We start from the raw sequence: 55568 nt of genomic DNA on the forward strand, positions 1-55568 counted from the left end.
CCAAGTCGGCGCCCCCCGTGTCAGGCCGCAAGCGAGAAACCGGGCAGTCAACAAACCGCATGAGAGCCTGAACACCAGACTGGGGCGCCTCCGGGCGCCCTCCTTTTTTCTAAATTTTGCAAAAATTTCATCGTTCTAAGTTCTGGCGCGGTGGCCGTTCATGTTTCAGTCTCGGAGATATAGCGCCGAGGACGGACCATGAACGCAAACGATCTCTCCCGTGATCTGCCGATTCCCTTGCCGGAGGAGCCGTGCAGCGACGCGGATCGCGCGCAGATCGCGCTCGCCGCGGGCAAGATGGCGAGCTTCGAGTGGGATATTCCGTCCGGGACGGTTCACTGCTGCGAGCGCCTGCCGCATCTGTTCGGGCTGCGGACGGTACGACGGAACTACCCGATCGACGAGTTCTTCGCCGCGATCCATCCCGACGATATCCCCGCCATCGACGCGGCGGTGCAGCGATCCATCGCGGAGGGCTGCGACTACGTGATGGAGTGGCGCGTCGATCACGTCACGCGCGGCACGCGATGGATCGCAGGCCACGGGCGCATCGTCGAGCGGGACGCCGATGGCCGGGCGCGCCGGATGCTCGGCGTGAACTGGGACATCACGGAGCGGCGGGAGCAGGAGGAGGCGCTGACCCGCATGGCGCACGAGATGGACCACCGCGTCGGCAACTGCTTTGCGATGATGGCGGGCCTCGTCGGGATCGCCGCGCGCCGCGCGGAGACGCCGGGCCAGATGTCGGACATGCTGCGTCAGCAGATGGTCGCGCTGCGCGATGCCCATGATATCAGCAAACGGCTGCCCGACCGTTTCGGGGAGGAGCGCAACTGCATCGATCTCGCGCGACTGCTTTCGGTCGTGCTGCGCCCCTGGCACTCCCACGCCCCCGATATCGACATCCCGCCGGGGATCGAGATTCGCGCGGAGGCGGGCACCAACCTGGCCGTGATGTTCTACGAACTCGCCACGAATGCGGCGAAGCATGGCGGACTGTCCGATACGGGAACCGGGCTGAAGGTCACGCTCGATCCGTCTTCGGACGATGGGCTCACGCTCGTCTGGCAGGAACGCAGCAGCTGTGCGGTTCCAAGGCTGCACGGCGCGAAGGGCGGCGGATACGGCACGCTTCTCCTCGCCCAGGTGGCGCGATCCATCGGGGCGGAAATGCGCCGCGAGGAGGCCGTCGGATCGATGAAACTGACGCTGCACCTGCCCGCGTCGATCCTGGTCGACGTCGATGCGGCTTCGCGCAGGCCCGCCGCCGCGCCGGAAGCATACGGTCGACAGGTCGCGACGAACTAGCGCGGGATGCGCAGCGTGGCCTTCAACCCGCCGAAGCTTTCGGACCGTTCCAGGATCAAAGCGCCACCGTGACTGCGCGCGACATCGGCGGTGATCGACAGGCCGAGGCCGACCGAACCGGTTCCCTCGTTCGGGTTGCGCGCCGGATCAAGCCGCGAGAAGGGCCGCAATGCCAGCTCCCTTTGATCCTTCGCGATGCCCGGCCCGTCATCCTCGACGATGTATTCGAGCCGCGTGCGCGTCAGCCTGACCGAAAGCCGCACCCGCGCGCCGAACCGCACCGCATTGCCCAGCAGGTTCTGCAGGGCGCGCGTGATCGCGATCTCGCGCAGATCGACCATCGGATCGTCGGGCGTGTCGGTCTGCGCCTTCAGCGCCACCGGCGCGCCTTCGCCGCGCAGGCGCGTCACCATTTGACGGGCTAGGGCGACCGGATCGACGGCGCGCGTCTCCTCCATCGCCTCGCCGCGGGCGAAGGCCAGGAACCCGTCGAGCATCCGCTCCATCTCCGCCACGTCGCCGATCATATCGTCGGTGTCGGGACCGGGCTCGGCGAGGCTGAGGCCGAGGCGCAACCGGGTGAGCGGCGTGCGCAGGTCGTGGCTGACCCCCGACAGCATCGACGTGCGCTGCTCGATCTGCCGTTCCAGCCGGGTGCGCATCGCGAGGAACGCGGCACCGGCGCGCCGGACTTCCTCCGCCCCGCGCGGGCGAAACGGCTCCGAACGTCCCTTGCCGAACGCTTCGGAAACCTGCGCGAGCTCACGGATCGGCCGGATCTGGTTGCGCAGGAACAGGACGGAAATGGTGGCGAGCACCGCCGCGGCGAAGATCATCCAGGTCAGCAGAAGGTGAGGATTGGAGGCGACCACCCGACGCTCGGGCACCAATGCCGTGACGGTCCCGACCTCGCTCGCCACCTCGACCACGAAGATCTTGTCGAGCGACACGGTATCGAGCCGCAGCGGCCTGTCGATCACGTCGCGCAGCGTCTGCGCCGCGGCACCGCCGGAGATGTCGAGCAGTCCCAGCCGGTCCCGCGCCATTTCCCGCGGCTCGCCGTCGACCAGCAGCGTCAGACCCAGCAGACCGCTGATGAGATCGATCTGCCGCTCACGTTCCGCGCGCGATGGGGACTGCTCGATGATCGAGACCGCGTAGTTGAGCTCCGACCCGACCGAACGCGCCATCTGCTCGGTCACGCCTTCGACATGGCGCGCGATGAAGACCGTCGCGGCGACGATCTGGATGCCGATCACCGGGACGAACAGGATCAGCAGCGCCCGCGAAAAGAGGTTGCGCGGCATCCAGCGCTTGAGCCATCTGAAATCCATCATGATGCAAGGGGTAGGGTCTCGCCCCCGCCCGCGCAAGGAGGGAGCGATGGTTGAGGGACTTCGCCGGATCACGGCCCCGAATGGCGGTCCGATGACCCATACCGGAACGCAGAGCTATCTGCTGGGGACGGGCGAGGTCGCTCTGATCGATGCGGGGCCGGACCTGCCCGCGCATCGCGCCGCGATCCTCGACGCGCTGGCGCCGGGGGAGCGGATCACCCATCTGCTCGCGACCCATGCCCATCTCGACCACACTCCGCTCGCCACCCGGCTGGGGCGGGAGCTCGATATCCCGGTCCTCGCCTTCGGGCGCGCGGAGGATGGGCGGCGCCCCGTGATGCAGGCCCTGGCCGGACAGGGCCGGATCGGGGGCGGCGAGGGCGTCGACGCCGATTTCGCGCCCGACATGACCTTGAGCGATGGCGAGACGGTCGTCAGCCCCGACTGGACCCTGGAGGTCTGGCACACGCCCGGTCACATGGCCGGGCACCTCTGCTTCCTCGACCGCGAGCGCGGCATCCTGTTCACGGGCGATCACGTCATGGGCTGGGCGAGCACGCTCGTCTCGCCGCCCGATGGCGACCTCACCGCTTTCATGGCATCGCTGCGGCGGATGCAGGGGCGCTGCGACGGGTTGACCTTCCACCCCGGCCACGGGGAGCCGGTCGTCGAGGCCGAGCGGCGCATCGCCGAGCTGATCGCCCACCGCGAAATGCGCGAGGCGCAGGTGATGGCCGCGCTCGAGAGCGGCCCTGTCGCCGTCGAGCCCCTCACTGCGCGGATCTACACCGATGTCGCACCCACACTCTTGCCCGCGGCCGCGCGCAACGTGCTCGCGCACCTCATCGATTTGACGGAGCGTGGTCTGGTGCGCTGCGATGGCCCGATCAGCCCGGAGGCGACATGGTCGCGCGCGTGATGATCTCATCGGCCATGCGGGCGGGATCGCTTCGATCCCCGATCGGTACGCGGGACCAGTCCTTCATTCGGTTGCGGAACCAGGTGCGCTGCCGCTTGGCATATTGGCGGCTGGCGGTCACGGCTTTCGCTCGAGCGGTGTCGAGGTCGGTCTCTCCGCGCAGATGGGCAATCAGTTCCGGCGCGCCGATGGCCTTGGCCGAGGGCATGGTCGGATCCCAGCCGGGCAGGGCGGCGCGCGCCTCGTCCAGCGCGCCGCCCTCGAGCATCCGGTCGAAGCGTCGCGCGATCCGCGCGTTCAGCCACGGGATATCGGCGTCGAGCAGGATGGGCACGGCATCGCGGAGCGACAGCAGCGGCGGCGGCGTCTCGTCCTGCCAATCGGCCAGCCCCCGTCCCGTCGCGGTCAGGACCTCCCAAGCGCGCTGCACCCGCATCGGGTTTTGCGCATCGATCCGGGCCATCGTGCGCGGATCGCGGTCTGCCAGATCCGCGCGCATCCGCTCGGCTCCGCGCGCGTCCGCCTCCGCGCGGATCTCGGCGGAAGTTGCCGGGATCAGAGCGAGACCGTGGGTCAGCGCGTGGAAGTTCAGACCCGTCCCGCCGACGATGACGAGCGGCGTTCCTCGCCCCAGATACGGGGCCACCTCTCGCAGCCAGTGACCGGTCGAATAGGCCTGCCGGTCGCCGACATGCCCGTAGAGAACATGGCGCGCACGTGCGAGCTCCGCATCCGAGGGCCGCGCGGACAGCAGGCGCCAGCGCGCGTAGACCTGCAGCGCGTCGGCATTGACGATGGTGGCCTGCATCCGCTTGGCCAGCGCGAGGGCCAGCGCGGATTTCCCGCTGGCCGTCGGCCCGGCGATCAGGACCGGTCTCACCGCGCCGCCCCGTCGCGCAAGGTCACGACCTGCGCCTCCAGCGTCCGCGCATCGGCGGGATCGTGGCTCACCATCAGGATCACGTCGCCGGAGGCCGCCCGGCGTCGGATCAGGTCCCGCGCTGCCTCGCGCCGATCCGCGTCGAGCCCGGTGAACGGCTCGTCGAGCAGCACCAGGCGTGCGGGCCGCAGCAGGGCGCGCATCAGCGACACCCGCTGCGCCTGACCGCCGGAGAGGTCGGCGGGGCGCCGATGCAGCAGCGGGCCGAGGTCGAGCGCGTCGGCCAGCGCCGCCGGATCCGCCCCCCGTGCGCCATAGGCGAGGTTCGCCTTCACGTCGAGATGCGGGAACAGCCTTGGCTCCTGAAAGGCCATCGCGAGGGGACGGCGTTCCGTCGGCAGCGCGGTCAGATCCGCCCCCTGCACCACGCAACGCGGCCGGACCGCCTCGACCAGCCCCGCCGCAAGATGCAGCGTCAGCGTCTTGCCTGCACCCGATGGCCCGTGAAGGACGGTGATCGGCGCATCCGACGCGATGTCCACGTCGAGCGCGAAGTCCCGCTTCTCGATCCGACCCTGCAACAGCAACCGGCTCATCGGCTTTGCCCCGAAAGGCGGGCGCGGGTTCGCCGCTCAAGCCATTCCGAAAGCAGGAACGCCCCGAGGGCGACCGCGACCGAGATGCTGACGAGCCGGGTCGCGACCGCGTCGCCGCCGGGGGATTGCAGCGCCGAGTAGATCGCGATCGGCAGGGTCTGCGTCTCCCCCGGGATGTTGGCGGCGAAGACGATGGTGGCCCCGAACTCGCCAAACCCGCGGGCGAATCCCAGCGTCGCGCCCGCCAGAAGGCCGGGCGTCGACAGCGGAAGCGACAGCGTGAAGAACCGCCGCATCGCGCCCGCGCCCAACGTGCGCGCCGCCGCCTCCAGCCTGGAGTCTAGCGCCTCGATCGACAGGCGGCAGGCCCGGACCATCAGCGGGAAGGCCATGATGCCCGCCGCGAGTCCCGCCGCGAGGCTGGTGAACGGCACCGAGATCCCGAGCGTGCCGAGCGCCGCGCCGAGCGGGCCGTTGCGGCCAAACAGTGTCAGCAGCAGATAGCCGACCACGACCGGCGGCAGGACCAGCGGCATCTGGACCAGCGCCTTGACCAGCGCCTTGCCGCGAAACGACCGACGCGCCAGCGTCCATGCGACCAGATAGGCCAGCGGCAGTCCGATCAGCGTCGCCCAACCCGCGACCCGCAGGCTGAGCGACAACGCCGCCCATTCCGCCGCTCCGAGGCTCATCCGTGGCCCGCGATCTTGGAGTGGGCGCGCGCTGTCCTCATGTCATCGCGGCCGCGATCTGCGCGGCGAGGCGCGCATTGTTGTGCACCAGCGCGATATTGGCGGTCAGCGAGGCGCCCTCGGTCAGCTCGAAGATCCGTTGCAGCAGGAAGGGCGTCACCGCCTTCGCCGCGATCCCCTGTGCCTCGGCTTCCTCCAACGCCTGCGCGATGACCGGGCGCAGCGTGTCGGCTGGCAGTTCCGATTCCTGCGGGATCGGGTTGGCGACCAGTTGCCCACCGGGCAGTCCGAGCGTAGCGCGCATCGCGTGGGCTGCGGCGATTTCCTCGGCGCTGTCCATGCGCAAGGGCACCGCGTGTTCGGAGGAGGCCGACCAGAAGGCGGGCAGCCGGTCCGTGCCATAGCCGATGACGGGAACGCCCAACGTCTCCAGCACCTCCAGCGTCTTCGGGAGGTCGAGGATCGCCTTTGCGCCCGCCGCGACGACCGTGACCGGTGTCTCGGACAGCTCGCGCAGGTCGGCGGAGATGTCGAAGCTCGTCTCCGCCCCGCGATGCACGCCGCCGATGCCGCCGGTGGCGAAGACGGCGATCCCGGCGAGATGGGCGCAGATCATCGTCGCGGCCACGGTGGTCGCGCCCGTGATCCCGCCCGCCACCGCGGCGGCCAGGTCGGCGCGCGACAGCTTCGCGACATCCTTCGCCTGCGCCAGCGCGTCGAGCTGGTCCGGCGTCAGCCCGATCAGGATCTTGCCTCCCTGAATGGCGATCGTGGCGGGAACCGCGCCCGCGTCGCGGACCGTCTGCTCCACCGCGCGGGCGGTGTCGCGGTTCTGCGGCCAGGGCATTCCGTGGGTGATGATCGTCGATTCGAGCGCGACGACGGGTTTGCCGTCGGCGCGCGCTTCGGTGATTTCGGGCGAGTAGAGCAGGGGCAGGGTCACGACGATGTTCCTTCGATATGCCGGGCCGCGGCCTCGACCCCGGCCTTCAGGGCCGTCTCATCGGACAGACCCTCCTGGATGGCAAGGGTGAAGGCCGCCGTCAGCGCATCGCCCGCGCCTGTCACCGATCCCGTGACGGATGCGGGTGTCGCGCAATGCACGCGCCCGTTCCGGCAGATCGCGGCGGTCCGCGCCCCGTCGGTGACGAGCGCAAAGGCCGCGCCTGCGGCGACCAGTGCCTCGGCCAAGGCGGGACCGTCGCCCTCGGCCCTCGCGATCACGCGCGCCTCGGCGGCGTTGCAGACGATCCCGGCGCCCGCCGCGACCGGCTCGCGCAGGCGCAGGGATTTCGCGGGACTCGCCGGAATCACCGTGATCCTGTCGACAGGCAGGTCGCCCAGCACCCGCGCGGGCATGTTGCCGTCCAGCAGAACCGGCCCATCCCAGCGCCTGACGGATTCACCGATCTTCTGCGCCCCGGCGGAGAACGTCGCCTGATCCGCCACCGCGCCGATCAGCCCGCCGTCGTGATCCTCGATCGCGACATAGCGATCCGTGGCCAGGCCCGGCAGGACCGCCACCTCGCGCGTGTCGATCCCCTCTGCCTGCAATTGCGCGAGCAGCGCGCGCCCCCGCGCATCGTCGCCCACGCAGGCCGCCAGCGCGACCCGGCCGCGCCGCGCGACATGGCGCGCGATGTTGCACGCGACCCCACCGGGGGCGTCGCGCACGCGGCCCGGCACATCGTCGCCCGGTGCCATCGCCTCGCCCGCACGCGCGAGGATGTCCCAATGCGCGGCCCCTGCGCACAGGATCGTCATTGCACCCATCCCAGCACCGCCGTCAGCGTCAGGACCGAAATGACGGTGGAAAACAGGATCGCCGTCGAGACGCGCTGCGGCGACACCCCGTAATGCTGTGCGATGATGTAGATGTTGCCCGCGACCGGCATGGCGGCGGCTGCGATCATCATCGCCGCGGCGAAGGGGTCGAGGTCGAAGACCCACAACGCGAAGACCGCGACCAGCGCCGGATGCGCGACCAGCTTCAACGCCGAGAGCCACAGGGCCGTGCTCGCCCGCTCGGCTGACTTGCCCGCGAGGCTCGCGCCGATGGCGAAGAGTGCGGCAGGCGTCGCGGCCGAGCCCAGGATCGTCAGGAACTCCGCCATCGGCACCGGCACCGGCAAGTCGTAGAGCGACCAGATCAGCCCGGCGGTGATCGACATCACCATCGGATTCGTGACCAGGCCGCGCAGGATGGTCAGCACCAGACCCGGCCCCAGCTTTCCCCGGCTGCCGGTTATGATCGCGACCACGAGGCTGCCGAACACGATCAGATCGACCGACAGCACCATCAGCACGGGGGCGGCCGCCCGTTCTCCGAACAGGCCGACCAGCATCGGGATGCCGAGGAAGCCGACATTGCCGATCACCGCGCATTGCGCCTCGATCGCCGAGGTGGCGAGCGTCAGCCCGCGCATCTTCGCGATCACCGTCGCCACGATGTAGACGATGGCCGAGGCCACGAGGTAGCACAGCAGGAAGTCGCCATTCGCGATGTCGGAGAATTCCAGGGTCGCTGCGAAGTTGAACAGCATGGCCGACAGCGCGAACCAGAACACGAACTGGGTCAGCGCCACCGCCGCCTCGCGGCTGAAGAAGCGCGTCGCCGCCGCCCCGTAGCCCAGCCCGATCAGCAGGAAGAAGGGCAGGGTCTTGAGGAATACGGGAAGCATGTGAGTCCTGCGAAGCGGCGCTGTCGGGGCAGGTTCTACCAGTTTTGGCGTCCGGTGCCAGCCGTCCTTGCCTCAAGCCCCACCGGCGCGCTATCGATCGACGGGCCCATGTCGCGCGGAGTACAGGCACATGCATATCCTCATCTTGCTGATCGGGGCGATCAGTGCAGCCGGGATCTGGTACTGGCGCTTCCAGCGGGCGCGGGACGTCGGGACCGATCTTCTCGATGCGGCCAACGACGTGCGCCTCGCCGCGCGTCGGCTGGGGTTTCGGCGTCGAACGAACGTCCATCCGGTGAAGACGGTGGAGGATCCGCGGCTCGCCGCGACCGGGATCCTCGTGGCACTTGCCGAACTGGACGGCGCGCTGAGCCAGTCGGAAATCACGGCAATTCGCCGCGAGACTGCACGCGTCTTCGGCGCCGACCTCGCAGAGGCCGATGAATTGCTGACCGTCGGGCGCTGGATCGTCGCGCAATGCAATGGTGCGGAGATGGCGGTCCGTCGCCTCTCCCGGCGTCTTGCGAAACTGTCCGGCCCCGAAGTTCTGCCCGATCTGGAGCAGATGGCGGACACCGTCCTGCGCGCGGACGGACGGGATCCCGACAGCCGCGACACGGACGCCGTCGCACTCATGCGGCGCGCCTTCGGACCGGCGCGCTGAGCCTGCTTGCATCCGCGCGCGATCCGGTCTAGGAGGCGCGCACTCAATCCCGCAGACGGGGGCGGGCCGGTTCGGGGAGACATCCCGCCCGGTCCACCGGTTGGGCAGATGCCCTTTCCCCCCGTCGAGGCGAAACCGGAAAGGAAAACGACGATGGCTCTTCCCGAGTTCACGCTGCGTCAGCTGCTGGAAGCTGGCGTTCACTTCGGCCACCAGACCCACCGCTGGAACCCCCGCATGGGCCAGTATATCTACGGTGATCGCAACGGCATCCACATTCTCGACCTGACGCAGACCGTGCCGCTGCTCGACCAGGCGCTGCAGGCCGTGCAGCAGACCGTCGCCAAGGGCGGCCGGATCCTGTTCGTCGGCACGAAGCGCCAAGCGCAGAAGGCCGTGGCCGAGGCCGCAGAGCGCTGCGCGCAGTACTACATGAACCACCGCTGGCTGGGCGGCACGCTGACGAACTGGAAGACCGTTTCCAACTCGATCAGCCGCATGAAGACGCTCGACGAGCAGCTGGGCGAAGGCGCTTCGGGCTTCACCAAGAAGGAGCGTCTGCAGCTCGACCGCGAGCAGGCGAAGCTCACCGCCTCGCTGGGCGGCATCCGCGACATGGGCGGCGTGCCCGACATCCTGTTCGTGATCGACACGAACAAGGAGGCGCTCGCCATCGCCGAGGCCAAGAAGCTGGGCATCCCGGTGATCGCCGTGCTCGACACCAACTCGAACCCCGAGGGCATCGACTACCCGATCCCCGGCAACGATGACGCGGCACGTGCAATCGCGCTCTACTGCGACCTGATCGCGCGCGCGGCGCTCGACGGCATGGCTGACCAGCTGGGTGCCGCCGGTGTCGACCTGGGCGAGATGGAAGAGGGTCTCAGCGAGGACGCCGTCGCCGAGGAAGGCGCGGACGCCTGATCCGTTCGGCGGGGCGCGACCCCGCCGTCATCAAACCGACACGCGCGGCCCTGTATCGAGGGTCGCGCGATCCGAGCTTTTCAGGAGAGATGAGATGGCAATCACCGCAAGCATGGTGAAGGAACTGCGCGAACAGACCGGCGCAGGCATGATGGACGCGAAGAAGGCCCTGACCGAGACCGATGGCGACATGGAAGCCGCGGTCGACTGGCTGCGTACCAAGGGCCTCGCCAAGGCCGCGAAGAAGTCGGGCCGCACCGCAGCCGAGGGCCTCGTCGCCGTGAAGGCCGAGAACGGCACCGCCGTCGCGGTCGAGGTCAACTCCGAGACCGACTTCGTCGCGCGCAACGCCGAATTCCAGGAAATGGTCGGCAAGATCGCGGATACCGCGATGGGCGTGGACTCGACCGAAGCGCTCGCCTCCGCCGACATGGGCGGCAAATCCGTCGCCGACACCGTGACCGACAAGGTCGCGACGATCGGCGAGAACATGTCCTTGCGCCGTATGGCAAAAGTGTCCGGTCAGAACGTCGCGGCTTACGTGCACGGGGCGATCACCGAGGGCATGGGCAAGATCGGCGTGATCGTCGCGTTCGACGGCGACAACGTGGAATTCGGCCGTCAGGTGGCGATGCATATCGCCGCGACGAACCCCGCTTCGCTGTCGGAAGATGATTTGGATCAAGCACTTGTGGAGCGCGAGAAGCAGGTGCTGACCGAGCAGGCGCGCGAGAGCGGCAAGCCGGATGCTGTGATCGAGAAGATGATCGTCGGCCGCATGAAGAAATACTTCGAGGAAGTGACGCTTCTCAACCAGAAGTTCGTTATGAATCCGGACGTTACGGTCGGTGAAGCGGCGAAGGAAGCCGGGATTTCGGTCACGGCATATGCCCGTGTCGAGGTCGGCGAGGGCATCGAGAAGGCGGAAGAGGATTTCGCCGCGGAAGTCGCCAAGACCATGGGCGGCTGAGCCGAGCCTCCGCTGAGGAAAACGACCGCCGCGCAAGGGATTGCGCGGCGGTTTTCATTTGGGGGGTGTGAACCGCGAGCCGCCTGGAGAGATGACACCCTAACGGTCCGGCAAGCTTCGTTAATGTCTGGAACGTGGTCTGCGATGCGTATGGCAGGCGTATGGCACGCGTATGGCAGATGGCTGGCGCACGGCATTCGTTAACGCGGCAGACAGACGGTCGCGCCCGTGCGAACATCGGCCGATGTTCGAGTACGAGATCAGCCCGGAGAGTGGCGCGCTGCAAGCACTGGAAGAATGTGTTTCCCAGCTTGCTCGCGTCGAGACTGAACCCGTCGCGTGGCGTTGGGCCATCACGTCGGCCTGCGACGCGGTGAACGCTGCGCTGGTCGCGCATCATACTGGCACGCGCGGGATCGGGGCTTACGGCAATGCCGCGAAGCATGCCGAATTACAGGACCGCCTCAGCGACCTTCACGTGGCTGCGCGGGCGTCCGAACAGCAGGACGATCCAGCCTTCCCCGAACGGGAAGAGACGAAGCTCGTCCGCGAGGAACTCAAACTGAGTATGCGAGTCCACTCCCTGCTCGATATGCTGACGAGCGTTGCCCTGCATTCCGAGCCGGAAGGTGCTGACCATGATGGCCCTCGAACGCGAAAGCGAGAAGCCGGATCGTTCGATACCGCCGGGGCAAAAGTGGACGTGTCGCCGGAGATGACCGAGGCAATTACGTATTTGCAAAGCCTGCGCAACAATCTCGTCCATGTTAAGCCGATCTCTTGGTCGATCGACATGAGAGGCATACCAGCGCGGCTGATGGAGGTGGCGAAGTTCCTGAGCTTGATGGACGTTTCCAGTTGGGCTTTTCGCCACTATTCCCCTGCTGAGAGAAAACGGTTCGGGATAGCAGTCCGTGAGTTGCTCGCCTCCGCATCCGCGCTGGATCGCAGGGTTCAGGCAACGGAGTGACCCGCGCCGCCCCGCAAATACCGCTGACCTCTTGACCGCCACCCCCATCCGGTCGACATCTGTCCAATGTCCATATTGCACCGCAACAACGAGGCCGGGCAGTTGGCTCGGCGGTTCGCCCAGTGGGAGGGGACCAGTACGGTTCATTCCGCGCTCGACGATGTGCAGGGGATCGGGGCGGGGGTGATCGCCACGGGGCTGGGGCTCGCGCTCTACCAGGCGGCGGGGCTGGTCACGTCCGGCATGGCGGGGCTGGCGCTGATCCTGTCCTACATGACGGGCTTGGATGCGGGATTGCTGTTCTGGGTGCTCAACCTGCCGTTCTATGCGCTTGCCATCCTGCGGATGGGACGTGCCTTCACCTTCAAGACCTTCGCGGCGATCAGCGCGCTGTCGGCGCTGATGTCGGTGCAGGGCGCGTGGCTGGGGCTCGACGCCGTGGCACCGGGTTACGCGGCGGTCGCGGGTGGGGTGTTGATCGGGTTCGGGCTGCTGGGACTGTTCCGGCACCGGGCGAGCCTGGGCGGGGTGGGGATCCTCGCGCTCTACCTGCAAGATCGGTTGGGGTGGCGGCCGGGGCTGACGCAGCTGGTCTTCGACCTCGGCATACTCGCGCTGGGGCTTGCGGTGCTGCCGCTCGGCGCGATGCTCTGGTCGCTGCTGGGGGCGGTCGTGCTGAACCTGTTCCTGACGGTGAATCACCGGCTCGACCGCTACATCGCGCGCTAGGCAAGCGCATATTGCGCCCTAGTTGGTGGCGCGCGGCGCGCATTAACCGTTGAACCCGGACGGCGTTCGGGGCAGGTATCGCGCGTAGCCGAGACCTGTAGGAGCCATTCATGTCAGACGACGCCCCGACCCCGAAATATGGACGGGTGATGCTGAAGATCTCGGGCGAGGCGCTAATGGGCGACCAGGGATTCGGCCTACATCCCCCGACGGTCGAGCGGATCGCGCGGCAGGTGCAGACCCTGCACGCGATGGGCGTCGAGATCTGCATGGTGATCGGCGGCGGAAACATCTTCCGCGGGCTGCAGGGCTCGGCGCAGGGGATGGAGCGGACGACCGCCGATTACATGGGGATGCTCGCCACGGTGATGAACGCGCTGGCGATGCAATCGGCGCTGGAGGCGCTGAAGATCAACACGCGCGTGATCTCGGCCATCCCGATGGATCAGGTCTGCGAGCCCTATATCCGCCGCCGTGCGGTGCGGCACCTGGAGAAGAAGCGCGTCTGCGTCTTCGCCGCCGGGACGGGCAACCCGTACTTCACGACCGATACCGCCGCGACCCTGCGCGCGAGCGAGATGAAATGCGAGGCGATCTTCAAGGGCACGCAGGTCGACGGGGTCTATGACAGCGATCCCAAGACCAACCCGGACGCCAAGCGCTATGACAAGGTGACCTATGACGAGGTTCTGGCCCAGAACCTCAAGGTCATGGATGCGAGCGCCATAGCACTCGCCCGAGACAACAAGCTGCCGATCGTGGTGTTTTCCCTCGCCGCCGAAGGAGGCCTCGCCGGGGTCTTGAGCGGGCAGGGGAAATTCACCACAGTGGCCGAATAAGACAGGAGACCACATGTCCGACGATCTGGATATCGACACCGACGCGATCGCCAAGCGCATGGACGGCGCGCTGACCAGCCTGCGCGGCGATTTCGCCAGCCTTCGCACGGGGCGGGCCTCGGCCTCGATGCTCGACGTGGTGGAGGTGGACGCCTACGGCTCCTCCATGCCGATCAATCAGGTGGCGACGATCAACGTGCCCGAGCCGCGCATGGTGACGGTCAATGTCTGGGACAAGTCGATGGTCGGCGCGGTGGACAAGGCGATCCGCAATGCGGGCCTCGGGATCAACCCGGTGATGGACGGCACGACGCTGCGCCTGCCGATCCCGGAGCTGAACGAGGAACGGCGGCGGGATCTGGCCAAGGTGGCCGGGCAATATGCCGAGCAGGCCCGCATCGCGGTGCGCAACGTGCGGCGCGATGGCATGGACCAGGTGAAGAAGGCCAAGGCCGCGGGGATGGCCGAGGACGACCAGAAGGTCTATTCCGACGAGATCGACGAGATCACCAAGGCGCATATCGCCAAGATCGATGCCGCGCTGGAGACCAAGCAGGAAGAGATCATGCAGGTCTGAGGACCCGCCGATCGAGGAGAGCGGACACATGGCACGCCCGACGAATGTCGCCATCATCATGGACGGAAACGGCCGCTGGGCCGTGCGCCGGGGCCTGCCGCGCGTGGCCGGTCACAAGAAGGGCGTGCAGCGCGTGCGCGAGATCGTGCGCGCCTGTCCCGACCTCGGGGTCGAGACGCTGACGCTCTATGCCTTCTCGACCGAGAACTGGAAGCGGCCGGTGATCGAGGTGGCGGCGCTGATGCGGCTGTTCCGCATCTATATCCGCATGGAGGCCGCGGAGCTGGAGCGCAACGGGGTCTGCGTGCGCTTCATCGGCGAGCGTTCGGCGCTGGAGCCGGACATCCGCGCGATGATGGCGGGGCTGGAGGAGCGGACGAAGGATAACGACCTGCTGACCTTGCAGGTCGCGCTGAACTATGGCGGGCGCGACGAGATCGTGCGCGCGGCGCGAAAGATCGCGGCGCAGGTGGCGGCGGGCGAGATCGCGCCCGGCGACGTGACCGAGGCGCGGTTCGCGGAGGCGCTCGACACGCGCTGCCCGGACCCCGAGCTGGTGATCCGCACGAGCGGCGAGCACCGCACCTCCAACTTCCTGCCCTGGCAGGCGGCCTATTCCGAATATGCGTTCGTGCCCGAGTGCTGGCCCGATTTCACGCCCGACCAGTTCGGCGCGATCCTCGACGAGTTCGGGACGCGCGAGCGCCGCTTCGGTGGAGTCGAGGCTTCGCAGGGCGGTCCGGCTTGAGCCAGGGCAAGGCGAGCGGTGGCAAGTTTTCCGACCTGAAGGTGCGGCTGATCTCGGCCGCGGTGCTGGGCGCGGTGGCGCTGGTCGCCTTCATCTTCGGCGGGTTGTGGAGTGCGACCCTGATCGGCGTCGGTGCGGGCGCGATGATCTGGGAATGGCGCGAGATGGTCGTGGGCCACCGGCAGGGACTGCGCTCGCCCGGCATCCTGATGATCCTCGCCGCGTTCCTCGGCGTCATCGTGGCGCATCTGGGCGGGCCGCTTCTGGGCATGGCGGTGCTCGGCGCTGGAATCGCCATCGGCGCGGCCTGGGAGCTGGCGCGCCTGCGCTTCATCATTCCCGGCTGTGCCTATATCGGGCTGTCGATGATCGCCATCGAGGCGCTGCGCAACGATTTCCGCTTCGGATTCCTGTCTGTGCTGTGGCTGGTGCTGGTGGTGATCGCGGTCGATGTGGGTGGCTATTTCGGCGGGCGCATCTTCGGCGGGCCGAAGCTGTGGCCGCGGGTCAGCCCCAAGAAGACCTGGTCGGGCCTGATTGGATCGGTGCTGTTCGCACAGGTGGCGGGGCTGCTCTTCGCGATCTTCGCAGGGCTGTCCTATCCGGCGGAGGTGGCGTTGCTGTCGGTCTTCGTGGCGCTGGTCGCCGTGGCGGGGGATCTGGCGGAAAGCTCGGCCAAGCGGTTCTTCGGCGTGAAGGATTCGAGCCGGTTGCTGCCCGGTCACGGCGGCATCCTCGACCGGGTGGACGGGCTGATGGCCGCCGGTCTGGTCGTCGCGGCGGTCAGCTTCCTTCGGGGTGAGAGCATCTTCCTGTGGTGAGACGGATCAGCGTCCTGGGCGCCACCGGCTCGATCGGGGCGAGCACGCTCGACCTGATCGACCGGGCGGGTGGGGCAGAGGCGTTCGACGTCGTGGCCCTGACCGGCGCAAACAATATCGAGGAACTGGCGCAACATGCCCGCCGTCTGAACGCGCGCATCGCCGTGACGGCAGACGAGAGCCGGTTGGACGACTTGCGAGCCGCGCTGGATGGGTCCGGTGTTGAGGCGGCGGCGGGTGTCGCGGCGCTGGAGGATGCCGCGCGCGAGCCGGCCGACTGGACGATGAGCGCCATCGTCGGGGCTGCGGGGCTGCGGCCCAGTTTCGCCGCCGCGGGGCGGGGCGGTACGCTGGCGCTCGCCAACAAGGAGAGCCTGGTCTGCGCGGGACGGCTGCTGCTCGATTGCTGTGCGCGAGGGGACACCACGCTGCTGCCCGCCGACAGCGAGCATTCCGCGATCTTCCAGGCCTTGCAGGGGGAGCGGGCCGCGACGGTCGAGCGGGTGATCGTCACCGCCTCGGGCGGGCCGTTTCGGACCTTCACGACCGACCAGATGCGCGATGTGACGCCCGAGCAGGCGGTCGCGCATCCGAACTGGGATATGGGGGTCGGCATCTCGATCGACTCCGCGAGCATGTTCAACAAGGCGCTGGAACTGGTTGAGGCGAAATATCTTTTCGACCTGACGCCCGATCAGATCGAGGTGCTGGTGCACCCGCAATCCATCGTGCATTCGATGGTGGGCTTTCGCGACGGATCGTTGATCGCGCAGTTGGGGCCGCCGGACATGCGCGGGGCGATCGGCTATGCGCTCGACTATCCCGAGCGGCGGGCGCTGCCGGTGGAGCGGGTGGATTTCGCAAAACTCGCCCGGCTCGATTTCGAGGCGCCGGACCCCGAGAGGTTCCCCGCGCTGCGTATTGCGAAGGATGTGCTGGAGGCCGGGGGGCGCGCGGGCACGGTGATGAACGCGGCCAAGGAGGCGGCGATGGCCGGGTTCCTCGACCGGCGGATCGGGTTCCTCGACATGGCCGTCCTTGTGGAGCGGGCGCTCGACGCGGTAGCCTGCGACGGAGAGCCCGAGAGCCTCGACGAGGTGCTGGCGCTCGACGCCGAGGCGCGCGCGGCGGTGGCCGAAGCCATGAAACGGATGGACCGATGATCGACCTGATTTCCGCTATACCGGTGCTCGGGCCGCTGCTCGCCACCATCCTGCCCTTCGTGGTGGTGCTGGGCATCGTCGTCTTCATCCACGAGTTCGGGCATTACATCGTCGGGCGCTGGTGCGGGATCCATGCGGAGGTGTTCAGCCTCGGCTTCGGCAAGGAGCTCTATGCCCGCACGGATCGGCGCGGGACGCGTTGGCGGATCGGGCTGCTGCCGCTGGGCGGCTACGTCAAGTTCCTGGGCGATGCGGACGGGTCGAGCCGGCCGGACCAGGCCTCGGTCGAGGGGATGGACGCGGCGGAGCGGGCGCGCAGCTTTCCGGGTGCCGCGCTGTGGAAGCGGGCGTTGACGGTGCTGGCCGGGCCGGTGGCGAATTTCCTTCTGAGCATCGCGATCTATTGCGCGCTGGTCTTCTGGACCGGCGTCGCGGTGGAGGAGGCGCGGCTGGGCGCGCTGCCCGAGTCGGTGCAGGGGGAGACGCCGCTGCGCGAGGGCGACGTGGTGACAGCGCTGAACGGGCAGCCGGTCGGCAGCTATGCGGAGTTGATGCGCGTCTTCAGCGAGATCGATTTGAGCCAGCCCGCGACCTACACGGTCGAGCGGGACGGCGAGGCGATGGACCTGGTGGTGGAGCGCCCGCGCCCGCCGCTGGTCGCGGGCGTGCGGCCCCTGTCGGGCGCGAGCCGCGCGGGCATCCGCGAAGGGGACCTGCTGCTGACCGCCGCAGGCGTGCCGCTGGTCGATTTCGACACGCTGCGCGAGACGGTCGCCGCCTCGGAAGGGGAGCCGCTGGAGATCGGGCTGCGCCGCGGGGCCGAGGAGATGGTGCTGACGATGGTGCCGACCGAGGAGGACGTGCCGCAGCCAGACGGCACCTTCGCACGGCAGGTCATCATCGGCGTGTCGATCGCGCCCTATCTGACGCCCGAGACGCGCAGCCCCGGCCCGGTCGAGGCGCTCGGCATCGGGGTGTCGCGGACCTGGGCGATCATCACCGGGACATTCGACGGGATCGGGCACATGATCGCGGGCAATATCAGCCCCTCGAACCTGCAGGGGCCCGTCGGCATCGCGCAGGTCTCGGGGGAGACGGCGGGGCAGGGCATCCTCAACTTCGTGCTGCTGATCGCGCTGATCTCGACGGCGATCGGGCTGATGAACCTGTTCCCGATTCCGGTGCTCGACGGGGGGCATCTTGTGTTCTACGCCATCGAGGCCGTGACCGGGAGGACACCATCGGGGCGCTGGGTGGACGTCGCGATGGGGATCGGACTTGCAATGGTGTTGTCCCTCATGCTTTTCGCGACGTATAACGACATCACACGTCTCTGAGGCCCGCCACGGCCCGCGAAAAGAGGCGACAGGCAGTCTTTGAGAGAGGCGGGGCAGAATGCGTTCCTTTACCCGAGTGACCGGTCTTCGCGCGCTCAGCGCATCCATCGGTTCCAGCGCGCTGCGCACGACCCTGATGGCTTGCGTGGCCAGTGCCGCATTGTCGACGGGGGCGATGGCCCAGCAGGTGCCCGGGAGCTTTACGCTCGGCGCCGTCACGGTGGAGGGCAACCGCCGCATCGAGGCGGAGACGGTGCGCGTCTACACCGATCTCGACGTGGGCGAGACGGTGACGCCCGCCACGCTCAATAACGCGGTGCAGGCGTTGTTCGCCACGGGGTTGTTCCAGGACGCGCAGATCCTGGTCGAGGGCAACGCGGTGCGCATCGTGGTCGTCGAAAACCCGTCGATCAACCTGATCGCCTTCGAGGGCAACGACATCGTCTCGGACGAGCTGTTGGAGCAGACGGTCGAGATCCGGCCGCGGCTGGCCTATAACCGCGCGGCGGTCGAGGCGGACGCGGCGCGCATCATCGATGCCTATCGCGGCGTCGGGCGGTTCGACGCGCAGGTGAACCCGGTCATCATCGAGCGGCCCGAGAACCGGGTCGACGTGGTCTTCGAGATCTTCGAGGGCGACGTGACCGAGATCGAGCGCATCACCTTCGTGGGCAATCAGGTCTTCGGCGACGGGGAGCTGCGCGACGTGATCGTCAGCCGTCAGGCGGGGATCCTGTCGACCTTCTTCTCCAACGACACGTTCGATCCGGGCCGGGTGCGGCTCGACGAGGAGCTGCTGCGGCAGTTCTACCTTGAAAACGGTTTCGCGGAGTTCGAGGTGGAAAGCTCGGTGGTCGAGCTGTCGCCCGACCGGCGCGGCTTCTTCCTGACCTACACGATCAACGAGGGGCCGCGGTACGATTTCGGCTTCGTCGACATCGACCCGCAGATCGCCGGGCTGGACGTGGCCGACCTCGACGGCACGCTGACCTTCGAGGCCGGGGACGGGTTCGACCAGAGCGAGATCGACGCCACCATCGAGAATATCCGAGAGCGGACGGGGCTCTTGGGCTTCGCCTTCGCCGACGTGGTGCCGCGCGTGCGCCAGAACACCGAGGAGCGCACGGTCGAGGTCACCTTCGAGATTGTCGATGGCGAGCGGGTCTTCGTCGAGCGGATCGACATTTCGGGCAACACCTCGACGCTCGACCGGGTGATCCGCCGCGAATTCGACCTGGTGGAGGGCGACGCGTTCAACGCCGCCTCGGTGCGGGAGACGGCGGACCGCCTGCGCGGCACCGGCTTCTTCTCCGATGTCAGCGTCGAGGTGGTCGAAGGCTCGGCCCCCGATCGCGCGGTCATCGAGACCGTGGTCGAAGAACAGCTGACCGGGTCGGTCAATTTCGGTGTCGCCTATTCGTCCGCCTCGGGCGTGGGCGGCTCGATCGCGCTGTCGGAGCGGAACTTCCTGGGCCGCGGGCAGGCGGTCGCGGTGGAATTCTCCACCGGCAGCGATCAGCAGGTCTATTCGTTCAGCTTCGAGGAGCCGCGTTTCCTCGACCGCGAGGTCGCCGCGGGCTTCGACCTCTACTACCGCGAGGTTGACCGGGAGACGTCGGATTTCAACGAGGCCTCGCTGGGCTTCGAGCCGCGCGTGACCTTCCCGCTGAGCGACAACGGCACGTTGCAGCTGCGCTATCGGTTGTCGAGCGACGAGATCGACCCCAACAACCTTGCCAACACGTCCCCGGCGATCCTGGCGGATGCGGGCGAGGACATCACCTCCTCCATCGGGTTCACCTATCGCTACGATCAGCGCAACAGCCGTGCCGCTCCGACGCGGGGCTATGTGCTGACCTTCACCGGCGATCTCGCGGGTCTGGGCGGCGATGCGCAGTACCTGCGGGGCACGGCGACGGGCCGCGTCTACAAGTCCTTCCGCAACGACGACGTCGTGACCTTCGTCGAGGGCGAGGTCGGGGCGCTGGCCTCCGCCGACGACGGCTCCCGCATCACCGACCGGTTCTTCCTGGGCGGCGCGTCGTTCCGCGGGTTCCAGTCGGGCGGCTTCGGCCCGCGCGACCGCGACACGAGCGGGGCGACCAATGTCGATTCGGCCCTTGGCGGCAACTACTACGCGGTGGTGCGCGCGCAGGCGTCCTTCCCGCTGGGTCTGCCGGAGGAGGCGGGGCTGTTCGGCGGCGTCTTCGCCAATGCGGGCTCGCTGTGGGGACTGAACGAGACGAACTTCACCGGACCGGCGCCGCGGGGCGCCTACACGATCGACGACAGCGCGGAGCTGCGCGCGACGCTGGGTGTCTCGCTGTTCTGGGACAGCCCGATCGGCGCGCTGCGCATCGACTATGCCGAGCCGGTGGTCAGCGTCGACGGTGACGATTTCGAGAAATTCCGGCTGTCGGGCGGCCGTCGCTTCTGATGCGGCGGCGCGTCTGGCCGCTGATCGCCGCCGTCCTGCTGGGGGCGTTCGCGCTGAACGCGCAGGAGCGGGAGCGCCCGCCGATCGTGCTGGTCGATCCGCGCGCGGTGCTGGAGCAGTCGGAGACGGGGCGGGAGATCCTGCGCCAGAACCGCGCCGATCGCGAGGCGCTGCAGGCGGAGGCCGACGCGATCTCCAACGCGTTCGAGCTGGAGGAGCAGGAACTCGCCGCGCGGCGCGACCTGGTGACGCGCGAAGCCTTTGCGGAGCTCGCGCGGGAATTCGACGAGCGGGTGCGCGCGGCGCGGGTCGAGCAGGATCGCCGGTCGCAGGCGCTCGCCGCACGCATCGAGGCGCGCGAACGGCGCTTTGCCCAGCAGCTCAACCCGATCTATGCGGGGATCCTGGGCGATAGCGGGGCGGCGGCCATCGTCGATCTGCGCAGCGTCATCCTGGCCGATGCGCAGCTCGACGTGACCGAGGAGGTGATCCGCCGGCTCGACGCACAGTCTGCCGCGCCGACCGGGCCCCGGACCCAACCGCAGGTTGACCCCCCGGAAGGCGGGGAATAACTCAGACGGAACCGCATCAGGAGGAGAGCGCCGGTGAGCGAGCAGCAGGACGACTTCAAGACCACCGCCGACCTGGGCGAGATCAAGCGGATGATCCCGCATCGCTATCCCTTCCTGCTGGTGGACAAGGTCCGCGACATGGTGAAGGGCGAAAGTGCGGTCGGCATCAAGAACGTCACCGCCAACGAGCCGCATTTCCCCGGCCATTTCCCGCAAGAAGCCGTGATGCCCGGCGTGCTGCAGATCGAGGCGCTGGCGCAGACCTCGGCCGTGCTGGTCTCGGCTTCGCTGGGGCTGATCGACAAGGAGGCGCTGGTCTATTTCATGTCGGTGGACGAGTGCCGGTTCCGGCGCAAGGTGGTGCCGGGCGACACGCTGGAGCTGCACGTGACCACCCTGCGCGGGCGCGGCAAGGTCTGGAAGTTCAAGGGCGAGGCGAAGGTGGATGGCGAGCTGGCCACCGAATGCGTCTTCGCCGCGATGATCGTCCCGCCCGAGGGCGCGTGATGGCCGCGCGGGGCGAGACTCGCATCCACCCGAGCGCCATCGTCGAGCCCGGAGCGCAGATCGGTGCGGGCTGCGAGATCGGCCCGTTCAGCATCGTCGGGCCGCAGGCGCGGCTGGGCGACGGGGTCGTGCTGCATTCCCACGTTGTGATCGCGGGCGACACGACGGTCGGGGACGACACGCGGATCTGGCCCTTCGCCTCGATCGGGCATCAGCCGCAGGACCTGAAATTCGCGGGCGAGCGCACGCGGCTGGAGATCGGCGCGCGCAACATGATCCGCGAATCCGTCTCGATCAATCCCGGCACGGCGGGCGGCGGCGGGCTGACGAAGATCGGCGACGACAACCTGATGATGCTGGGCACGCATGTGGGGCATGATTGCATCCTCGGCAACCGGATCGTGCTGGCCAACAATGCCGCCATCGCGGGGCATTGCAGGCTCGACGACAACGTGATCGTCGGCGGACAGTCGGGCGTGCACCAGTTCGTGCATATCGGGCGCGGCGCGATGATCGGCGCGGTCTCGATGGTGACGAAGGACGTGATCCCCTATGGCTCGATCGTCGGCAACCGCGGCGAGCTTGCGGGCCTCAACATCACCGGGCTGAAGCGGCGCGGGGTGGAGCGGCCGCAGCTTCACGCGCTGCGGGCGGCCTATCAGGCGATCTTCGTCGACGGGGCGGGCACCTTGCTGGAGCGGACTCGGCGCACGCGGGAGGATCACGCGGACGACCCGCTGGTGCAGGAGATCGCGGAGTTCATCCTGGCCGATCACAGCCGCTCCATCGCCACGCCGTGAGCGCGCTCGGCATCGTGGCGGGGCGCGGATCGCTGCCGCGCCGGATCGCGGAGCGGATGCGGGAGGCGGGCACGCCCTATCAAGTGGTCGCCCTGGACGGGTTCGCGGGCGATTGGGTCTCGGACCATCCACATGAGCGCTTGCCGATCACGGCGGTCGGGCGGCTGCTGGCAACCCTGCGCGCCGCGGGCTGCGACCGTATCGTGCTGGCGGGCGGCGTGGAGCGGCCGCGGATCAATCCGCTGACGCTCGACCGGCACGCGCTGCGCTGGATGATGCGGATCGCGCCCGCGCTGCGGCGCGGGGATGACGGGCTGCTGCGCACGGTGCGGGCGTTGCTGGAGGGCGAGGGGTTTGCGCTGGTCCCGGTCACGGAAGTGATGCCCGACCTGACCGAGCCGCCGGGCCTCCTGACGCGGGCCGGGCCGACGCGCGCGCAGGAGCGGGACATCGCGCGCGGCACGGCGCTGCTGCGCGATCTCGCGCCGCTCGATATCGGGCAGGGTGTGGTGATCGCGGAGGCGCAGGTGCTGGCGGTCGAGACCTTGCCGGGGACGGACGCGATGCTGCGCTTCGTCGGGCGGGAACGACCCGGCAGTGGCGGCGTCCTGGTCAAGCGGTTGAAGGAGGCGCAGGATCGGCATGTCGATCTGCCGACCATCGGCCCCGATACGGTCGAGGGCGCGGTGGCGGCGGGCTTGTCCGGGATCGCGATCGAGGCACATGGCGTGCTGGTGCTCGACCGCGACGCGGTGATCGCGCGTGCGGATGCGGCGGGCCTGTTCGTGAAGGTGATCCGATGAAACTGTTCCTGATCGCGGGCGAGCCCTCGGGCGATCGGCTGGGTGCGGCGCTGATGGCCGGGCTGAAGACGCTGGTGCCCGGCATCCGCTTCTACGGGATCGGTGGCCAGATGATGCAGGCCGAGGGGCTCGACAGCCTGTTCCCGATGGAGGAGCTGAGCGTGATGGGCCTGACGGAGGTGCTGCCGCGCCTGCGCGGGCTGCTGCGCCGCCGGGACGAGGCTGTCCGGGCGGTGCTGGACCTCGGCGTCGATGCGCTGATCACCATCGACAGCCCGGATTTCTGCCTGCGGGTCGCGGCGAAGGTGCGCGCGCGGCGCAAGATGCCGGTGATCCACTACGTCGCGCCCTCCGTCTGGGTCTGGCGCGAGGGGCGGGCGGCCAAGATGGCGCGCCATGTCGATCACGTGCTGGCGCTGCTGCCCTTCGAGCCACCGTTGATGGAGGCGGCGGGCATGACCTGCGATTTCGTCGGGCATCCGGTGGTGGCCGAGCCGCAGCCGACGCTGCGCGACCGGGAGCGGCTGCGCGCGGAGCTGGGCCTGCGCGACGGGGTGCGGGTGCTGTGCGTGCTGCCCGGATCGCGCGAAGGGGAGGTCGCGCGACTGTCGGGGCGCTTCGGCGCGGCGCTGGGATTGCTGGGGCATGACGATCTGCACGTCGTGGTGCCGACCGTGCCGCATGTGGCCGAGCAGGTGCGGGCGGAGGTCGTGGACTGGCCGCTCGCCTGCACGGTGCTCGACCCGCGGGGACGGCCCGCGGGGGAGGCGGAGATGCGAAAGCGCGCGGCCTTCCAGATCTCGGACGCGGCGCTCGCCGCCTCGGGCACGGTGGGGCTAGAGCTGGCGATGGCGGGGTGTCCGGCGGTCATCGCCTACCGGATGTCGCCGATCACCACCTTCCTCGTAAAGCGGATGGTGAAGACGAAATATGCCAATCTCGTCAACATCCTGCTGGACGAACCCGCGGTGCCGGAGGTGCTGCTGGACGCGTGCGAGCCGGACAATATCGCAGGCGCGCTGCGCCCGCTGCTCGACGATCCGCAGAGGGCGATGGTGCAGCGAGCGAAGCTGATCAAGGCGATGGGGATGCTGGGCACGGCGGACGATTCGCCGGGGCTGCGCGCGGCCCGCTCGACCCTCGCGGCGATCGAGCGGTTGAGCTGAGGCTCAGCGCGGCAGCATCGTGGCGCCGGTCGCCTCGGCCAGCGCCTTGGGCGAGACGGTGAAGACGTGGCGCGGGGAGCCCGCGGCGGCGACCACGCCGTCGAAGTCGAGCAGGCGCGGATCCATGTAGACGGGCAGCGCGGTCTCGTGCCCGATCGGGGCGACGCCGCCGATGGCGAAGCCGGTCTCGCTGCGCACGGTATCGGGATCGGCGCGGTCGAGCGTGGTGCCCGCCGCGCGGTTCGCGGCCTTGAGGTCGAGCTTGCCGCCGCCCGCGACGAGGAACAGGTGCAGGTCGCCGTCGAGCGAGGTGAAGACCAGCGACTTGACGATCTGATCGATCTCGACGCCGCAGGTCTCGGCGGCTTCGGCCGCGGTTCGGGTAGAGGCGGGCATTTCGAGGATGACGATCTCGAGGCCGAGATCCTCGGCAGCCTGGCGGACGCGGTCGACGGATTTGCTCATGTGCGTGGTGTCTGAAAAAGAGAAAGGGCGCCCCGGTGGGGCGCCCTCGTGATCCTCAGCGATCCTCGACGTTGACGTAGTCGCGATAGGCCGCACCCGTATAGAGCTGGCGCGGGCGACCGATCTTCTGCTTCTCGTCGGCGATCATCTCCTTCCACTGCGAGATCCAGCCGACGGTGCGCGACAGCGCGAAGATCGGCGTGAACATCGAGGTGGGGAAGCCCATCGCGTCGAGGATGATGCCCGAGTAGAAGTCCACGTTCGGGTAGAGCTTCTTCTCGACGAAATAGGGATCCTCGAGCGCGATCTTCTCCAGCTCCTTGGCGACCTGTAGGGTGGGGTTGTTCTCGACCCCCAGAAGGCCCAGCACCTCGTCGGCGCTCTCCTTCATCACCTTCGCGCGCGGATCGAAGTTCTTGTAGACCCGGTGGCCGAAGCCCATCAGGCGGAACGGATCGCTCTTGTCCTTGGCGCGGGCGATGTATTCGGGGATGCGGTCGACGCTGCCGATCTCCCGCAGCATGTTGAGTGCAGCCTCGTTCGCGCCGCCATGCGCGGGACCCCAGAGGCAGGCGACGCCCGCCGCGATGCAGGCGAAGGGGTTCGCACCCGAGGAGCCGGCGAGCCGGACCGTGGAGGTCGAGGCGTTCTGCTCGTGATCCGCGTGCAGCGTGAAGATCCGGTCCATCGCGCGGGCGAGGATGGGATCGACCACGTATTCCTCGGCCGGAACGGCGAAGCACATGCGCAGGAAGTTCGACGCGTAGTCGAGATTGTTGTCGGGGTACACGAAGGGCTGGCCGACCGAGTACTTGTAGGCCCAGGCGGTGACCGTCGGCACCTTGGCGATCATGCGGATCGAGGCGACCTCGCGCTGCCAGGGGTCGGAGATGTCGGTGCTGTCCTGATAGAAGGCGGACATCGCGCCCATCACGCCGCAGACGATGGCCATCGGGTGCGCGTCGCGGCGGAAGCCGCGGTAGAAGTTCATCATCTGCTCGTGCAGCATCGTGTGGTTGGTCACGCGATGGGTGAAGTCCTCCAGCTGCTGCGCGGTCGGCAGCTCACCGTAGAGCAGGAGGTAGCAGACCTCGAGATAGTGCGACTTCGCCGCGAGCTGGTCGATCGGGTAGCCGCGGTGCAGGAGCTCACCCTTGTCGCCGTCGATGAAGGTGATCTCGCTCTCGCACGAGGCGGTGGAGGTGAAGCCCGGATCGAAGGTGAAGACGTCGGCCTGGGCATAGAGTTTGGAGATGTCGACCACGTCGGGACCGGCGGTCGGGGATTTCATGCCCAGATCGTAGGTCTTGCCGTCGATGGTCAGTTGCGCGTTGCGATTGTCGGTCATTCGAGCATCCCTGTGGTGGGGCAGGGCGTGCCTGCCTCCGCGTTGCATCGCGGGGATTTTTGCCCCCTTGACCGCGTATCTAGTACAGCGGCCCCTATTGGCCCGCGCCGCGTGTCGTGGCGGCGGGCTGCCCGCGCCGCGTCAGGCGGCGCCGAGCTGATCCTCGATCCGGGCGAGGCTTTCGTCGCGCCCCAGATGGAGCAGGACGTCGAAGACCGATGGCGACACGGAACGACCCGTCAGCGCGGAGCGCATGGGCTGCATTACCTTGCCAAGCTTGAGGTCCTCTTCCCCGGCGAAGGCCTTGATTTCGGCCTCCAGATCGTTGTGCGTCCAGTTAGCATTCCGCAACCGCACAGTCAACTTGGACAGCATACCGCGGGATACATCGTCGAGTTGGCCGGCCGCCTTCTCATCCATGTCGAGGGGGCGCTCGGTCAGGATATAGTGAGCCATTTCAATAATATCCGGGTAACGCTTCGCGCGCTCCTTGAGTGCGGGCATCGCGTCGAGCAGGGTGGCGCGGCGGCTCTCGTCGGGCGCGGTCATTTGCTGCAGTGCCATAAAATCGAGTACGGCATCGAGCAGCGCGGCATCGTCCGTGGCCCGGATATGCTGGCCCGAAAGGTTGTCGAGCTTCTTGAAGTCGAAGCGCGCCGCGCCCTTCGAGATCGCGTCCAGACCGAACCACTCGATCGCCTGCTCGGTGGTGAAGAATTCCTCGTCGCCGTGGCTCCAGCTCAGGCGGGCGAGGTAGTTGCGCATGGCCGCCGCCGGGAAGCCCATGTCGCGGTAATCCTCGACGCCGGGCGCGCCGTGGCGCTTGGAGAACTTCGCGCCGTCCTCGCCGTGGATCAGCGGGATATGGGCATAGGTCGGGCGCGGCCAGCCCATCGCGTCGAGGATCAGCACCTGGCGGGCGGCATTGGTCAGGTGGTCGTCGCCACGGATCACGTGGGTCACGCCCATGTCGTGATCGTCCACCACCACGGCGAGCATGTAGGTGGGCGTGCCGTCGGAGCGCAGCAGGATCAGGTCGTCGAGCGTCTCGTTCTGCCAGGCGACGCGGCCCTGCACCACGTCCTCCACCACCGTCTCGCCCTCGCGCGGGGCCTTCACGCGGATCGCGTAGGGCGCGTCGGGATGGATCGCGGGGTCGGCGTCGCGCCAGGGGGACCGGAAGACGGTCGAGCGCCCCTCGGCCTTCGCGGCCTCGCGGAAGGCGGCGATCTCCTCCTGCGTGGCGAAGCACTTGTAGGCGGCCCCCTTGTCGAGCAGATCGCGCGCGACCTCGGCATGGCGGTCGGCGCGGCTCGCCTGGCTGACCGCATCGCCGTCCCAGTCGAGACCGAGCCAGCGCATGCCCGCGAAGATCGCCTCGGTCGCCTCGGGGGTGGAGCGGGCGCGGTCGGTATCCTCGATGCGCAGCAGGAACTTGCCGCCATTGGCCCGCGCGAAAAGCCAGTTGAACAGCGCCGTGCGCGCGCCCCCGATATGCAGGAAGCCGGTGGGAGAGGGGGCGAAGCGGGTGACGACGGGGGTGGTCATGCGGTGTTAACCCTTCGGTAACCATGCGGGGATCAGGCTGGCCCCCGTGTCTACTGCAATCGCGATCCCGCCGACAAGGTCCAGCCCCCTTGCGGCGGCGGAGGATGTGCTGGAGCGTCAGCGGCGCCAGCTCGTGCTGTGGGTGCCGGTGCTCTTCGGGCTGGGGATCGCGCTCTATTTCGCCTTGCCGCGGGAGCCGACGGTAGCGGAGGTCGCGGGCGTGGCAACGTTGGCGGCGCTCATGCCCTTCGGGCGGCGCGGACTGATCTGGGGGGCGGTCGTCGCGGGGCTCACCGTGCCGGCGCTTGGCTTCTGCGTGGCGGCGCTGCGTACGCAGGCGGTCGCGCACCCGGTGCTGGAGCGGGATCATTTCGGGACGATCAGCGGACGGGTGGTGGAGCTGTCGCGCTCCTCCTCCGGCAATCCGCGGATGCTGCTGGACGAGGTGGTGCTGCATGGCGGACCGCCGGTCGCGCGGGTGCGCATCGCCCTGACCGGCGAGGAGGCCTTGCCGCGGGACGTCGCGGGGCGGCGGGTGGTGCTGACCGCGCGGATCGGGCCGCCCTCCGGGCCCGTCGCGCCGGGTGCCTTCGATTTTCGCAGGCTCGCATGGTTCCAGAGGCTGAGCGCGGTCGGGTATTCGGACATGCCGGTGCTGCTGCAGGGGGAGAGGCCGCCGCCCTCGCTGTTCCGGCTGCGGATGCGGCTGTCGGACGGGATACGGGCGCATCTGGACGAGCCGGTCGCGGGATTCGCCGCGGCGATCCTGACCGGCGACCGGTCCACCGTCGATCAGGGGGTGCTGGCCGATCTGCGCGCTTCGAACCTCGCGCACCTGTTGGCGATCAGCGGGTTGCATATGGGGCTGCTGACCGCCTTCGTCTTCATGCTGGTGCGGCGGGGGCTGGCGTTGCTGCCCGGCGTGGCGCTGCGCCATCCGGTGAAGAAATGGGGGGCGGGGGCGGCGCTGCTCGCAGGGTTCGCCTATCTCGCGCTGTCGGGGGCGTCGGTGCCGACGCAGCGCGCCTTCGTCATGGCGACAGTGGTGCTCGTCGCGGTGATGATCGACCGGCCGGCCTTCACGCTGCGCGGGGTGGCGCTGGCGGCGATGATCATCCTTCTGATCCGGCCGGAGAGCCTGTTGCAGGCGGGGTTCCAGCTGAGCTTCGCGGCGACCGCGGCGCTGGTCGCGGTGTTCGAGGCATTGCGGGGCGTGGCGTGGTGGCGCGACGAGCGGCGGGGCTGGGTGACGCGCTGGCGCGGGGTGCTGGCGCTCGCCGTCACCTCCGCCGTGGCGGGGGCTGCGACGGCGCCGTTCGGGGCGTTCCATTTCAACCAGGTGTCGCAGTTCGGGCTGCTCGCCAACCTATTGGCCGTACCGCTGATGGGGATGGTGATCATGCCCGCGGGCGTGGCGGCGGCGGTGCTGGCGCCGCTGGGGCTGGAGGGCGTCGCCTTCGCTGTGATGGGGCTGGGGATCGAGGTCGTGCTGGCGATCGCGGACTGGGTCGCGGGGCTCGACGGGTCGACGCGGGCGGTGAAGGCGGGGCCACCGGTCGCGCTGGTGCTGATTGCGGTGGCGGGCTGCTGGGCGGTTCTGTGGCGCGGGCCGGGGCGCGGGCTCGCCGTGCCGGTCTTCGCGGTTGCGCTGGTGCTGTGGGCGATGACGCCACGGCCCGATGTGCTCGCCTCGCCGAGCGGGCGGCTCATCGGCGCGATGACGCCCGAAGGACGGGCACTGAACCGCGCAACCGGGTCTAACTTCGCGGCGCTGAGCTGGCTGGAGGATGATGGCCGGGACACGGATCGCGAGGCCGCGGCGGCGCGGTGGCAGGCCGTGGACGAAGAGGGCTGGTCGGTGGTGAGGCTCGCGGATGGGTGGGAATTGCTGCTGGTGCGGGGGCGGACGCGGTGGCCGCAGGACCTGCCGCCCTGCGAGGGTCGTCGGATCTATCTCGCGGCGAATTGGAGCGGGGACGCCCCCGAGGGGTTCGCCGAGTGCGAGACCATGTGGACGAAGGACCGGCTGCGCGCGACCGGGGGCCTTGCGATCTGGCTGACGGGCAAGGGTATCCGGACGGAGACCGTCGCCGATGCGACGCCGCGCCGCCCGTGGACGCGCGGCCCTGCGCGCTAGCGCCCTGTCGCTGAAGCCGTGCTCAGTAGGTCCGGATCAGGCCGACCAGCTTGCCCTGCACCTTCACCTGGTCGGAATGGTAGACGCGGGTCTCGTAGGCCGGGTTCGCGGCCTCCAGCGCGATGGCGCTGCCCCGCTTGCGCAGGCGCTTCAGCGTCGCCTCCTGATCCTCGACCAGCGCCACGACGATGTCGCCGCTATCGGCGTCGTCCTGTTCCTGGATCACGACGATGTCGCCATCGTTGATGCCAGCGTCGCGCATCGAGTCGCCCTTGACCTCCAGTGCGTAGTGACGCCCGCCGCGGGCCATCATCGCGCCGGGGACGGCGACGGTGGCGGAGACCTGCTGGATCGCCTCGATCGGCACACCGGCGGCGATGCGACCCATGACGGGAAGGTCGAAGGCACCTGCGGACGGAGCCTCGACCTGCGGCTGCTGCGAGAGCCCGCCGTCGATCGCCACGGGGCGAAAGCCGGAGGGATCGTTGGTGTCGGGCATGCGCACGATCTCGATCGCGCGGGCGCGGTGGGCGAGGCGGCGGATGAAGCCCCGTTCCTCCAGTGCGGTGATGAGGCGGTGGATGCCGCTCTTGGAGCGCAGATCGAGCGCCTCCTTCATCTCGTCGAAGGAGGGGGACACGCCGTCCACCTGCACGCGGGAATGGATGAAGTTGAGAAGGTCGAGTTGCTTGCGCGTCAACATGCGGCCGGTCCCCTGTGGATACTTTCGCTAAGTTCTACAAAGGTTCCTGTTTTGTGTCAATGCGTTCTATCCAATTCGATGTAATCCACCTCTTCGCCCGCCTCTCGCGCCGGGTCGTGCGGCGGCCGCACGACGAGGCAGTCGGCGCGGTCGAGTACCGTGAGGAGGGCGCTGTCCTGCCGCGTGGCAACCTCGATGCCGTGCGGGGTGCGGGTCGCGCGCATGTAATGTTCCCGGCCCCCGTTCGGGCCTATGGCTGCCGCGAGCGCCGCGCGGTGACGCGGCAGGGGCGTGCCGGTGCCGCCGAGCATGTGCGCGATGGCGGGGCGCAGGAAGATATGCGCGCAAACCATTGCGGAGACGGGGTTTCCCGGAAGGCCGACGAGGACGGACTCGCCGAAGCGCCCGGCCATCAGCGGCTTTCCGGGGCGCATTGCAACCTTGTAGAAATCGAGGTCGAGGCCCGCCTCGCCACCCACTTTCGCGACCAGATCGTGGTCGCCGACCGACGCGCCGCCGAGCGTCACGATCAGGTCCGCGTCGCGGGCGAGGTCGAGCGTGGCGCGCAGGCTTTGGGCCGTATCGCGGGCGATGGGCAGGATGCGGGGCGTGGCGCCCGCCGCCTCCATGAGGGCCGCCACGCCGTAGATGTTGGAGCTGACGATCTGGTCGGGGCCGGGGGTGTCGCCGGGTACGACCAGCTCGTCCCCGGTGCTGATGAGGGCGACGGTCGGGCGGCGGGCGACCGGCACTTGGGCGACGTTCATCGCGGCCAGCAGGGCGAGGCGCTGCGGCGTGACGGGGCCGGGGGCGAGGCTGTCGCCTTCGCGGAAATCGGCTCCGGCGGGGCGGACGTAGCGGTTGGTGTCGAGATCGTCGTGCAATGTGATGCGGTCGCCGTCGCGGGTCACGTCCTCCTGAATCACGACGCGGTCTGCCCCTTCGGGCATCGGCGCGCCGGTGAAGATGCGGATGGACTCGCCGGGGTGAAGGACCATGTCGGCGCGGCGGCCGGCCTGCGCCTCGGCTGTCACGGTCAGCACGGCGCCGGGGGCGATATCGGCGTCGCGCACCGCGTAGCCGTCCATCGAGGAGGCGTCGAAGGGCGGCTGGGTCAGGCGGGCGGCCACCGGCTCGGCCATCCAGCGGCCGGAGGCTGCGCGCAGGGGCACCGTCTCGACCGGCATCCGGGGCAGGAGGGCGACGATCCGGGCCAGTGCCGCGTCGACGGAAATCATCGGAAGTCGATCGTCCCGGACTTGCCGCCTTCCTTGTAGACGAGGCGGATGGCGCCGATCTCCATGTCCTTCTGCACGGCCTTGAGCATGTCGTAGACGGTCAGTCCGGCGACGGAGACGGCGGTCAGCGCCTCCATCTCCACCCCGGTGCGGCCCGTGGTGCGCACGGTCGCCTCGATGGCGACCCCGGTTGCGTCGAGCGTGAGGTCGAGGGCGACCTTGGACAGCGGCAGGGGGTGGCAGAGGGGAATTAGATCCGCCGTGCGCTTGGCCGCCATGATGCCCGCGAGGCGCGCGACGGCGAGGACGTCGCCCTTCTTCGCATCGCCCGCCGCGACGAGGGCGCGGGTCGCGTCCGACATGGTGACGTGGCCGCGCGCGGTGGCGGTGCGGGTGGTGACGTCCTTGTCCGAGACGTCGACCATGTGGGCGTCGCCCTTGCCGTCGAAATGGGTGAGGCCGCTCATGCCTGGACCCGAGCGGGCACTGGGTCGGCGAGGAGAGCGCGGGTCGCAGCTTCGACATCCTCTTGGCGCATCAGGCTCTCGCCGATCAGGAAGGTGCGTGCGCCCCAGCCCGCGAGCGTGGCGAGGTCGTCGGGCGTGGACATGCCGCTTTCGGAGACGAGCAGGCGGTCGGCGGGGACGCGGGTGGCGAGGTCGCGCGTTGTCTCAAGGCTGGTCTCGAAGGTCTTGAGATTGCGGTTGTTTATACCCAGCAGAGGCGAGCGCAGGGACAGCGCGCGGTCGAGCTCGTCGCCGTCATGGACCTCGATGAGCACCGACATGTCCCAGGCGCGGGCGGCGTCTTCCAGCTCGGCCGCCTGCGCGTCGGAGACGCTTGCCATGATGACGAGGATGCAGTCGGCCCCGAGGCTGCGGGCCTCGGCCACCTGCCAGGGGTCGTACAGGAAATCCTTGCGCAGGACCGGCAGGTCGACGGCGGCGCGGGCGGCGACGAGGTAATCCTCGTGGCCCTGGAAGCTGGGCGCATCCGTCAGGACGCTGAGGCAGGCCGCCCCGCCGGACTCGTAAGCGGCGGCATGGGCAGCGGGGTCGAAATCGGCGCGGATCAGGCCCTTCGACGGACTCGCCTTCTTCACCTCGGCGATCAGGGCGTACTGGCCCGCGGCGAGCTTGGCGCGCAGCGCGCCCTCGAAATCGCGAACGGGCGCGGCGTCGCGGGCGGCGGCCTCGATCTCGCTCGATGGGCGGGCGGATTTGCGCGCCGCGATCTCTTCGAGCTTGTAGGCCTTTATGCGGTCGAGAACATTGGTCATGGCGTCTTCTTACGGCTGCTCGGGGGTGTTGGGAAGCCCGCACCAGTCGATGGGGCGCTCGCCGCGCGCGATCAGCCAGTCATCGACCTGACCGAAAGGGCGCGAGCCGAAGAAACCGCGCCGGGCGGAGAGGGGCGAGGGGTGCGCGCTCTCGATAATCAGGTGCGCGCCGGGGCGGATGTGACGGGCGAGCGCCTGTGCGTGACGGCCCCAGAGGAGGAAGGCCGTGGGACGGCTGGAAATTTCGGCGAGCACCTGTTCGGCGAGGTGCTGCCAGCCGAGCTTCGCATGGGCGCCGGGCGCGCCCTCCACGACGCTGAGCGCGGTGTTGAGCAGCAGGACGCCCTGCCGCGCCCAGTGCGTGAGGTCGCCGGTCGCGGGCGCGCAGCCGCGATCGCTGCGCAGTTCCGCGTATATATTGGCGAGAGAGCGGGGCAGCGGCACGTCGGGCGCCACGGAGAAGGCGAGCCCGTTGGCATGGCCGCGCGTCGGGTAGGGATCCTGACCGAGGATGCAGACGCGCACCTCGTCCGGGGCGACGAGGTCGAGTGCCGCGAATCGCTTCGCGGCGGGAGGCAGGATGTCGGATCCCTCGCAGTGCGGGGCAAGCTCCGGCCAGGTTTCGGCGAAGAAGGGCAGATGCGCCCAAGCTGCGGGGATGGGGGACATGGAGCCTCCTGCGGTTCGCCGCGTGACTAGCCGCTCGCGACCGATTCCGACAGCCCGGTATCCTGCCGCGCCAGCCAGTCGGCGAAGACCCGCGCCCGGTCGGAGGCATGGCGGTGCAGGCGCAACTGGAACGCGGCGGGGGCGAGCAGCGCCTCGGCGCCGAGCGCCTGCAGGCTGCCGCGCGACAGGAGCGGGGCGATCAGATGCTCCCACCCTAAGACCGCGCCGACATGGTCCTGCGCCAGTTGCAGCGCGATCATGTAGTTGTTGACGACCAGCCGCTGGCCGCGCGGGGCGGGCAGGCCGAGGGCGAACAGCCATTCCTCCCAGCTGGTCCAATGCGTCAGGTCGGCGGCGATGTGGATCAGGGGCGCGTCGAGCAGGTCGCGCGGTCCCGCGATGCCGTGCCGTGCGACGTAGTCGGGCGTGGCCACCGCGATGATGCGGTCGCGGAACAGCAGCGTACGGGCGGTGTCGTCCGGGTCGGTTTCGCCGTACTCGATGACGAGATCGGCGCGCGGGTCGGCGTCGGGGTGGTCCGTCACGATCTGAGACACGGTGGTCGTGGGATGCGCGGTCCAGAACGAGGCGATGCGCGGCGTCAGCCAGAAGGCGCTGACGGCGGTGGAGACCTGCACCACCACGTCCTGCGTGGCGAGACGCTGGCGGATGTCGCCGACGGCGTCGGAGATGGTCGTCAGCCCGCGTTGCAGCGCGACCATCAGGAAGGCGCCGGTCTCGGTCAACTCGACCCCGCGGTGGCGGCGGCGGAAGAGCGGGACGCCCAGCTCCGCCTCCAGCGCCTTGATCTGATGGCTGATCGCGGCGGGGGTGACGTTGAGCTCCCGCGCGGCGGATTTGAATTCGAGGTGCCGCGCGGCGGTCTCGAAACAGAGGAGCGCGGTGATACGGGGCAGGTCGTAGGGGCGGGCCATGTCGCAATCGCTCCATGCGGTGTCGCGGGCGCGACAGGTGAATTCAGGTAAATCAAGTTGAGAATTTGTGCCGTTGTCAATGCGGTCATTCATGGTCGAGCGTGCGCCACAGGTTATCCGCAATAAGGTGGACGCGCGATCATGACGGACCTGTCAGACCTTCTTTCCAGCTATGCCAGCGGGCATTCGCTGTCCCGGCCATTCTACACCGATCCGGCGCTCTACGAGATCGATCTAGAGACGATCCACTACCGTGAGTGGCTGTTCGCGCTGCCCGCCTGCCAGTTGGAGAAGACCGGCGAGTACGAGCGGCTGCGCATTGGGGCCTATGACGTGATCGTGGTGCGCGACGGGGCGGGGACGCTGCGCGCCTTCCACAACACCTGCCGCCATCGTGGCTCGATCCTGTGCGCGGCGCGGACCGGGAAGGTGGCCAAGCTGGTCTGCCCCTATCACCAGTGGACCTACGACCTCGACGGCAAGCTTCTGTGGGCGCGCGACATGGGGACGGAGTTCGATCCCGCGCAGCACGGGCTGAAACCGGTGCATCTGCGCGAGCTGAGCGGGCTGGTCTATATCTGCCTCGCCGAGACGCCGCCCGCTTTCGAGGTGTTCGCGAGCGTCGGGGCCCCCTATCTGGAGGTGCACGACCTGCACCGGGCCAAGGTCGCGCATCGCAGCAGCATCGTGGAGCAGGCCAACTGGAAGCTGGTCTGGGAGAACAACCGCGAATGCTACCATTGCGGCGGCGCGCACCCGGCGTTGTGCCAGTCCTTCCCGCTCGACCCCGAGATCGCGGGCGTGGCGGCGGATGGCTCGATCTCGCCGCGGCTGCAGGCGCATTACGACCGCTGCGAGGCGGCGGGCGCGCCCGCGCAGTTCCGGCTGGGCGGGCCGGACGGTCAGTTCCGCTTTGCCCGCCAGCCCTTGCAGGAGGGCGCGGTCAGCTACACGATGGACGGGCAGGCGGCGGTGGGGCGCAATCTGGGGCGCGTGGCGCTGCCGGATGCGGGATCGCTGCTGAAGTTCCACTATCCGTCGACGTGGAATCACTTCCTGCCCGACATCTCGCTGACGTTCCGCATCACGCCGATCGGCCCGCGGGAGACGGAGGTGACGACCTGGTGGCTGGTGGACCGCGATGCGCGCGAGGGCGTCGACTACGATCTCGACCGGCTGACCGAGGTGTGGCTGCACACCAATGACGAGGACCGGCAGATCGTCGAGGCCAACCAGCAGGGCATCGATTCGCCCGCCTACGTGCCGGGGCCCTACAGCCCGGTTCAGGAAAGCGGCGTGATCCAGTTCGTCGACTGGTATGTCGGGACGCTGCGCCGGTCGCTCGCCCCCGCGACGATGGCTGCGGAGTGAGCGGATGAACGCGATCGACCGCACGCGCCTCGCCTACTGGACCGATGCCGAACCGCTGGAATGCGTCTCGCGCCTGCCCGAGGCGCCGGGCGTCGTGACCTTCACCTTCCAGGCGCCGAGCGGGGCGTTGTTCGATCACGATGCGGGCCAGTTCGTGACGCTGGAGCTGCCGGTGCCGGGCGGGCCGCTGCACCGGACCTACACGATCTCCTCCTCGCCCTCGCGTCCGACCTCGCTGACGATCACGGTGAAGGTGCAGGACGGCTCGATCGGGACGCGGTGGATGCAGGACAAGCTGCGACCCGGAATGCGGTTGAAGGCGATCGGGCCGGGTGGCGCCTTCACCATGCGGGCGCATCCGTCGCCGAAATACCTGCTGATCTCTGCCGGATCGGGCATCACGCCGATGATGTCGATGATCACCGAGCTCTACGATAACGGGCGCGATCCGGACGTGGTGCTGATCAACTGCGCGCGGCGGCCGTCGGACATCATCTTTCGCGAGCGGCTGGAGCACATGGCCTCGCGCATCACGGGGATCGAGCTGGCCTGGGTGGTCAAGCAGACCGATCCCTATCAGCCTTGGACCGGCTATCGCGGGGCGTTCAACCAGCTGATCCTGGGCCTTGCCGCCCCCGACTACCTGGAGCGGGAGGTGTTCTGCTGCGGCCCCGACGGGTTCATGCGCACGGTGCAGGAGGCGCTGGCGGGCGTCGGCTTCGACATGGACCGCTACCATCAGGAGAGCTTCCACGCGCCCTTGCCCGAAACCGGCGACGTGCCGGAAGTGGCGGGCCCGGAGGAGGACATGACCGCCGAGGTCAGCTTCGCCGCCACCGGCAAGACGGTGCGCATCGCGCAGACGGAAACCCTGCTGACCGCCGCGCGGCGGGCGGGCACGCCGCTGCCCTCGGGCTGTACCTTCGGCGTCTGCGGCACCTGCAAGGTGCGCAAGACCGCGGGCGAGGTGCACATGGTGCACAATGGCGGCATCACCGAGGACGATATCGAGGCGGGCTACGTGTTGGCCTGCTGTTCCCACCCGATCGGCGACGTGACGCTCGACGTCTGAGACCCGCGCGAGGAAGGCCAGGATGACCAACGATCCGCTGCTGCAACCCTACCGGCTGAAGCATCTGGTGCTGAAGAACCGGCTGATGATCACCTCGCACGAACCGGCCTATCCCGAGGACGGGATGCCGAAGGCACGCTACCGCGCCTATCACGAGGAACGGGCGCGGGCGGGCGTGGGTCTGACCATGACCGCCGGGTCGGCCAGCGTATCGCGCGACAGCCCGCCGGTCTTCAACAACATCCTCGCCTGGAAGGACGAGGTCGTGGGCTGGATGGCGGAGCTGACCGATGCCTGCCACGAGCATGGCTGCGCGGTGATGATCCAGCTGACGCATCTGGGCCGCCGCACCCGCTGGGACAAGGGCGACTGGCTGCCGGTCGTGTCGCCGAGCCACGCGCGCGAGCCGTCGCACAAGGCGTTCCCGAAGCGGGCCGAGGACTGGGACATCGCCCGGCTGATCGAGGATTACGCGACGGCGGCGGAGCGGATGCAGGAAGCGGGGCTCGACGGGATCGAGCTGCAGGCCTACGGGCATCTGATGGACCAGTTCTGGTCGCCGCTGACCAACACGCTCGACGGACCCTACGGGGGCGATCTCGACAACCGGCTGCGCTTCACCTTCGAGGTGCTGGACGCGATCCGCAAGCGGACGGGGCCGGAGTTCCTCGTCGGCGTGCGCTATACCGGCGACGAGATGCTGGAGGGTGGGCTGAATGCCGAGGATGGGCTGGAGATTTCCAGACGGCTGAAGGACAGCGGGCTGGTCGATTTCCTCAACGTCGTGCGCGGGCATATCGACACGGATGCGGGGCTGACCGACACGATTCCGGTGCAGGGCATGGCGTCGTCGCCGCATCTCGACTTCGCGGGGCGCATCCGGGCGGAAACGCAGTTCCCGACCTTGCATGCGGCGAAGATCCAGGACGTGGCGACCGCGCGTCATGCGATCGCGAGCGGGAAGCTCGACCTCGTCGGCATGACGCGCGCGCACATGGCCGATCCACATATCGTGGCGAAGATCGCGCGGGGGGAGGAGGATCGCATCCGCCCCTGCGTCGGCGCGAATTACTGCCTCGACCGGATCTATCAGGGCGGAATGGCGCTGTGCCTGCACAACCCGTCCACGGGGCGGGAACTGGAGCAGCCGCACGAGATCGCGCCTGCGGACGTGGCGAAGAAGGTCGTCATCGTTGGTGCTGGTCCGGCGGGGCTGGAGGCGGCGCGGGTCGCGGCCCTGCGGGGTCACGAGGTGATCGTGCACGAGGCGGCGGGCCATCCGGGCGGGCAGGTGCGCCTGACCGCGCTGACCGAGCGGCGGCGCGAGATGATGCAGCTGATCGACTGGCGCGTGGCGGAATGCGAGCGGGCGGGGGTCCGGTTCCACTACAACAGCTTTGCCGAGGCCGACACGGTGCTGGAAGGGTCGCCGGACGTGGTAATCGTCGCCACGGGCGGCCTGCCGGATGTGGACGTGGTCGAGGGGGCGGAGCTGGTCGTTTCCGCCTGGGACATCCTTTCGGGCGATGCGTCGCTGGGCGAAACCGTGCTGATCTACGACGATGCGGGTGACTATCCGGCGCTGCAGGCAGCGGAGAAGCTGGCGCAGGCGGGCGCGAAGGTAGAGGTCGTCACGCGCGACCGCAGCATCGTGCCCGAGGTCATGGCCATGTCGTTGACGCCGTCGCTGCGCATCCTGCAACGGCATGACGTGACTTTCACGACGACCTGGCGGGTGGACGGGGTCCGCCGCGACGGCAACAGGCTCGTCGCCACGCTCGGCAGCGATTACGGCGACATGGTGCAGGAGCGGCGGGTCGATCAGGTGGTGGTGAACCACGGGACGCTGCCGCTCGACGATCTCTATTTCGAGCTGCGCGAGGGATCGTCCAATGGCGGCGCGGTGGATTACGAGGCGCTGATCGCAGGGGGCGCGCAGCTGGAGGCAGGCGCGGGCTATGCGGTCTACCGGATCGGGGATGCGGTCGCCGCGCGCAACACGCATGCGGCGATCTACGACGCGCTGCGGCTGGTGCGGACGCTGTAGCTCAGGCCTGCGTGGCGCGCGCGAGCGCCTCGACCTTCGCCTTGGCGGCACCGCTGTCGAGGCTTTCGCGGGCCATCTCGACGCCTTCGGGCAGGCTCGCCGCGCGATCGGCGACCACGAGGGCGGCGGCGGCGTTCAGCAGCACCGCGTCGCGATAGGCGCCCGGCGCGCCGTCGAGCAGGGCGCGGAAGGCGGCGGCATTCTCGGCAGGCTCGCCGCCCAGCAGGTCCTCGAACGGGTGGAGGGGCAGGCCCGCCTCCTCGGGGTGCAGCTCGCGGTCGGTGACGGTGCCATCCTCCAGTGCGGCGACCCAGCTCGGCCCCGCGATGCTGAGCTCGTCCGTCCCGTCGGAGCCGTGGACGAGCCACGCCTTTTCGGAGCCGAGCATCTGCAGCACTTCCGCCATCGGGCGGATCAGGTCGCGGGAGAAGGCGCCGGTCAGTTGCCGCTTCACGCCCGCCGGGTTGGTCAGCGGGCCGAGGATGTTGAAGATCGTCCGCGTGCCCAGTTCCTGCCGTGCGGGCATGACATGCTTGATCGCGGGGTGGTGCATCGGGGCCATCATGAAGGCGATGCCGATCTCCGCCAGCGCGCGCTCGACCACCTCCGCGCCGACCATGACCTCGATTCCCATCTGGCCGAGCGCGTCGGCGGCCCCGGATTTCGAGGACAGGTTGCGGTTGCCGTGCTTGGCGACCACCACCCCCGCGCCCGCGACGACGAAGGCCGTGGCGGTGGAGATGTTGAGCGTGCCCTTGCCGTCGCCGCCGGTGCCGACGATGTCCATCGCGCCGTCGGGGGCCGCGACCTTCACGCATTTCTCGCGCATGACCTCGGCTGCCGCAGCGTACTCGGCGACGCTTTCGCCCCGTGTGCGCAGCGCCATGAGGAAGCCGCCGATCTGGTGCGGCGTCGCCTCGCCGCGCATCAGGACGTCGAAGGCGGTGCGCGCCTCCTCCTGCGTCAGCGGACGGTCGGCGGCGGTGCCGATCAGGGGCTTCAGGGCATCAGACATGGGCAGGCTCCGCCAGATCGAGGAAGGTGCGCAGCATCTGCCGCCCGTGCTCGGACGCGATGCTTTCGGGGTGGAACTGCACGCCGTGGATCGGCAGCTCGCGGTGGCTGAGGCCCATCACGGTGCCGTCGGCCACGTCCGCCGTGATCTCCAGGCAGTCGGGGATGCTGTCGCGGGCAACGGTCAGCGAGTGGTAGCGCGTCGCCCGGAACGGCCCGTCGATGCCTGCGAAGGGGCCGCGCCCGGTATGGCGGATCGTGTCGACCTTGCCGTGCATGATCGCATCCGCGCGCACGACCTTGCCGCCGAAATGCTGGCCGATGGACTGGTGGCCGAGGCAGACGCCCATCAGCGGGGTCCGCGTCTCCGCCGCAGCCGCAACGAGGGCGAGGCAGATGCCCGCCTGGTCGGGATCGCACGGGCCGGGGCTGAGCAGGATGGAGGAAGGCCGCAGCGCCATCGCCGCCTGCACGTCGAGCGCGTCGTTGCGCTCCACCCGCACATCGACGCCCAGCTCGCCCACATAATGGACAAGATTGTAGGTAAAGCTGTCATAGTTGTCGATCAGCAGCAGCATGGGCGCGTCCTTCGCTCCTCGGGTCGGCCTGTGGCGATTGAGGGCTGTTCGCCCGTGGATCGCGCGGTATAAATGCGGGGAAGTGGCAGTCAGGGTCAAGAGAACCCGGCCATGTAGACGATCATCGGCGCGACCCGCGCCGGGGAATTGGGGGACGGTATGGCAAGCTTCGTTTCGGGATTCGCAGGGGGCGTGGTGCTGAGCGCGGTCACCTTCGTCGGTCTGGCGGTCGCCGTACCGCCTCCGGGCGCGACGGGAGAGGGGGCGCTGGCACCCCGGCAGGACGACGTGGCGCAGCCGGATCGGGACGATGTGGCGCAGTCGGGTCAGGACGTGGACACGCAAGCGGACATGGCCGACACGGCAGGGGACGGCGAGGCGCAGGCGGAGGTCGAGACCCTGCCGGTCGAGATCGTCGAGAGCGATGCCGAAGGCGACCCGGCCCCCGCGCGGTTGCCGCAGCAGTCGAACGAGGCGGCGCCTGCGCCGCAGCAGCAGGCCGGACGGCCTGCGACCTCCGAGCCGCAGCAGCCCGCCACGGCGCCCGCAGTCGATCCCGCGGTGTCGCAGGGCACGATCGCGCTGGGATCCAGCCCGGATTTTCCCACGGGCGAGGACAGTTTCGCACCGCGACCCAGCACGGGCGACAATGCCGTCAGCATCCAGCGGGGCAGCGGCCTGAACGCGCCCGATACCGAGGTCGCGTCGCTGAGCGTTAGCTCCGGCGCGCCCGCGCGGCCCGTGACGGGCGGCGGGTTGCCGGGGGCTGCTCCCGGCTCCGAGACAGCTCCCGAAACCGCCTCCGCGTCGCTGCCGAACATGAATGCGGACGGCTCGCTGAACCGGCGCGGCGTGGTGACCTCGATCCAGCCCGAGGCGGGGCAGTTCGCCTCCGAAGACGCGCCGCAGGCCGACAGCACGCCGCCGCCGCCGCCGCCCGCGCGATTGCCGGTGGCCGATCCGATCTCGGAAGCGGTCGCGCCCGAGCTGGCGCCGCGCCGGGTCAACGCGGCCGAGTTCACCGTCCCCGAGGGCCAGCCGCTGATGTCGGTCATCCTGATCGACGACGGGGCCGACTCGATCCCGATCGCCGATGCGGCGAGCGTCAGCCTGCCGGTGACCATCGCCGTTCCCGCCGAAGCGTCCGACGCGGCCGAGCGTGGCGCCGCGTTCCGCGCTGCGGGATTCGAGGTGCTGGCCCTCCTGCCCGAGGGCGAGCTGGGCGATCTGGCCGCGATGGACGATCAGGGCGTGATCGAGACGGTCGCGTCGGTGCTGGCGGCCGTTCCCGACGCGGTCGGGCTGATGGACCGGGCCGACGGGGTCATCGTGTCCGATCGTCGCATCACCGAGGCCGCGCTCGAATATCTCGCGCTCAGCGGGCATGTGCTCGTCACGCAGCAGCGGGCGCGCGGCCTGAACCAGGTGGACCGGATGGCGTCGAGCATGGGCGTGCATGGCGACAGCGCGACGCGCCTGCTGGAGGAAACCACCGATGGCGGCGCGATCAGCGCGATCTTGCGGCGGACGTCGGTCGATGCGCGGACCGAGGGCGGCGCGATCCTGGTCGCGCCGGGCGACGCGGCGGCGCTGACGGGGCTGGTGACGTGGCGCTTCTCGCGCGCGGGGCGGGACGTGGCGCTGGCGCCGATCACCCCGTTGCTCGACGCGCGGGCAAGCGGCGGCTGAGCCGGTCTAACGGTTGCCGCGCCGCGCCTGCGAAAGCGTGTCGCGCGCGGCGGCCATCAGGGCCCCGGCCTTGTTGACCGTCTCCTGATACTCCGCCTCGGGATCGCTGTCATAGACGACGCCGCCCCCGGCCTGCACGTAGAGCGTCTCGTCCTTCAGCACGGCGGTGCGCAGGGCGATGCAGATATCCATGTCGCCCCCGGCGGAGAAATAGCCGACGCCGCCGCCATAGACGCCGCGCTTCTCGCTCTCGAGCTCGTCGATGATCTCCATCGCGCGCACTTTCGGCGCGCCCGAAACGGTGCCCGCGGGCAGACCGGCGAGGAGCGCCCCGAGCGCGTCGAGGTCGTCGCGCAGCTCTCCCTCGACATTCGAGACGATGTGCATGACGTGGCTGTAGCGCTCGATGATGAAGGTCTCGGTCGGGGTCACGGTGCCGATCTTGGCCACGCGGCCCACGTCGTTGCGGCCGAGGTCGAGCAGCATCAGATGCTCGGCCCGTTCCTTCGGGTCGGCGAGCAGGTCCGCCTCCAGCGCGCGGTCCTCCGCCTCGGTCGCGCCGCGCTTGCGCGTGCCCGCGATGGGGCGGATCGTGACGGTGCGGTCGCGGACCTGCACGAGGATCTCGGGGCTGGCGCCGATGATCTGGAAGCCGCCGAAGTCGAAATAGAACATATAAGGCGACGGGTTCGTGCGCCTGAGCGAACGGTAGAGCGCGAAGGGAGGCTCGGCGAAGTCGAGCGACCAGCGCTGCGAGGGCACGACCTGGAAGATGTCGCCCGCGCGGATGTATTCCTTCGCGCGCTCGACGATGGCATCGTAGCCGTCGCGGGTGGTGTTCGACACCGGCTCGGGCATTTCGGCCACCGCCGCCACCTCGCGCCGCTGGCCGGTGGCCGCCCGGTCGAGATCGGCGACCACGTCCATCACCCGCTCCGCGGCCTGGGCGTGCGCGGCGCGGGCGGATTGCCCATCGGCGGCCCAGACGGGGGACACGACGATGACCTCGTCCTTCACCGCATCGACGATGGCGACGACCGTGGGCCGGATCATCATCGCGTCGGGCAGGCCGAGCGGGTCGGGGTTCACGTCCGGCAGGTGCTCCACATGACGCACCATGTCGTAGCCGAGATAGCCGAAGAGCCCGGCGGCCATCGGGGGCAGGGCGTCGGGCAGGTCGATGCGGCTCTCGGCGATCAGCGCACGCAGGCTGTCGAGCGGGGGACTGGCATCGGCCTCGTAGGCTGCGTCGTCATAGCGGGCGTGGCGGTTGATCTCGGCCCGTTCGCCCCGACAGCGCCAGATGAGGTCGGGCTTCAGCCCGATGACGGAATAGCGTCCCCGGTTCTCTCCGCCCGTGACGGACTCGAGCATGAAGGCATCTCGCCGCCCGGCGGCGAGCTTCAGCATCACGCCGACGGGCGTGTCGAGATCGGCGACGAGGCGGGTCCAGACGACCTGATTCCCGCCTGCCTCGTGGACCGGCGTGAAGGCGTCGAGCGTCGGTTGCAGCTCCATCTCAGCGCAGGCTCTGCGTGATCTGGTTCTGCACGGTCTGGTTGACCGTGATGCCCCGCTCCTCGGCCACGGCGTTGGCGAAGTAGCCCAGGATGTCCGATTGAAGGTCGCCCGCCGTCTGCGCCAGGAAGACCTCGCGCAGGGCCGCGGCGTCCTCGCCCTCCAGATCGTAGGGGATGACTTCGCGCAGGGCGATCAGCAGGCCGCCTGCCTCGTCGGTCGCGACCACGGTCTCGCCAGGTTCGGCGTCGAAGATGCGGGCCACGGTTTCGGGCGGCAGGAAGCCGGAATCGGCGTCGCGGGTGATGCCCTCGTCCGATTGCAGTTGCAGATCCTCCCGCTCGGCCAAAGTGGCCAGCGTCAGGCCGTCGGCGAGCTGGCCCTGCAATTCGGTGGCGGCTTCGGCGGCGGCGAGCAGCGCCTGCTCGTCGCGCCAGTCGGCCAGCACGGTCTCTCGGATCTCGGCGAGCGGCGGCAGGGACGGCTCGATGATCTCGTCCACGTGGACGACGTAATAGGCCCCTTCGGAGGTCTCGATCTGGTCGCGGTCGGCGCCCGGTTCGGCGGCGAAGGCCTCGGCCACCACCTCCTGCGGCACGATGCCGTCGGAGCCTTGCGCGACCGTGGCGGTGCCAAGCTCGTAGGAGGTTTCCTCGGCCAGTTCCTCGGGCGTGGCGCCACCGGCGATCAGTTCCTCGGCGCGCAGGCTTTCGTCGAGGATCATGTCGGCGGCATCGCGCGCGGCGCGATTGGCGCGGACGTCGTCGCGCGCGTCCTCGAAGCTGCTCTCGCGCGCGGGGATGATCGCCTTCACGGCGAAGAGCGCGGGGCCGAGATCGGTATCGACGGGGCCGACGGTGCCGGTTTCCTCGAGCGAGAAGACCGGTTCGCGCGCGGAACGGGGCAGGGCGGATCGCTCGACGACGCCCAGCGAGATGTCACCCGCGCTCAGGCCCCGTTCGCCCGCGATATCGGTGAGCGTCGTCTCGCCAGCCTCGATTTCGGCGAGGGCCTCCTCGGCGGCGGCGGCGTCGGGGAAGGCGAGACGGTCGACGATGCGGCGCTCGGCCTGCTGGTAGTTGGGCAGGTCGGCCTCGTAATCGGCGCGCAGCTCCTCGTCGGGATAGTCGAGCCCTTGCGCAAGCACCGCCGGGTCGAGACGGGCGAAGGTGATCTCGCGCCGCTCGGGCGTCTGGTAGCGGTCTTCCAGCTCCTCCATATAGGCCTGCAGGACGTCGTCCTCGGGGGCCTCCACCGCCTCGGGGTCGGCGGGCACCAGCACCCAGTCGATCGCGCGCTCCTCGCCGAGGAAGGCCATGAGCGTGTCGGCGGCGACGGGCGGCAGCGTGGCGCCGGAGGCGACGATATTGCCTATCAGGGTGGCCTCCTCCTCGCCCCGCACGATCTCCTCGAAGCGCTCGGCGTTCAGGCCGCGCTGGCCGAGGAAGAAACGATAGCTCGCACTGTCGAACTCGCCATCCGTGCCCGCGAGGCCGGGGGTGGCGAGGATCTGGCGGGCGACGACCTCATCGGGGACGGAGATGCCCTGGACCCGCGCCTCGTCGCGCAGGGCGGCGGAGCGCAGCAGGCTCGCCATCACCTGACCGTCCACGCCGCGCTCCTGCGCCTGGGCCGCGTCGAGGCGCACGCCGAACTGCCGCTGGATCGCGTTCACGCGGTTTTCGAAGGCGACGCGGTACTCGGTGACGCTGACATCCGTCTGGCCGACCCGCGCGACGCTCTGCGCGCTGCCGCCGGTCAGGATGTCGGTGAACCCGAAGGCTCCGAGGCCGAGGATCAGCAGCGTGATGATGACCCAGCCAAAGATGTTCTTCTTTCGGGCGCGCAGGGAGGTGAGCATCGCATGTCCTTCGCGGGCGGTAATCGTGGTTGTCGCGAAGTGTTACGGGACGGCTGGCGGATGCGCAAGCGAGGGCGGGCGGCTCAGGGCGCGAAGGCGGCGAGGCGGCGGACCATCTCGGCCAGACCGGCGCAATCCACGTTGGCGAAGGCGACGCGCAGCGTGGATTCGGCGAAGCCGTCGGTGCCGGTGGGCGCGAACATGGTGCCGGGCAGGATCAGCAGCGACTGGTCCTCGACCAGCCGTTTCGCGAGCGCGTCCGACAGCATGTCGAACGGGTGGCGCAGGTAGGCGAAATAGGCGCCGGTGCCGAGCGCCTGCCACCCCGGCAGGGCGTCGATCAGCCGGTCGATTTCGGCCCGGCGGGCGAGGATCTCCGCTCGCTCGCCCGCAACCCAGTCGGCCATGTGGTCGAGCCCGTAGAGCGCCGCGCGCTGGCCAATCTGGTTGGGACAGACGGTGACGGTGTCGAGGAACTTCTCGACCTGTGCCAGCCGCGCGCGGCCCGCGACGATCGCGCCGACGCGGTGCCCGGTCAGGCGGAACGCCTTCGAAAAGGAGTAGAGGTGGATCAGCGTGTCCGACCAGTCGGGGTCCGCGAACAGGTCATGCGGCGCGCCGTCCTGTGAATGGAAGTCGCGATAGGTCTCGTCGACGATCAGCGCGAGGCCGCGCGAGCGGGCGAGGTCGAGAAAGGCGCGCATCAGCCCCGCCGGGTACTCGGCCCCCGTCGGGTTGTTCGGCGTCACCAGCACGATGGCCCGCGTCCGGTCGTCGATCAGAGCCGCCGCCGCCTCCGGGTCGGGGAGCATGCCGTCTCCGCAGGGTAGGACGCGGGTGTCGATGCCGCTCATGTCGAGCCACATGCGGTGGTTGAAATACCACGGTGCGGGCAGGATCACGTTGTCGCCGGCCGCCGCCAGCGTGGCGATGGCCGCGCAGAAGGCCTGGTTGCAGCCGGAGGTGATGGCGACCTGATCGGGTTCTATCGCGCCGCCGTAACCGCGCGACCAGCGCCGGGCGACCGCCGCGCGCAGATCGGGCAGGCCAAGCACGGGGCCGTAGAGATGCGCGCCCGGATCGCCCATGACCGCCTCGACCATCGCGTGGCGCATCTGCTCGGGTGGCGGGTCGATCGGCGCGGCCTGGCTGAGATTGATGAGCGGACGGTCCGCCGGGAAGCTGCGCCCGGCGATCCAGGCGCGCGCCTCCATCACGGGCGGCGGGAAGGTGGCGGCGATGGGAGGGGCGATCTTCATGCCCCGACGCTGCCCCGGCGGCGCGGGGCGCGCAAGGGCCTTGACGCGCCCCGCCCGCGCGGCCAAGTCGGGCGCATGGCACAGCCCCCCATCCTCACCCTCTCCGACATCGCGCTGACCTTCGGCGGCGATCCCCTGTTCAACGGCGCGAGCCTCGTCGTGCAACCGGGGGAGCGGATCTGCCTCGTCGGGCGCAACGGCTCTGGCAAGTCCACGCTGATGAAGATCATGGCCGGCATGGTCGAGCCGGACGGTGGCGAGCGGTTCCTGCGCCCCGGAATGAGCGTGAGCTACATGGACCAGGACCCGGATTTCGCAGGGTTTTCCACCCTTGGCGAGTTCGCGGTCGCCGGGCTGGAGCCGGGCATGGAATGGAAGGTCGACGCGGCGGCGGAAGGGTTGAAACTGCAACTCGACCGCGACCCAGCGCAGGCCAGCGGCGGGGAGCGGCGGCGCGCCGCGATGGTCCGACTGCTGGCGGGCGAGCCCGACCTGATGCTGCTCGACGAGCCGACCAATCATCTCGACATCCAGGCCATCGCGTGGCTGGAGGAACATCTGAAGGCCACCCGCTCCGCCTTCGTGCTGATCTCCCACGACCGGACCTTCCTGCGCAACCTGACGCGCGCGACGCTGTGGGTCGACCGGGGCGTGGTCCGGCGGCTCGACCGCGGGTTCGAGGCGTTCGAGGACTGGCGCGACAAGACCTACGAGGAGGAGGACCTCGCGCGGCACAAGCTCGACCGGCTGATCAAGGACGAGGCGCGGTGGGCGGTCGAAGGCATTTCCGCGCGGCGCAAGCGCAACCAGGGCCGGGTGCGGCGGCTGGGCGAGCTGCGCGACGAGCGCTCCTCGCAGATCCGGCGGCAGGGCACCGCGGCGATGGAGTTCAAGGCGGGGTCGAAATCGGGCCGTCTGGTGGTGGAGGCCACGAAGATCGCCAAGCGCTACGGCGACACGACCATCGTGCGTGACTTCTCGACCCGCGTGATGCGCGGCGAGCGGCTGGCGCTGGTGGGGCCGAACGGGGCGGGGAAAACGTCGCTGCTCAAGCTGTTGATCGGGCAGGAGGAACCGGACGAGGGGACCATCCGGCTCGGCACGGGGCTGGAGCCGGTGTTCCTCGATCAGAACCGCGCGCAGCTCGACCCCGAGGCGAGCCTGTGGGAATCGCTGACCGGCGATCCGCTATTGGGCGTGTCGGGGCGGGCCGATCAGGTCATGGTGCGCGGCACGCCGCGCCACGTGGTCGGCTATCTCAAGGACTTCCTGTTCGACGACCAGCAGGTCCGCTCCCCCGTCTCGGCACTGTCGGGCGGGGAGAAGGCACGGTTATTACTGGCGAAATTGATGGCGCGGGAGAGCAATCTGCTGATCCTCGACGAGCCCACGAACGACCTCGACGTCGAGACGCTGGACCTCTTGCAGGAGCTGGTGACGGATTATGACGGGACGGTGATTCTCGTCAGCCACGACCGCGATTTCCTCGACCGGGTGGCCACGACCACGGTGCTGATGCGCGGCGACGGGGAGGCGACGGTCTATGCCGGGGGCTGGTCCGACCTGGCCGCGCAAGGGGCGCAATTCGCCGAGAAAGCCGCGTCTGCACCCCGTATGGCAAGCGTACGGCAAGCGTATGGCAAGCCGGCGGATCCGAAACCCGCCACGGCCCAAACGAAACCCGCGCCGAACCCGGTGCGCATCGCCGCGCTGGAAAAGGAGATGGAGCGCCTGCAGGCCGAGATCGGCAAGCTCGAAGCCTTCCTCGCCGATCCCGACCTCTTCACCACCGCGCCCGCCAAGTTCGAGAAGGCCACGGCGGGCCTCATGGAGCGGCAGGAGAAGCTCGCCCAGGTGGAGGAAGACTGGCTGGAGGCGTCGGAGGGCTGAGCCCTATTGCTGGTAGGCGGCGATCGAGCCGTCCGCCCGGCGCAGGTAGATGCGCGAGAACCGGTCGTCGAAGATGAAGCCGACCCGCGTGACGTCCGCCGGGATCCGCTCCGCCACGGTCAGGGTCTGGCCGAGGGCGGTGCAGGACAAGGCGGAGATCTCGGTCGCGTCGACGCCGAGATCGGCGGGCGCGTTCAGCGAGACCTGGCGGCCGGAAACCGTGGCGAGGCACTGCGCGGGGATCCGTCCGTCGCCGTCGCGGGCGATCACGTCGAAGGAGCCTTCGGCGGTGGTCGGCGCCTCACGCGCGACGCTGACGATCGGCCCGGCGGGCACGACGCATCCGGCGAGGGTGGCAAGGGCGGCGAGAGACAAGGCAAGGCGCATCATGGGGGGCACTCCTGTTGCGGGTGCCCCTCAAGGTGGGACGAGTTGACGCGGGGGCAAGCGACCCCGCCCCGGCGCGCGTCAGTTGAAGACGAAGCGCACCTGCGACGTGCCCGGATCGACCGGCCCGTCATGGAACAGGGTCGTGCCGTTATAGGTGCAGGAAAGATCGGTGATCGTGCCGGGCCCGGCGAGGATGCCGGGCAGCGCGAAGATCGTCCGCTCGCCCGCGATGGTGGCGCGACACTCCTCGCCCACGACCTCCCCACTGCGCGAATGCGCGACGACCGAGAGGGTGTTGTCCGCCCCGTAGGGCGCCCCCCGGCTGGTCAGGATCGGCCCGGTATCGAACCGCGCCTCGTCATCTGGGGCGGTGCAGGCGGCGAGGAGGAGGAGGGGGATAGCTTGTACTCGAAAAATCGGCATTCAGAGTGTCCTTTTGTATTAGAAAAAACTCATTGCGCGGATTGTCGTTTCTGCAGTATTTTCATTACTGCGTCAGTTTTCGTTTTGAGCAAACCTTTTCCTTTCAAAGTTTTGAGGCGTTCCCAGTGATCTTGCGATAGTCCATCGGCGGGGCCAGCCATATCATCAAGCTTTGAGAAGATATCTAGAGCTATACATGCTATAAAAGTACATATTGCTGCGACAGGCAGAAATGACCAATATGAAAAACATGTCTCGGTACTCCCACTCTTTCCACATAATATTCGAATGGAGTTAGGTCTGCTGGAAGAGCCAGCAATATACAAAAATACTAAAAGTATGAAGGTGAAGCTGACGTTTATTAGTCGTAATATATTTTTTCCGTACTTATCTTTTGAGTTTAGATAAATCTCTAAAAATTTAGGATCGTTAGTTTTGTAAAAGGCGCTCAAGACGTCGTTACGTTGAGCACTCCTATGGACGATTGCTTTTAAAAAAACTCTGATATGTCGTATGTTGGATAATTTTTTTGTAATATAAAATGAAGGTGCAGCCGGTAATAGACCCAAAAAAATCAAAGGCACGAAGATGATTGGAGATAATATCGTGGCTATTGCGAGTATTGGTATCGTTGCTGAAATGGCCGCTATTTTATCGGAGCTTGAAGCCCAATAAATTCCAGTATCATTTACGATAATTGAAATCACATCAATGAAAAGTATCCCCAACGTAATTCTATAACTCAATCGCAATTTTCTATTTGTGTTTTCAAACTGCATGGAAAGCCCCCCTACACATCCACATCCTCCACGAAGCGCGCATTCTCCTGTATGTACTGGAACCGCAATTCCGGCTTCTTGCCCATCAGGCGTTCGACCAGGCCGCCGGTCTCTCCGGGGATGTCCTCGTCCACCGTCACCTTGATCAGCGTACGCTTGGCCGGGTCCATCGTGGTGTCCTTGAGGTCCTTGGCGTCCATCTCCCCCAGACCCTTGAAGCGGGAGATGTCGATCTTGCCGCGGCCGCCCAGACCCTTGGCGAGCAGGCGCTCCTTCTCCGCGTCGTCGCGGGCGTAGACGCTGACCGCGCCCTGCTTGAGCCGGTAGAGCGGCGGGGCGGCGAGGTAGAGGTGACCGTTGTCGATCAGCGGGCGCATCTGGGTGAAGAAGAAGGTCATCAAGAGCGCCGCGATATGCGCGCCGTCCACATCCGCGTCGGTCATGATGATGACCTTGTCGTAGCGCAGGTCGTCGAGGCGGAACTTCGTGCCCAGACCGGTGCCGAGCGCCTGCGTCAGGTCGCTGATCTCCTGATTGGTCGACAGCTTGGCGCTCGCCGCCCCCATGACGTTGAGGATCTTGCCGCGCAGGGGCAGGAGGGCCTGCGTCTTGCGGTTGCGGGCCATCTTGGCCGAGCCGCCCGCGCTGTCGCCCTCGACCAGGAACAGCTCGGTCCCCTCGCGCGCGTTGGTGGCGCAGTCGACGAGCTTGCCGGGCAGGCGCAGCTTCTTGGTGGCGGACTTGCGGGCGGTCTCCTTCTCCTGCCGTCGGCGCAGGCGCTCCTCGGCCTTGAGCACGAGGTAGTCGAGGATGGCGCCCGCGGCCTTGGGATCGGCGGCGAGCCAGGTGTCGAAGCGGTCGCGGATCGCCGTCTCGACCAGCCGCTGCGCCTCGGTCGTGGCGAGGCGGTCCTTGGTCTGGCCGACGAATTCCGGCTCGGCGATGAAGACGGAGATCAGCGCGGTCGCGCCCGCCATCACGTCGTCGCGGGTGATCTGCGCGGCCTTGCGGTTCTGCGCCAGCTCGCCGTAAGCGCGGATGCCCTTGGTGAGCGCTGCCCAGAAGCCCGCGACATGGGTGCCGCCCTCGGGCGTGGGGACCGTGTTGCAGTAGCTCGACATCGCCGCGTCGCGCATCGGGCTCCAGTGGATCGCCCATTCGACCGAGCCGGGCACGCCGAAGCGTTCCTGGAAATCGACCTTGCCCGCGAAGGGATTTTCCGCATAGGTCACGGCGCCTTGCAGGATTTCCTTGAGGTAGTCGGCGAGGCCGCCGGGGAACTTGAACGTGGCCTCGTCCGGCACGCCGTCGGCGGCGACGGCAGTCTTCCACCGGATCTCGACCCCGCCGAAGAGATAGGCTTTGGACCGCACCATCTTGAGCAGACGCGCGGGCTTGAGGCGCGCGCCCGCGCCGAAGATCTCCGCATCCGGGTGGAAGGTGACGGTGGTGCCGCGGCGGTTGGGCGCGGCGCCGACCTTCTCGACCGGGCCCTGGGGCAGGCCGCGGGAGAACTCCTGTGCGTAGAGCTCCTTGTTGCGGGCGACCTCGACCCGGACATGGTCCGAGAGCGCGTTGACGACCGAGATGCCGACGCCGTGCAGGCCGCCCGAGGTCTGGTAGGCCTTGCCCGAAAACTTGCCGCCCGCGTGCAGGGTGCACAGGATCACCTCCAGCGCCGACTTGTCGGGAAAGCGCGGGTGCGGATCGACGGGAATGCCGCGCCCGTTGTCGCGGATGGTGACGGAGTAGTCGGCGTGCAGTTCCACCTCGATGCGGGTGGCGTGGCCGGCGACCGCCTCGTCCATCGAGTTGTCGAGCACCTCGGCCACCAGATGGTGCAGAGCCCGCTCGTCGGTGCCGCCGATATACATGCCGGGACGCTTGCGCACCGGTTCCAGCCCCTCCAGCACCTCGATCTGGGAGGCGTCGTAGCTTTGCGCGGCATCGTCTTTGAACAGGTCGTCGGCCAAGGAAGGTCCCCGAGTGTGGTGGTGCGTTGCCCGCATTAGACCAGATGTTGAGGGCAAGTTACAGGGATGACGGATGCCTCCGGCGGGGATAATTTGAGATCGCGATAGATAGAGGAGGCGCCCATGGCGGCCGAATTCGAGATTGCCTGCACCTGCGGTGCGTTCCGCGCGCGGGTGCATGACGTGGTGCCCGAGACGACCAACCGGCTGATCTGCTATTGCGAGAGCTGCCAGCGTGCCGCGCGCGAGTTGGGGCGCGACGACGTGCTGGAGGAGGGCGGGGGTACGGACTACGCGCAGATCGCCGCCGATCAGGTCGAGGTGCTGTCGGGTGGCGAAAACCTCGCCTGCCGCCGCTTCACGCCGCGCGGGCCGCTGCGCTGGTACGTGACATGTTGCGACACGCCGGTCTGCAACACGATGCCCTCGGCGGCCTTCCCGACGGCGGCGTTCCTTCGGCGTGCGGTCGGCGTGCCCGAGGAGCCGATCGGCCCGGTCATCGGCCAGTTCTTCCGGCGCGAGGCGACGGCGCGCGTGCCGCAGGTCGGGCTGGGGCGCGGCTGGCCCGCCGTCCTGGGCCGGTTCATGCTGATCGTGTGGAAGGCACGGCGGCGCGGGGCGCATCGGCGCAATCCGTTTCTCGGCTCGGACGGGCGGCCCGTGGCGCGGGTGCAAGGATGAGGTGGCTTCTTGCGACGATGTGCCTGACGCACGCAGCCCTCGCCCAGGCGCCCGGTCCGATCACGTCGGAGGAGGTGTTTCGCGCCCATGCGCTCGACCGGCTGTGGCTGGCGGACGGGGGGCAGGTCGAGATCTTCTCGGACGGCACGCTGCGGGCCGATTGGGCGGGCCGGATCCTGAATGCGGAGTGGGTCTGGGACGACGAGCGGGGCATGATGTGCCGCGAGGGTGTCTTCGACGGCGAGCCGCGCCCCTACGAATGCCAGGTGATCGCCTTCACCGAAGACGGGATCAGCATCACCCGCTTCGCGGGGCGGGGTCCGACATTTACCTTCGTTGAGGCCGAGTGACGCTCAGTTCGCCCGCGCGATCAGGGCCGCGAGCTGGTCGAACATCTCCTCCACCTCGGGCATGAGGGCGGCCGCCACCTGTTCCGAAACCTAGCGGCGCAGCGTCTCGGCCCGCGCGCCGGTGCCGAAGCCCGTCGAGATATCGCTCAGCTCGGTGCTGGCCGTGGCGGTGCCGTAGGGGTAACCGCTGACGGTGTCGAGCAACAGGGCATTCGCCGTGCCCACGGCCTCGACGCTGCGGGACGGAAGGATGGCCGCGCCGATGATGGTGATGTCGAAGACGGAGAGGGCATTGATGTCGCGGGCCGATCGGGCCGCGATCTCGTAGATGAGGACCGCGTCGACATGCTGCCGGGCGGAGCCCAGGCGGATGGTCTCGACGACGTCGCCGCTGCCGCCGGGCACCTCCGCGCGCGCGGAAGATGCGGTGAATTCGGCCAGCAGCGGGCTGATGAAGACGGCTTGGCGGATCTTCGATGGGTTATCGTCCGCGAGATCCTGCCACAGCGCAGCTTCGGCTGCGGTGGGTGTGGTCAGGCGGCCGTTGGCGATGCGGGCGATGCCGATGCGAGCGGGCAGTTGCAGCGTCGGTTCGACCCCGGCGGCATAGGTGATCCGCTCTCCGTCGGAGTTGCCCTCCACCGTGAACGGGGGGCGGCACGGGATTGCGGGCGAGGAACTCCTGACCGGAACTGTATTGCGCGGTACTGCATCCAGCCAGAACTGCCAGTGTGGTGAGAATGGCGAAACGTCGCATGAGCGATCTCCCTGAACGTTGTTCAAAACAGGTAATCAATTTATGAACGTCGTTCAATCCCCGCGACGCAAGGTCAGTCGGCCAAGGGGTGTTTTTGCAGCACCAGATCGCGGAGCCGTTCGTCGAGCACGTGCGTGTAGATCTCGGTGGTCGAGATGTCGGCATGGCCCAGGAGCATCTGGATGGCGCGCAGGTCCGCGCCGCCTTGCAGCAGGTGGGTGGCGAAGGCGTGGCGCAGCTTGTGCGGGCTGACGCGGGCCGGGTCGATCCCGGCGGCGGCGGCGATCTCCTTGAGCGTCTGGAAGAAGCGGACGCGGGTCAGGTGGCCCGACTTCCCGCGCGAGGGGAACAGGAATCGGGAGGGCGGCGTGCCGCGGGGGCGGGCCTCCTCTGCGGCGTCGCGGAGGGTCAGCCATTCGGTGAGGGCGTCATGTGCCTCGTCCGAAAGGGGAACCATGCGGTCGCGTCCGCCCTTGCCGCGCACCAGGATCATGCGCGGGCGGCCGCGTGCGGCGGCGACGGGCAGGCTGACGAGCTCGGTCACGCGCAGGCCGGTGGCATAGAGCATCTCGACGAGGCAGGTGTTGCGCGCGCGGTCGGCCTCGGTCCGGCCATGCAGGCGGGCGGCGTCCAGCAGGGCGTCGACCTCGGCGATGTCGAGCGTGGCGGGCAGAGTGCGGCCTTTCGCGGGCCCCCGGATCAGGGCTGCGGGATCGTCGGTGCGATAGCCCTCAACGAAGGCGAAGCGGTAGAACTGACGTAGGGCGGAGAGGCGGCGCGCGCGGGTGGCGGTCGCCATGCCCTCCGCCTCCAGCCCGGCGAGAAAGGCTTCGATATCGGCGCGGGTCGCGGTCTCGACCGGGCCGCGCGGGGCCATGAAATCCATGAACAGGCGGATGTCGCGGGTATAGGCGGCGAGCGTGTTGGTCGCGGCGTCCTGCTCGGCCCGGATGGTGTCGAGAAAGGCGCGCAGCCAGCTCTCGGCCGTGCCGGTCGTGTCAGACATCGCCGAGGAACATCGTCTCGACGGCGATGGCGCGGGCGAGCCGTTCCTGCCCCGCGCGGCGCAGGGTGACGAGGGCGCGGCGCAGGTCGTCCGCCTCGACCGTCGTTCCGGCATCGAGCACGGCCAGGGCCTCGAGCAGGGCGAGGCC

General features: G+C 68.6%; 55 protein-coding genes (1 of these 55 only partly in view). 27 read left to right on the forward strand and 28 right to left on the reverse strand.

Translation table 11 applies throughout. The annotated features are described in order from the left end of the window. Positions 1-198: 198 nt before the first annotated feature. Positions 199-1308: a PAS domain-containing protein gene (locus RX333_RS00825; protein WP_316013004.1), complete on the forward strand. Its 1110-nt coding sequence runs from the start codon at positions 199-201 to the stop codon at positions 1306-1308. Here RX333_RS00825 and RX333_RS00830 read toward each other — a convergent pair. Beyond that, positions 1305-2645, reverse strand: coding sequence for an ATP-binding protein (locus tag RX333_RS00830; RefSeq protein WP_316013005.1), 1341 nt, complete (start codon positions 2643-2645; stop codon positions 1305-1307). The genes RX333_RS00825 and RX333_RS00830 overlap by 4 nt on opposite strands. A gap of 46 nt (positions 2646-2691) precedes the next feature. On the opposite strand from RX333_RS00830, the gene RX333_RS00835 reads away from it, so the two are divergent. Next, the gene (locus RX333_RS00835) at positions 2692-3564 is read left to right on the forward strand and encodes an MBL fold metallo-hydrolase (protein ID WP_316013006.1); all 873 of its coding nucleotides are present in this window, start codon (positions 2692-2694) and stop codon (positions 3562-3564) included. Here the strand turns inward: RX333_RS00835 and miaA are convergent. The 6 genes from miaA to RX333_RS00865 are packed head-to-tail and all read right to left on the reverse strand — an operon-like array spanning position 3533 to position 8413. Continuing rightward, complete coding sequence (gene miaA, locus RX333_RS00840; RefSeq protein ID WP_316013007.1) at positions 3533-4444, reverse strand: tRNA (adenosine(37)-N6)-dimethylallyltransferase MiaA; 912 nt, start codon at positions 4442-4444, stop codon at positions 3533-3535. The two genes, RX333_RS00835 and miaA, sit on opposite strands and share 32 nt — an antisense overlap. Continuing rightward, positions 4441-5040: an ATP-binding cassette domain-containing protein gene (locus RX333_RS00845; RefSeq protein ID WP_316013008.1), complete on the reverse strand. Its 600-nt coding sequence runs from the start codon at positions 5038-5040 to the stop codon at positions 4441-4443. The genes miaA and RX333_RS00845 overlap by 4 nt, the downstream gene beginning before the upstream one ends. Continuing rightward, a complete protein-coding gene (gene modB / locus RX333_RS00850; protein WP_316013009.1) occupies positions 5037-5732 on the reverse strand; it encodes a molybdate ABC transporter permease subunit in 696 nt (231 codons plus the stop codon). Before modB ends, RX333_RS00845 begins: the two co-directional genes overlap by 4 nt. A gap of 37 nt (positions 5733-5769) precedes the next feature. After that, positions 5770-6675: a pseudouridine-5'-phosphate glycosidase gene (locus RX333_RS00855; RefSeq protein WP_316013010.1), complete on the reverse strand. Its 906-nt coding sequence runs from the start codon at positions 6673-6675 to the stop codon at positions 5770-5772. Further along, a complete protein-coding gene (locus RX333_RS00860) occupies positions 6672-7496 on the reverse strand; it encodes a PfkB family carbohydrate kinase (RefSeq protein WP_316013011.1) in 825 nt (274 codons plus the stop codon). The genes RX333_RS00855 and RX333_RS00860 overlap by 4 nt, the downstream gene beginning before the upstream one ends. Then, positions 7493-8413, reverse strand: a complete 921-nt coding sequence (locus RX333_RS00865; RefSeq protein WP_316013012.1) for an AEC family transporter — start codon at positions 8411-8413, stop codon at positions 7493-7495. Before RX333_RS00865 ends, RX333_RS00860 begins: the two co-directional genes overlap by 4 nt. 130 nt (positions 8414-8543) lie before the next feature. Here RX333_RS00865 and RX333_RS00870 point away from each other — a divergent pair, with 130 nt between their 5' ends. The 17 genes from RX333_RS00870 (at position 8544) to lpxB (ending at position 24440) form a co-directional block, all read left to right on the forward strand. After that, a complete protein-coding gene (locus RX333_RS00870; protein ID WP_316013013.1) occupies positions 8544-9077 on the forward strand; it encodes a TerB family tellurite resistance protein in 534 nt (177 codons plus the stop codon). Positions 9078-9230: 153 nt separating this feature from the next. Next, positions 9231-10001: a 30S ribosomal protein S2 gene (rpsB, locus tag RX333_RS00875; RefSeq protein ID WP_316013014.1), complete on the forward strand. Its 771-nt coding sequence runs from the start codon at positions 9231-9233 to the stop codon at positions 9999-10001. A gap of 94 nt (positions 10002-10095) precedes the next feature. Beyond that, the gene (tsf, locus tag RX333_RS00880; RefSeq protein WP_316013015.1) at positions 10096-10971 is read left to right on the forward strand and encodes a translation elongation factor Ts; all 876 of its coding nucleotides are present in this window, start codon (positions 10096-10098) and stop codon (positions 10969-10971) included. A gap of 244 nt (positions 10972-11215) precedes the next feature. After that, positions 11216-11941, forward strand: a complete 726-nt coding sequence (locus RX333_RS00885; protein WP_316013016.1) for a hypothetical protein — start codon at positions 11216-11218, stop codon at positions 11939-11941. Positions 11942-12007: 66 nt separating this feature from the next. Continuing rightward, the gene (locus tag RX333_RS00890) at positions 12008-12670 is read left to right on the forward strand and encodes a YitT family protein (protein ID WP_316013017.1); all 663 of its coding nucleotides are present in this window, start codon (positions 12008-12010) and stop codon (positions 12668-12670) included. A gap of 110 nt (positions 12671-12780) precedes the next feature. Next, a complete protein-coding gene (gene pyrH, locus RX333_RS00895) occupies positions 12781-13509 on the forward strand; it encodes a UMP kinase (protein ID WP_316013018.1) in 729 nt (242 codons plus the stop codon). A gap of 13 nt (positions 13510-13522) precedes the next feature. Further along, complete coding sequence (frr, locus tag RX333_RS00900) at positions 13523-14086, forward strand: ribosome recycling factor (protein WP_316013019.1); 564 nt, start codon at positions 13523-13525, stop codon at positions 14084-14086. A 28-nt stretch (positions 14087-14114) separates the two neighbouring features. After that, positions 14115-14834 carry a polyprenyl diphosphate synthase gene (uppS, locus tag RX333_RS00905; protein ID WP_316013020.1) on the forward strand — a complete coding sequence of 240 codons (720 nt, stop codon included), beginning with the start codon at positions 14115-14117 and terminating at the stop codon, positions 14832-14834. Next, complete coding sequence (locus RX333_RS00910) at positions 14831-15655, forward strand: phosphatidate cytidylyltransferase (protein WP_316013021.1); 825 nt, start codon at positions 14831-14833, stop codon at positions 15653-15655. The genes uppS and RX333_RS00910 overlap by 4 nt, the downstream gene beginning before the upstream one ends. Continuing rightward, positions 15652-16818, forward strand: coding sequence for a 1-deoxy-D-xylulose-5-phosphate reductoisomerase (dxr, locus tag RX333_RS00915; RefSeq protein WP_316013022.1), 1167 nt, complete (start codon positions 15652-15654; stop codon positions 16816-16818). The genes RX333_RS00910 and dxr overlap by 4 nt, the downstream gene beginning before the upstream one ends. Beyond that, a complete protein-coding gene (gene rseP / locus RX333_RS00920) occupies positions 16815-18155 on the forward strand; it encodes an RIP metalloprotease RseP (RefSeq protein ID WP_316013023.1) in 1341 nt (446 codons plus the stop codon). The genes dxr and rseP overlap by 4 nt, the downstream gene beginning before the upstream one ends. Positions 18156-18231: 76 nt before the next feature. Next, positions 18232-20592 carry an outer membrane protein assembly factor BamA gene (gene bamA, locus RX333_RS00925; protein ID WP_316013024.1) on the forward strand — a complete coding sequence of 787 codons (2361 nt, stop codon included), beginning with the start codon at positions 18232-18234 and terminating at the stop codon, positions 20590-20592. Beyond that, positions 20592-21164, forward strand: a complete 573-nt coding sequence (locus RX333_RS00930) for an OmpH family outer membrane protein (RefSeq protein WP_316013025.1) — start codon at positions 20592-20594, stop codon at positions 21162-21164. Before bamA ends, RX333_RS00930 begins: the two co-directional genes overlap by 1 nt. Positions 21165-21197: 33 nt before the next feature. Next, positions 21198-21671 (forward strand): 3-hydroxyacyl-ACP dehydratase FabZ, encoded by a 474-nt coding sequence (gene fabZ, locus RX333_RS00935; RefSeq protein WP_316013026.1) that lies wholly within the window; start codon positions 21198-21200, stop codon positions 21669-21671. Next, complete coding sequence (gene lpxA / locus RX333_RS00940) at positions 21671-22471, forward strand: acyl-ACP--UDP-N-acetylglucosamine O-acyltransferase (protein WP_316013027.1); 801 nt, start codon at positions 21671-21673, stop codon at positions 22469-22471. The genes fabZ and lpxA overlap by 1 nt, the downstream gene beginning before the upstream one ends. Further along, on the forward strand, positions 22468-23274 hold the full coding sequence (locus RX333_RS00945; protein ID WP_316013028.1) for an LpxI family protein: 807 nt from the start codon (positions 22468-22470) through the stop codon (positions 23272-23274). The genes lpxA and RX333_RS00945 overlap by 4 nt, the downstream gene beginning before the upstream one ends. Further along, complete coding sequence (lpxB, locus tag RX333_RS00950; protein ID WP_316013029.1) at positions 23271-24440, forward strand: lipid-A-disaccharide synthase; 1170 nt, start codon at positions 23271-23273, stop codon at positions 24438-24440. Before RX333_RS00945 ends, lpxB begins: the two co-directional genes overlap by 4 nt. 3 nt (positions 24441-24443) lie before the next feature. On the opposite strand, the gene RX333_RS00955 is transcribed toward lpxB, so the two are convergent. The 3 genes from RX333_RS00955 to gltX all read right to left on the reverse strand — a co-directional run bounded on the left by RX333_RS00955 (position 24444) and on the right by gltX (position 27801). After that, positions 24444-24905: a YbaK/EbsC family protein gene (locus RX333_RS00955; protein ID WP_316013030.1), complete on the reverse strand. Its 462-nt coding sequence runs from the start codon at positions 24903-24905 to the stop codon at positions 24444-24446. 55 nt (positions 24906-24960) lie between these two features. Continuing rightward, a complete protein-coding gene (gene gltA / locus RX333_RS00960) occupies positions 24961-26253 on the reverse strand; it encodes a citrate synthase (RefSeq protein WP_316013031.1) in 1293 nt (430 codons plus the stop codon). Positions 26254-26394: 141 nt separating this feature from the next. Further along, positions 26395-27801, reverse strand: coding sequence for a glutamate--tRNA ligase (gene gltX, locus RX333_RS00965; protein ID WP_316013032.1), 1407 nt, complete (start codon positions 27799-27801; stop codon positions 26395-26397). Positions 27802-27847: 46 nt separating this feature from the next. Between gltX and RX333_RS00970 the strand changes: the two genes are divergently transcribed. Continuing rightward, positions 27848-29938: a ComEC/Rec2 family competence protein gene (locus RX333_RS00970; protein WP_316013033.1), complete on the forward strand. Its 2091-nt coding sequence runs from the start codon at positions 27848-27850 to the stop codon at positions 29936-29938. 22 nt (positions 29939-29960) lie between these two features. Here the strand turns inward: RX333_RS00970 and lexA are convergent, their stop codons facing one another. Genes lexA through RX333_RS01000 form a run of 6 tightly spaced genes read right to left on the reverse strand, consistent with a single transcriptional unit; the run spans position 29961 to position 34762 of the window. Beyond that, complete coding sequence (lexA, locus tag RX333_RS00975) at positions 29961-30641, reverse strand: transcriptional repressor LexA (protein ID WP_316013034.1); 681 nt, start codon at positions 30639-30641, stop codon at positions 29961-29963. A 56-nt stretch (positions 30642-30697) separates the two neighbouring features. Continuing rightward, positions 30698-31879: a gephyrin-like molybdotransferase Glp gene (gene glp / locus RX333_RS00980; RefSeq protein WP_316013035.1), complete on the reverse strand. Its 1182-nt coding sequence runs from the start codon at positions 31877-31879 to the stop codon at positions 30698-30700. Further along, positions 31876-32346 (reverse strand): cyclic pyranopterin monophosphate synthase MoaC, encoded by a 471-nt coding sequence (gene moaC, locus RX333_RS00985; RefSeq protein ID WP_316013036.1) that lies wholly within the window; start codon positions 32344-32346, stop codon positions 31876-31878. Before moaC ends, glp begins: the two co-directional genes overlap by 4 nt. Then, positions 32343-33158, reverse strand: a complete 816-nt coding sequence (gene trpC, locus RX333_RS00990; protein WP_316013037.1) for an indole-3-glycerol phosphate synthase TrpC — start codon at positions 33156-33158, stop codon at positions 32343-32345. Before trpC ends, moaC begins: the two co-directional genes overlap by 4 nt. Positions 33159-33167: 9 nt before the next feature. Next, entirely contained in the window at positions 33168-33827 is a 660-nt protein-coding gene (locus RX333_RS00995) for a uracil-DNA glycosylase (RefSeq protein WP_316013038.1), read from the reverse strand. A 26-nt stretch (positions 33828-33853) separates the two neighbouring features. Further along, the gene (locus tag RX333_RS01000) at positions 33854-34762 is read right to left on the reverse strand and encodes a LysR family transcriptional regulator (RefSeq protein ID WP_316013039.1); all 909 of its coding nucleotides are present in this window, start codon (positions 34760-34762) and stop codon (positions 33854-33856) included. A gap of 141 nt (positions 34763-34903) precedes the next feature. Here RX333_RS01000 and RX333_RS01005 point away from each other — a divergent pair, with 141 nt between their 5' ends. The 3 genes from RX333_RS01005 to RX333_RS01015 are packed head-to-tail and all read left to right on the forward strand — an operon-like array spanning position 34904 to position 39252. Next, the gene (locus RX333_RS01005) at positions 34904-36133 is read left to right on the forward strand and encodes an aromatic ring-hydroxylating dioxygenase subunit alpha (protein ID WP_316013040.1); all 1230 of its coding nucleotides are present in this window, start codon (positions 34904-34906) and stop codon (positions 36131-36133) included. Between the two features lie 4 nt (positions 36134-36137). Then, complete coding sequence (locus RX333_RS01010; protein ID WP_316013041.1) at positions 36138-37205, forward strand: hybrid-cluster NAD(P)-dependent oxidoreductase; 1068 nt, start codon at positions 36138-36140, stop codon at positions 37203-37205. Positions 37206-37227: 22 nt separating this feature from the next. Continuing rightward, entirely contained in the window at positions 37228-39252 is a 2025-nt protein-coding gene (locus tag RX333_RS01015; RefSeq protein ID WP_316013042.1) for an NADH:flavin oxidoreductase, read from the forward strand. Position 39253: 1 nt separating this feature from the next. Here RX333_RS01015 and trpD read toward each other — a convergent pair whose 3' ends face one another. Together trpD and RX333_RS01025 are read right to left on the reverse strand one after the other, a co-directional pair. Next, entirely contained in the window at positions 39254-40267 is a 1014-nt protein-coding gene (trpD, locus tag RX333_RS01020; protein ID WP_316013043.1) for an anthranilate phosphoribosyltransferase, read from the reverse strand. Further along, positions 40260-40844 (reverse strand): aminodeoxychorismate/anthranilate synthase component II, encoded by a 585-nt coding sequence (locus tag RX333_RS01025; protein WP_316013044.1) that lies wholly within the window; start codon positions 40842-40844, stop codon positions 40260-40262. The genes trpD and RX333_RS01025 overlap by 8 nt, the downstream gene beginning before the upstream one ends. A gap of 159 nt (positions 40845-41003) precedes the next feature. Between RX333_RS01025 and RX333_RS01030 the strand changes: the two genes are divergently transcribed. Next, a complete protein-coding gene (locus RX333_RS01030; protein WP_316013045.1) occupies positions 41004-42533 on the forward strand; it encodes a divergent polysaccharide deacetylase family protein in 1530 nt (509 codons plus the stop codon). Between the two features lie 6 nt (positions 42534-42539). Here RX333_RS01030 and trpE read toward each other — a convergent pair whose 3' ends face one another. From trpE to RX333_RS01045, 3 genes are all read right to left on the reverse strand, one after another. After that, the gene (gene trpE / locus RX333_RS01035; RefSeq protein WP_316013046.1) at positions 42540-44051 is read right to left on the reverse strand and encodes an anthranilate synthase component I; all 1512 of its coding nucleotides are present in this window, start codon (positions 44049-44051) and stop codon (positions 42540-42542) included. A 1-nt stretch (position 44052) separates the two neighbouring features. Further along, on the reverse strand, positions 44053-45912 hold the full coding sequence (locus RX333_RS01040; RefSeq protein ID WP_316013047.1) for a peptidylprolyl isomerase: 1860 nt from the start codon (positions 45910-45912) through the stop codon (positions 44053-44055). Between the two features lie 83 nt (positions 45913-45995). Next, positions 45996-47171, reverse strand: coding sequence for an aminotransferase (locus RX333_RS01045; RefSeq protein ID WP_316013048.1), 1176 nt, complete (start codon positions 47169-47171; stop codon positions 45996-45998). A gap of 75 nt (positions 47172-47246) precedes the next feature. On the opposite strand from RX333_RS01045, the gene RX333_RS01050 reads away from it, so the two are divergent. After that, the gene (locus RX333_RS01050; protein ID WP_316013049.1) at positions 47247-49061 is read left to right on the forward strand and encodes an ABC-F family ATP-binding cassette domain-containing protein; all 1815 of its coding nucleotides are present in this window, start codon (positions 47247-47249) and stop codon (positions 49059-49061) included. A gap of 3 nt (positions 49062-49064) precedes the next feature. Here RX333_RS01050 and RX333_RS01055 read toward each other — a convergent pair whose 3' ends face one another. The 4 genes from RX333_RS01055 to parE all read right to left on the reverse strand — a co-directional run bounded on the left by RX333_RS01055 (position 49065) and on the right by parE (position 52626). Beyond that, positions 49065-49451: a hypothetical protein gene (locus RX333_RS01055; RefSeq protein ID WP_316013050.1), complete on the reverse strand. Its 387-nt coding sequence runs from the start codon at positions 49449-49451 to the stop codon at positions 49065-49067. Between the two features lie 78 nt (positions 49452-49529). Next, positions 49530-49874 (reverse strand): hypothetical protein, encoded by a 345-nt coding sequence (locus RX333_RS01060; protein ID WP_316013051.1) that lies wholly within the window; start codon positions 49872-49874, stop codon positions 49530-49532. A 29-nt stretch (positions 49875-49903) separates the two neighbouring features. Then, positions 49904-50653: a hypothetical protein gene (locus RX333_RS01065; RefSeq protein ID WP_316013052.1), complete on the reverse strand. Its 750-nt coding sequence runs from the start codon at positions 50651-50653 to the stop codon at positions 49904-49906. 11 nt (positions 50654-50664) lie between these two features. Continuing rightward, positions 50665-52626, reverse strand: a complete 1962-nt coding sequence (gene parE / locus RX333_RS01070) for a DNA topoisomerase IV subunit B (RefSeq protein WP_316013053.1) — start codon at positions 52624-52626, stop codon at positions 50665-50667. Positions 52627-52749: 123 nt separating this feature from the next. Between parE and RX333_RS01075 the strand changes: the two genes are divergently transcribed. Next, positions 52750-53307 (forward strand): DUF6151 family protein, encoded by a 558-nt coding sequence (locus RX333_RS01075; RefSeq protein ID WP_316013054.1) that lies wholly within the window; start codon positions 52750-52752, stop codon positions 53305-53307. Beyond that, positions 53304-53657, forward strand: coding sequence for a hypothetical protein (locus tag RX333_RS01080; protein ID WP_316013055.1), 354 nt, complete (start codon positions 53304-53306; stop codon positions 53655-53657). The genes RX333_RS01075 and RX333_RS01080 overlap by 4 nt, the downstream gene beginning before the upstream one ends. A 90-nt stretch (positions 53658-53747) precedes the next feature. Here RX333_RS01080 and RX333_RS01085 read toward each other — a convergent pair whose 3' ends face one another. The 3 genes from RX333_RS01085 to RX333_RS01095 all read right to left on the reverse strand — a co-directional run. Beyond that, a complete protein-coding gene (locus tag RX333_RS01085; protein ID WP_316013056.1) occupies positions 53748-54299 on the reverse strand; it encodes a hypothetical protein in 552 nt (183 codons plus the stop codon). Positions 54300-54487: 188 nt separating this feature from the next. Then, entirely contained in the window at positions 54488-55420 is a 933-nt protein-coding gene (locus tag RX333_RS01090) for a tyrosine recombinase (protein WP_316013057.1), read from the reverse strand. Further along, positions 55413-55568, reverse strand: the 3' portion of a protein-coding gene (locus RX333_RS01095) for a hypothetical protein (RefSeq protein WP_316013058.1). It continues 1272 nt past the right edge of the window; 156 of the gene's 1428 nt are visible here — the last part of the coding sequence; the start codon falls outside the window, past its right edge; it ends in the stop codon at positions 55413-55415. Before RX333_RS01095 ends, RX333_RS01090 begins: the two co-directional genes overlap by 8 nt.

It is taken from the genome of Roseobacter sp. HKCCA0434 (assembly GCF_032464675.1).
Lineage (GTDB): Bacteria > Pseudomonadota > Alphaproteobacteria > Rhodobacterales > Rhodobacteraceae > Pontivivens.

Excerpts from the sequence above, each read along its gene's own strand:
- RX333_RS00825 (WP_316013004.1), top strand. The coding sequence starts at position 199 with ATGAACGCAAACGATCTCTCCCGTGATCTGCCGATTCCCTTGCCGGAG.
- RX333_RS00830 (WP_316013005.1), bottom strand. The coding sequence starts at position 2,645 with ATGATGGATTTCAGATGGCTCAAGCGCTGGATGCCGCGCAACCTCTTT.
- RX333_RS00835 (WP_316013006.1), top strand. The coding sequence starts at position 2,692 with ATGGTTGAGGGACTTCGCCGGATCACGGCCCCGAATGGCGGTCCGATG.
- RX333_RS00845 (WP_316013008.1), bottom strand. The coding sequence starts at position 5,040 with ATGAGCCGGTTGCTGTTGCAGGGTCGGATCGAGAAGCGGGACTTCGCG.
- modB (WP_316013009.1), bottom strand. The coding sequence starts at position 5,732 with ATGAGCCTCGGAGCGGCGGAATGGGCGGCGTTGTCGCTCAGCCTGCGG.
- RX333_RS00860 (WP_316013011.1), bottom strand. The coding sequence starts at position 7,496 with ATGACGATCCTGTGCGCAGGGGCCGCGCATTGGGACATCCTCGCGCGT.
- RX333_RS00865 (WP_316013012.1), bottom strand. The coding sequence starts at position 8,413 with ATGCTTCCCGTATTCCTCAAGACCCTGCCCTTCTTCCTGCTGATCGGG.
- RX333_RS00870 (WP_316013013.1), top strand. The coding sequence starts at position 8,544 with ATGCATATCCTCATCTTGCTGATCGGGGCGATCAGTGCAGCCGGGATC.
- rpsB (WP_316013014.1), top strand. The coding sequence starts at position 9,231 with ATGGCTCTTCCCGAGTTCACGCTGCGTCAGCTGCTGGAAGCTGGCGTT.
- tsf (WP_316013015.1), top strand. The coding sequence starts at position 10,096 with ATGGCAATCACCGCAAGCATGGTGAAGGAACTGCGCGAACAGACCGGC.
- RX333_RS00885 (WP_316013016.1), top strand. The coding sequence starts at position 11,216 with ATGTTCGAGTACGAGATCAGCCCGGAGAGTGGCGCGCTGCAAGCACTG.
- RX333_RS00890 (WP_316013017.1), top strand. The coding sequence starts at position 12,008 with ATGTCCATATTGCACCGCAACAACGAGGCCGGGCAGTTGGCTCGGCGG.
- pyrH (WP_316013018.1), top strand. The coding sequence starts at position 12,781 with ATGTCAGACGACGCCCCGACCCCGAAATATGGACGGGTGATGCTGAAG.
- frr (WP_316013019.1), top strand. The coding sequence starts at position 13,523 with ATGTCCGACGATCTGGATATCGACACCGACGCGATCGCCAAGCGCATG.
- uppS (WP_316013020.1), top strand. The coding sequence starts at position 14,115 with ATGGCACGCCCGACGAATGTCGCCATCATCATGGACGGAAACGGCCGC.
- rseP (WP_316013023.1), top strand. The coding sequence starts at position 16,815 with ATGATCGACCTGATTTCCGCTATACCGGTGCTCGGGCCGCTGCTCGCC.
- RX333_RS00930 (WP_316013025.1), top strand. The coding sequence starts at position 20,592 with ATGCGGCGGCGCGTCTGGCCGCTGATCGCCGCCGTCCTGCTGGGGGCG.
- lpxA (WP_316013027.1), top strand. The coding sequence starts at position 21,671 with ATGGCCGCGCGGGGCGAGACTCGCATCCACCCGAGCGCCATCGTCGAG.
- lpxB (WP_316013029.1), top strand. The coding sequence starts at position 23,271 with ATGAAACTGTTCCTGATCGCGGGCGAGCCCTCGGGCGATCGGCTGGGT.
- RX333_RS00955 (WP_316013030.1), bottom strand. The coding sequence starts at position 24,905 with ATGAGCAAATCCGTCGACCGCGTCCGCCAGGCTGCCGAGGATCTCGGC.
- gltA (WP_316013031.1), bottom strand. The coding sequence starts at position 26,253 with ATGACCGACAATCGCAACGCGCAACTGACCATCGACGGCAAGACCTAC.
- gltX (WP_316013032.1), bottom strand. The coding sequence starts at position 27,801 with ATGACCACCCCCGTCGTCACCCGCTTCGCCCCCTCTCCCACCGGCTTC.
- lexA (WP_316013034.1), bottom strand. The coding sequence starts at position 30,641 with ATGTTGACGCGCAAGCAACTCGACCTTCTCAACTTCATCCATTCCCGC.
- glp (WP_316013035.1), bottom strand. The coding sequence starts at position 31,879 with ATGATTTCCGTCGACGCGGCACTGGCCCGGATCGTCGCCCTCCTGCCC.
- moaC (WP_316013036.1), bottom strand. The coding sequence starts at position 32,346 with ATGAGCGGCCTCACCCATTTCGACGGCAAGGGCGACGCCCACATGGTC.
- trpC (WP_316013037.1), bottom strand. The coding sequence starts at position 33,158 with ATGACCAATGTTCTCGACCGCATAAAGGCCTACAAGCTCGAAGAGATC.
- RX333_RS00995 (WP_316013038.1), bottom strand. The coding sequence starts at position 33,827 with ATGTCCCCCATCCCCGCAGCTTGGGCGCATCTGCCCTTCTTCGCCGAA.
- RX333_RS01000 (WP_316013039.1), bottom strand. The coding sequence starts at position 34,762 with ATGGCCCGCCCCTACGACCTGCCCCGTATCACCGCGCTCCTCTGTTTC.
- RX333_RS01005 (WP_316013040.1), top strand. The coding sequence starts at position 34,904 with ATGACGGACCTGTCAGACCTTCTTTCCAGCTATGCCAGCGGGCATTCG.
- RX333_RS01010 (WP_316013041.1), top strand. The coding sequence starts at position 36,138 with ATGAACGCGATCGACCGCACGCGCCTCGCCTACTGGACCGATGCCGAA.
- RX333_RS01015 (WP_316013042.1), top strand. The coding sequence starts at position 37,228 with ATGACCAACGATCCGCTGCTGCAACCCTACCGGCTGAAGCATCTGGTG.
- trpD (WP_316013043.1), bottom strand. The coding sequence starts at position 40,267 with ATGTCTGATGCCCTGAAGCCCCTGATCGGCACCGCCGCCGACCGTCCG.
- RX333_RS01025 (WP_316013044.1), bottom strand. The coding sequence starts at position 40,844 with ATGCTGCTGCTGATCGACAACTATGACAGCTTTACCTACAATCTTGTC.
- RX333_RS01030 (WP_316013045.1), top strand. The coding sequence starts at position 41,004 with ATGGCAAGCTTCGTTTCGGGATTCGCAGGGGGCGTGGTGCTGAGCGCG.
- trpE (WP_316013046.1), bottom strand. The coding sequence starts at position 44,051 with ATGGAGCTGCAACCGACGCTCGACGCCTTCACGCCGGTCCACGAGGCA.
- RX333_RS01040 (WP_316013047.1), bottom strand. The coding sequence starts at position 45,912 with ATGCTCACCTCCCTGCGCGCCCGAAAGAAGAACATCTTTGGCTGGGTC.
- RX333_RS01045 (WP_316013048.1), bottom strand. The coding sequence starts at position 47,171 with ATGAAGATCGCCCCTCCCATCGCCGCCACCTTCCCGCCGCCCGTGATG.
- RX333_RS01050 (WP_316013049.1), top strand. The coding sequence starts at position 47,247 with ATGGCACAGCCCCCCATCCTCACCCTCTCCGACATCGCGCTGACCTTC.
- RX333_RS01055 (WP_316013050.1), bottom strand. The coding sequence starts at position 49,451 with ATGATGCGCCTTGCCTTGTCTCTCGCCGCCCTTGCCACCCTCGCCGGA.
- RX333_RS01060 (WP_316013051.1), bottom strand. The coding sequence starts at position 49,874 with ATGCCGATTTTTCGAGTACAAGCTATCCCCCTCCTCCTCCTCGCCGCC.
- RX333_RS01065 (WP_316013052.1), bottom strand. The coding sequence starts at position 50,653 with ATGCAGTTTGAAAACACAAATAGAAAATTGCGATTGAGTTATAGAATT.
- RX333_RS01075 (WP_316013054.1), top strand. The coding sequence starts at position 52,750 with ATGGCGGCCGAATTCGAGATTGCCTGCACCTGCGGTGCGTTCCGCGCG.
- RX333_RS01080 (WP_316013055.1), top strand. The coding sequence starts at position 53,304 with ATGAGGTGGCTTCTTGCGACGATGTGCCTGACGCACGCAGCCCTCGCC.
- RX333_RS01090 (WP_316013057.1), bottom strand. The coding sequence starts at position 55,420 with ATGTCTGACACGACCGGCACGGCCGAGAGCTGGCTGCGCGCCTTTCTC.